The sequence below is a fragment of the Chryseobacterium flavum genome (assembly GCF_003385595.1).
In the GTDB taxonomy this organism is placed as follows: Bacteria; Bacteroidota; Bacteroidia; order Flavobacteriales; family Weeksellaceae; genus Chryseobacterium; species Chryseobacterium flavum.
The window spans coordinates 57,672-115,342 of record NZ_QNUE01000008.1 but is presented as its reverse complement, the minus strand read 5'-3'; the positions used below and the strand labels follow the sequence as shown (position 1 = coordinate 115,342).

At 35.0% G+C, this 57,671-nt stretch carries 57 protein-coding genes and 1 tRNA gene (2 of these 58 cut by a window edge); 26 read left to right on the top strand and 32 right to left on the bottom strand.

Features of this window, described 5'->3' with window-relative positions; all coding sequences use genetic code 11:
- The 4 genes from DRF59_RS11950 to tsf form a co-directional block, all read right to left on the bottom strand.
- Positions 1-467, bottom strand: the beginning of a protein-coding gene (locus DRF59_RS11950; RefSeq protein ID WP_115960120.1) for a T9SS type B sorting domain-containing protein. The gene continues 2,932 nt to the left of window position 1, outside the view; 467 of the gene's 3,399 nt are visible here — the first part of the coding sequence; the start codon lies at positions 465-467; the stop codon falls past the left edge of the window.
- Between the two features lie 108 nt (positions 468-575).
- On the bottom strand, positions 576-3,422 hold the full coding sequence (locus DRF59_RS11945; RefSeq protein WP_115960117.1) for a T9SS type B sorting domain-containing protein: 2,847 nt from the start codon (positions 3,420-3,422) through the stop codon (positions 576-578).
- Positions 3,423-3,555: 133 nt separating this feature from the next.
- On the bottom strand, positions 3,556-6,399 hold the full coding sequence (locus DRF59_RS11940; RefSeq protein ID WP_115960114.1) for a T9SS type B sorting domain-containing protein: 2,844 nt from the start codon (positions 6,397-6,399) through the stop codon (positions 3,556-3,558).
- Between the two features lie 234 nt (positions 6,400-6,633).
- Positions 6,634-7,458, bottom strand: a complete 825-nt coding sequence (gene tsf / locus DRF59_RS11935; RefSeq protein WP_115960111.1) for a translation elongation factor Ts — start codon at positions 7,456-7,458, stop codon at positions 6,634-6,636.
- 143 nt (positions 7,459-7,601) lie between these two features.
- On the opposite strand from tsf, the gene DRF59_RS11930 reads away from it, so the two are divergent.
- Complete coding sequence (locus DRF59_RS11930; protein ID WP_115960108.1) at positions 7,602-8,345, top strand: DUF6759 domain-containing protein; 744 nt, start codon at positions 7,602-7,604, stop codon at positions 8,343-8,345.
- A gap of 57 nt (positions 8,346-8,402) precedes the next feature.
- On the opposite strand, the gene DRF59_RS11925 is transcribed toward DRF59_RS11930, so the two are convergent.
- On the bottom strand, positions 8,403-9,359 hold the full coding sequence (locus tag DRF59_RS11925) for an acetyl-CoA carboxylase carboxyltransferase subunit alpha (RefSeq protein WP_115960105.1): 957 nt from the start codon (positions 9,357-9,359) through the stop codon (positions 8,403-8,405).
- 49 nt (positions 9,360-9,408) lie between these two features.
- Positions 9,409-10,917, bottom strand: coding sequence for a glutamate--tRNA ligase (gene gltX, locus DRF59_RS11920; protein WP_115960102.1), 1,509 nt, complete (start codon positions 10,915-10,917; stop codon positions 9,409-9,411).
- Positions 10,918-11,470: 553 nt separating this feature from the next.
- Between gltX and DRF59_RS11915 the strand changes: the two genes are divergently transcribed.
- The 3 genes from DRF59_RS11915 to DRF59_RS11905 all read left to right on the top strand — a co-directional run bounded on the left by DRF59_RS11915 (position 11,471) and on the right by DRF59_RS11905 (position 14,269).
- The gene (locus DRF59_RS11915) at positions 11,471-12,718 is read left to right on the top strand and encodes an MAC/perforin domain-containing protein (protein ID WP_115960099.1); all 1,248 of its coding nucleotides are present in this window, start codon (positions 11,471-11,473) and stop codon (positions 12,716-12,718) included.
- 101 nt (positions 12,719-12,819) lie between these two features.
- Complete coding sequence (locus tag DRF59_RS11910) at positions 12,820-13,617, top strand: glycosyltransferase family protein (protein ID WP_115960096.1); 798 nt, start codon at positions 12,820-12,822, stop codon at positions 13,615-13,617.
- A gap of 10 nt (positions 13,618-13,627) precedes the next feature.
- Positions 13,628-14,269, top strand: a complete 642-nt coding sequence (locus DRF59_RS11905; protein ID WP_115960093.1) for a glycosyltransferase — start codon at positions 13,628-13,630, stop codon at positions 14,267-14,269.
- Here DRF59_RS11905 and DRF59_RS11900 read toward each other — a convergent pair.
- The 12 genes from DRF59_RS11900 to pdxA form a co-directional block, all read right to left on the bottom strand.
- Complete coding sequence (locus DRF59_RS11900; protein ID WP_115960090.1) at positions 14,266-15,555, bottom strand: glycosyltransferase; 1,290 nt, start codon at positions 15,553-15,555, stop codon at positions 14,266-14,268. The two genes, DRF59_RS11905 and DRF59_RS11900, sit on opposite strands and share 4 nt — an antisense overlap.
- A complete protein-coding gene (locus DRF59_RS11895) occupies positions 15,552-16,517 on the bottom strand; it encodes a glycosyltransferase family 2 protein (protein ID WP_115960087.1) in 966 nt (321 codons plus the stop codon). The genes DRF59_RS11900 and DRF59_RS11895 overlap by 4 nt, the downstream gene beginning before the upstream one ends.
- A 19-nt stretch (positions 16,518-16,536) precedes the next feature.
- Complete coding sequence (locus tag DRF59_RS11890; RefSeq protein WP_115960084.1) at positions 16,537-17,523, bottom strand: hypothetical protein; 987 nt, start codon at positions 17,521-17,523, stop codon at positions 16,537-16,539.
- Positions 17,524-17,525: 2 nt separating this feature from the next.
- A complete protein-coding gene (locus tag DRF59_RS11885; protein WP_241505574.1) occupies positions 17,526-18,272 on the bottom strand; it encodes a DUF5672 family protein in 747 nt (248 codons plus the stop codon).
- 53 nt (positions 18,273-18,325) lie between these two features.
- Positions 18,326-19,576: an ornithine--oxo-acid transaminase gene (gene rocD, locus DRF59_RS11880; RefSeq protein WP_115960078.1), complete on the bottom strand. Its 1,251-nt coding sequence runs from the start codon at positions 19,574-19,576 to the stop codon at positions 18,326-18,328.
- Between the two features lie 146 nt (positions 19,577-19,722).
- The gene (locus tag DRF59_RS11875) at positions 19,723-20,274 is read right to left on the bottom strand and encodes a YdcF family protein (protein WP_115960075.1); all 552 of its coding nucleotides are present in this window, start codon (positions 20,272-20,274) and stop codon (positions 19,723-19,725) included.
- Positions 20,275-20,390: 116 nt separating this feature from the next.
- The gene (gene tssD / locus DRF59_RS11870) at positions 20,391-20,798 is read right to left on the bottom strand and encodes a type VI secretion system tube protein TssD (protein WP_115960072.1); all 408 of its coding nucleotides are present in this window, start codon (positions 20,796-20,798) and stop codon (positions 20,391-20,393) included.
- 255 nt (positions 20,799-21,053) lie between these two features.
- Positions 21,054-22,412: an acetyl-CoA carboxylase biotin carboxylase subunit gene (accC, locus tag DRF59_RS11865; RefSeq protein ID WP_115960069.1), complete on the bottom strand. Its 1,359-nt coding sequence runs from the start codon at positions 22,410-22,412 to the stop codon at positions 21,054-21,056.
- Positions 22,413-22,510: 98 nt separating this feature from the next.
- On the bottom strand, positions 22,511-22,990 hold the full coding sequence (gene accB / locus DRF59_RS11860; protein ID WP_115960066.1) for an acetyl-CoA carboxylase biotin carboxyl carrier protein: 480 nt from the start codon (positions 22,988-22,990) through the stop codon (positions 22,511-22,513).
- A gap of 126 nt (positions 22,991-23,116) precedes the next feature.
- Positions 23,117-23,320 (bottom strand): 50S ribosomal protein L32, encoded by a 204-nt coding sequence (gene rpmF / locus DRF59_RS11855; RefSeq protein WP_002976251.1) that lies wholly within the window; start codon positions 23,318-23,320, stop codon positions 23,117-23,119.
- A gap of 67 nt (positions 23,321-23,387) precedes the next feature.
- On the bottom strand, positions 23,388-23,918 hold the full coding sequence (locus tag DRF59_RS11850; RefSeq protein ID WP_115960063.1) for a YceD family protein: 531 nt from the start codon (positions 23,916-23,918) through the stop codon (positions 23,388-23,390).
- 84 nt (positions 23,919-24,002) lie between these two features.
- Complete coding sequence (gene pdxA / locus DRF59_RS11845; protein ID WP_115960060.1) at positions 24,003-25,094, bottom strand: 4-hydroxythreonine-4-phosphate dehydrogenase PdxA; 1,092 nt, start codon at positions 25,092-25,094, stop codon at positions 24,003-24,005.
- Positions 25,095-25,142: 48 nt separating this feature from the next.
- Here pdxA and DRF59_RS11840 point away from each other — a divergent pair, with 48 nt between their 5' ends.
- Genes DRF59_RS11840 through DRF59_RS11830 form a run of 3 tightly spaced genes read left to right on the top strand, consistent with a single transcriptional unit; the run spans position 25,143 to position 27,884 of the window.
- Positions 25,143-25,727 (top strand): riboflavin synthase, encoded by a 585-nt coding sequence (locus DRF59_RS11840; protein ID WP_115960057.1) that lies wholly within the window; start codon positions 25,143-25,145, stop codon positions 25,725-25,727.
- A 1-nt stretch (position 25,728) separates the two neighbouring features.
- Entirely contained in the window at positions 25,729-27,183 is a 1,455-nt protein-coding gene (locus DRF59_RS11835) for a sensor histidine kinase (protein ID WP_115960054.1), read from the top strand.
- Positions 27,183-27,884, top strand: coding sequence for a tRNA1(Val) (adenine(37)-N6)-methyltransferase (locus tag DRF59_RS11830; RefSeq protein WP_115960051.1), 702 nt, complete (start codon positions 27,183-27,185; stop codon positions 27,882-27,884). The genes DRF59_RS11835 and DRF59_RS11830 overlap by 1 nt, the downstream gene beginning before the upstream one ends.
- 19 nt (positions 27,885-27,903) lie before the next feature.
- On the opposite strand, the gene DRF59_RS11825 is transcribed toward DRF59_RS11830, so the two are convergent.
- Positions 27,904-28,614 (bottom strand): cell division ATP-binding protein FtsE, encoded by a 711-nt coding sequence (locus DRF59_RS11825; RefSeq protein WP_115960048.1) that lies wholly within the window; start codon positions 28,612-28,614, stop codon positions 27,904-27,906.
- A 154-nt stretch (positions 28,615-28,768) separates the two neighbouring features.
- Positions 28,769-28,927: a 50S ribosomal protein L34 gene (gene rpmH, locus DRF59_RS11820; protein WP_076443849.1), complete on the bottom strand. Its 159-nt coding sequence runs from the start codon at positions 28,925-28,927 to the stop codon at positions 28,769-28,771.
- A 235-nt stretch (positions 28,928-29,162) separates the two neighbouring features.
- On the opposite strand from rpmH, the gene DRF59_RS11815 reads away from it, so the two are divergent.
- The gene (locus tag DRF59_RS11815) at positions 29,163-30,176 is read left to right on the top strand and encodes a DHH family phosphoesterase (RefSeq protein WP_115960046.1); all 1,014 of its coding nucleotides are present in this window, start codon (positions 29,163-29,165) and stop codon (positions 30,174-30,176) included.
- Positions 30,177-30,180: 4 nt separating this feature from the next.
- Here the strand turns inward: DRF59_RS11815 and DRF59_RS11810 are convergent, their stop codons facing one another.
- From DRF59_RS11810 to tilS, 6 genes are all read right to left on the bottom strand, one after another.
- Positions 30,181-30,993 (bottom strand): patatin-like phospholipase family protein, encoded by an 813-nt coding sequence (locus DRF59_RS11810; protein ID WP_115960043.1) that lies wholly within the window; start codon positions 30,991-30,993, stop codon positions 30,181-30,183.
- A 46-nt stretch (positions 30,994-31,039) separates the two neighbouring features.
- Positions 31,040-31,855 carry a hypothetical protein gene (locus tag DRF59_RS11805; protein ID WP_115960040.1) on the bottom strand — a complete coding sequence of 272 codons (816 nt, stop codon included), beginning with the start codon at positions 31,853-31,855 and terminating at the stop codon, positions 31,040-31,042.
- A gap of 2 nt (positions 31,856-31,857) precedes the next feature.
- A complete protein-coding gene (locus tag DRF59_RS11800) occupies positions 31,858-32,640 on the bottom strand; it encodes an alpha/beta fold hydrolase (RefSeq protein ID WP_115960037.1) in 783 nt (260 codons plus the stop codon).
- A 95-nt stretch (positions 32,641-32,735) separates the two neighbouring features.
- Positions 32,736-33,254, bottom strand: coding sequence for a biopolymer transporter ExbD (locus DRF59_RS11795; protein WP_115960034.1), 519 nt, complete (start codon positions 33,252-33,254; stop codon positions 32,736-32,738).
- A gap of 211 nt (positions 33,255-33,465) precedes the next feature.
- On the bottom strand, positions 33,466-35,532 hold the full coding sequence (locus DRF59_RS11790; protein WP_115960031.1) for a protein-disulfide reductase DsbD family protein: 2,067 nt from the start codon (positions 35,530-35,532) through the stop codon (positions 33,466-33,468).
- Positions 35,529-36,869, bottom strand: coding sequence for a tRNA lysidine(34) synthetase TilS (gene tilS / locus DRF59_RS11785; RefSeq protein ID WP_115960028.1), 1,341 nt, complete (start codon positions 36,867-36,869; stop codon positions 35,529-35,531). Before tilS ends, DRF59_RS11790 begins: the two co-directional genes overlap by 4 nt.
- 87 nt (positions 36,870-36,956) lie before the next feature.
- Here tilS and DRF59_RS11780 point away from each other — a divergent pair, with 87 nt between their 5' ends.
- Entirely contained in the window at positions 36,957-37,793 is an 837-nt protein-coding gene (locus tag DRF59_RS11780) for an OmpA family protein (RefSeq protein WP_115960025.1), read from the top strand.
- 54 nt (positions 37,794-37,847) lie between these two features.
- Here DRF59_RS11780 and DRF59_RS20785 read toward each other — a convergent pair whose 3' ends face one another.
- Positions 37,848-38,000 (bottom strand): hypothetical protein, encoded by a 153-nt coding sequence (locus DRF59_RS20785; RefSeq protein ID WP_157967453.1) that lies wholly within the window; start codon positions 37,998-38,000, stop codon positions 37,848-37,850.
- A 268-nt stretch (positions 38,001-38,268) separates the two neighbouring features.
- Here DRF59_RS20785 and DRF59_RS11775 point away from each other — a divergent pair, with 268 nt between their 5' ends.
- From DRF59_RS11775 to DRF59_RS11760, 4 genes are all read left to right on the top strand, one after another.
- On the top strand, positions 38,269-38,421 hold the full coding sequence (locus DRF59_RS11775; protein WP_115960022.1) for a CCPGW family putative bacteriocin: 153 nt from the start codon (positions 38,269-38,271) through the stop codon (positions 38,419-38,421).
- A gap of 114 nt (positions 38,422-38,535) precedes the next feature.
- On the top strand, positions 38,536-39,183 hold the full coding sequence (locus DRF59_RS11770; protein ID WP_115960019.1) for an O-methyltransferase: 648 nt from the start codon (positions 38,536-38,538) through the stop codon (positions 39,181-39,183).
- Between the two features lie 84 nt (positions 39,184-39,267).
- Complete coding sequence (locus DRF59_RS11765; RefSeq protein WP_115960016.1) at positions 39,268-39,984, top strand: C40 family peptidase; 717 nt, start codon at positions 39,268-39,270, stop codon at positions 39,982-39,984.
- A gap of 24 nt (positions 39,985-40,008) precedes the next feature.
- The gene (locus tag DRF59_RS11760) at positions 40,009-41,247 is read left to right on the top strand and encodes a 3-deoxy-D-manno-octulosonic acid transferase (RefSeq protein WP_115960013.1); all 1,239 of its coding nucleotides are present in this window, start codon (positions 40,009-40,011) and stop codon (positions 41,245-41,247) included.
- On the opposite strand, the gene DRF59_RS11755 is transcribed toward DRF59_RS11760, so the two are convergent.
- From DRF59_RS11755 to DRF59_RS11745, 3 genes are read right to left on the bottom strand one after another with little or no spacing between them, the layout of a single operon-like run.
- The gene (locus tag DRF59_RS11755; RefSeq protein WP_115960010.1) at positions 41,239-41,865 is read right to left on the bottom strand and encodes a deoxyuridine 5'-triphosphate nucleotidohydrolase; all 627 of its coding nucleotides are present in this window, start codon (positions 41,863-41,865) and stop codon (positions 41,239-41,241) included. The genes DRF59_RS11760 and DRF59_RS11755 overlap by 9 nt on opposite strands.
- Positions 41,865-42,620 carry a glycosyltransferase family 2 protein gene (locus tag DRF59_RS11750; RefSeq protein WP_115960007.1) on the bottom strand — a complete coding sequence of 252 codons (756 nt, stop codon included), beginning with the start codon at positions 42,618-42,620 and terminating at the stop codon, positions 41,865-41,867. Before DRF59_RS11750 ends, DRF59_RS11755 begins: the two co-directional genes overlap by 1 nt.
- A 23-nt stretch (positions 42,621-42,643) precedes the next feature.
- Positions 42,644-43,621 carry an acyltransferase family protein gene (locus tag DRF59_RS11745; RefSeq protein ID WP_115960004.1) on the bottom strand — a complete coding sequence of 326 codons (978 nt, stop codon included), beginning with the start codon at positions 43,619-43,621 and terminating at the stop codon, positions 42,644-42,646.
- A gap of 199 nt (positions 43,622-43,820) precedes the next feature.
- Between DRF59_RS11745 and DRF59_RS11740 the strand changes: the two genes are divergently transcribed.
- The 11 genes from DRF59_RS11740 to DRF59_RS11690 all read left to right on the top strand — a co-directional run bounded on the left by DRF59_RS11740 (position 43,821) and on the right by DRF59_RS11690 (position 54,306).
- On the top strand, positions 43,821-44,294 hold the full coding sequence (locus DRF59_RS11740; protein WP_115960001.1) for a lipocalin-like domain-containing protein: 474 nt from the start codon (positions 43,821-43,823) through the stop codon (positions 44,292-44,294).
- 183 nt (positions 44,295-44,477) lie between these two features.
- Positions 44,478-47,291 (top strand): leucine--tRNA ligase, encoded by a 2,814-nt coding sequence (gene leuS / locus DRF59_RS11735; RefSeq protein ID WP_115959998.1) that lies wholly within the window; start codon positions 44,478-44,480, stop codon positions 47,289-47,291.
- A 240-nt stretch (positions 47,292-47,531) separates the two neighbouring features.
- Positions 47,532-48,395, top strand: a complete 864-nt coding sequence (locus tag DRF59_RS11730; RefSeq protein ID WP_066697815.1) for a MotA/TolQ/ExbB proton channel family protein — start codon at positions 47,532-47,534, stop codon at positions 48,393-48,395.
- A gap of 60 nt (positions 48,396-48,455) precedes the next feature.
- The gene (locus tag DRF59_RS11725) at positions 48,456-49,064 is read left to right on the top strand and encodes an ExbD/TolR family protein (protein WP_115959995.1); all 609 of its coding nucleotides are present in this window, start codon (positions 48,456-48,458) and stop codon (positions 49,062-49,064) included.
- A gap of 11 nt (positions 49,065-49,075) precedes the next feature.
- Positions 49,076-49,642 (top strand): ExbD/TolR family protein, encoded by a 567-nt coding sequence (locus DRF59_RS11720; RefSeq protein ID WP_115959992.1) that lies wholly within the window; start codon positions 49,076-49,078, stop codon positions 49,640-49,642.
- 27 nt (positions 49,643-49,669) lie between these two features.
- Positions 49,670-50,512, top strand: coding sequence for an energy transducer TonB (locus tag DRF59_RS11715; protein ID WP_115959989.1), 843 nt, complete (start codon positions 49,670-49,672; stop codon positions 50,510-50,512).
- Between the two features lie 78 nt (positions 50,513-50,590).
- On the top strand, positions 50,591-50,788 hold the full coding sequence (locus DRF59_RS11710; RefSeq protein WP_185144920.1) for a DUF308 domain-containing protein: 198 nt from the start codon (positions 50,591-50,593) through the stop codon (positions 50,786-50,788).
- Positions 50,778-51,650 carry a PstS family phosphate ABC transporter substrate-binding protein gene (locus DRF59_RS11705; RefSeq protein WP_115959986.1) on the top strand — a complete coding sequence of 291 codons (873 nt, stop codon included), beginning with the start codon at positions 50,778-50,780 and terminating at the stop codon, positions 51,648-51,650. The genes DRF59_RS11710 and DRF59_RS11705 overlap by 11 nt, the downstream gene beginning before the upstream one ends.
- 91 nt (positions 51,651-51,741) lie before the next feature.
- Positions 51,742-53,394, top strand: coding sequence for a tetratricopeptide repeat protein (locus DRF59_RS11700; protein ID WP_115959983.1), 1,653 nt, complete (start codon positions 51,742-51,744; stop codon positions 53,392-53,394).
- A gap of 81 nt (positions 53,395-53,475) precedes the next feature.
- Complete coding sequence (gene bshB1 / locus DRF59_RS11695) at positions 53,476-54,195, top strand: bacillithiol biosynthesis deacetylase BshB1 (protein ID WP_115959980.1); 720 nt, start codon at positions 53,476-53,478, stop codon at positions 54,193-54,195.
- 37 nt (positions 54,196-54,232) lie between these two features.
- Positions 54,233-54,306: transfer RNA gene (locus tag DRF59_RS11690), tRNA-His, on the top strand.
- A gap of 236 nt (positions 54,307-54,542) precedes the next feature.
- Here DRF59_RS11690 and DRF59_RS11685 read toward each other — a convergent pair.
- Positions 54,543-54,878, bottom strand: a complete 336-nt coding sequence (locus DRF59_RS11685; RefSeq protein WP_002976288.1) for a DUF3276 family protein — start codon at positions 54,876-54,878, stop codon at positions 54,543-54,545.
- Positions 54,879-54,977: 99 nt separating this feature from the next.
- Positions 54,978-56,639: an ABC transporter ATP-binding protein gene (locus tag DRF59_RS11680; protein WP_115959977.1), complete on the bottom strand. Its 1,662-nt coding sequence runs from the start codon at positions 56,637-56,639 to the stop codon at positions 54,978-54,980.
- A 92-nt stretch (positions 56,640-56,731) separates the two neighbouring features.
- On the opposite strand from DRF59_RS11680, the gene DRF59_RS11675 reads away from it, so the two are divergent.
- Both DRF59_RS11675 and DRF59_RS11670 read left to right on the top strand, forming a co-directional pair.
- The gene (locus tag DRF59_RS11675) at positions 56,732-57,637 is read left to right on the top strand and encodes a transcription antitermination protein NusB (protein ID WP_115959974.1); all 906 of its coding nucleotides are present in this window, start codon (positions 56,732-56,734) and stop codon (positions 57,635-57,637) included.
- A 1-nt stretch (position 57,638) separates the two neighbouring features.
- Positions 57,639-57,671 carry the 5' end (the start) of a DUF1573 domain-containing protein gene (locus DRF59_RS11670; RefSeq protein ID WP_115959971.1) on the top strand. 468 nt of this gene lie beyond the right edge of the window, so only the first 33 of its 501 coding nucleotides appear in the window; it begins with the start codon at positions 57,639-57,641; its stop codon lies beyond the right edge, outside the window.

Sequence of the window (57,671 nt, the reverse complement as noted above, 5' to 3'; positions counted from 1 at the left end):
AGGATACTCGTCATGAAATTCAAAATAACATTGCTTACAGAGATTGGGGCTGAAGCCGTAAAAAAGTTTTTACCGGTGGATGGAATTCCTTTTGATGTTATGATTTCTGCATGATTGAAAACAGAAAACCTTAAGTTAGCATAAAAAGGGAATTCAGCCTTTAAATATAATCCTTTTGTAGTTGGCGTGAATAGATCTGTTTGTTGGGTAGTAATGATATATTCTCTTAATACATCAAATTTCTGTGGATTATTCTTACTGATATTAACTGTTCCAATCAGGATATTATTGTTATAAATGTTAACGGGAAAAGGAGTAGTCCGGTTGGTAGATAAATATATTTTCTGATACGGATTTGGACTGCCTGTCCGATCTATCATTGGAGCGAACCAATGCTCCCTGTCTAATTGTGCGAGTGCAAAGGTGAAAGTATAAAATATAAGTAGAAAAGATAGAATTTTCTTCATTCAGTAATGGTATTTATCACAAATTTAATAATAAAAAGCATTAAATGCTTGGAAATATAATAAAAAAGCCACGGCATACGGCCGTGGCTTGATATTTCAGTATAAAATTTATTCTCTGTTTTTTACTAAAATCCAACCGGAGAATTTAATAGCAGTTTGTTTGCTGTTGGGTTCGGTCCATGCTACCTCGTACCAGTAGTTTCCGGTAGAGACTCTTTTATTTCCATCTATTGTTCCGTTCCATTTATATCCATTTAACTTGTCTGCCTGATAAATTTTGGTCCCATATCTGTCAAAAATATTAACCACAAGGTTGTTTTTATTTGCCAGAGAAGAATAATCAATAGCATCATTTACCCCATCTTCATTAGGTGTTATAACATTGATCAAATTAGGAACTGTAATATCCACTTTTATCGGTTCGCAGTTATAGTCATCCTTTACATAAACGCTTGTGTTTCCTCTTGCTATATTAGTGAAGATATTAGAGTCCTGCCAGTTAAGGTTATCAATGGAATATTTGTATGGAGGTGTTCCGCCCACAACATGCACTGTAATCGTGTTATTGGAAATGTCAATATTGGAAATGACCGGTTGCTCTGAAGCATAAACTTTTACCGTTTGCATTGTTACACAATCACCTGTTTTAAGTTTTACCCAATATGTTCCTACACCTACATTGCTGATGATCTGCGTTGTAGCTCCTGTACTCCATTCATAGCTTTTAAATCCGGGTCCCGCATCAAGTGTTGTTTTACCTTCTATACAGATGATTTTATCAATCAGTATATCTGATTTTACCGGAGGTAAAACCGTTAAAGTGACCTCTGCAACTTTGTAACATCCGTTAGCATTCGTTACTTTTACATATACAACACCATTTGGAGCAATATAATTTGTCGGATTTAGAATCTCGTTGGTTCCAGCATGAGCGTCAGCAAGAGATGGATAATATTTTTTAGTAACACCGTTCTGTGTGGTTACAAGAGCGTTTGTAAGATTGAATAAGCCTGTTGCCGGATTCTCTTCAAGGAAACAGGTTCTTAGTGCAGCATCATTTACTACCGGGCTTTCAGATATTGTTAGGTTTAATGTTATTTCTTCACAATCAGTGAATTCAGGATCATTTCCACAGAATTTATAGACAATGGTATCTGGTCCTACATAACCAAAAGCAGGGGCGTAGCTTATTACACCAGTCACCGGATCAATAATGGCATTACCATGAGCCGGAGGAGTAATAATAGTTACTGATCCCGGAACAACAGTCTGGGTAGAGTTTGTAAATGTTGGTATAATCTGTTTTACAACATCACAAACAGTATCATTTAAAGTAGTTTCAGCCAGACAGGTAAATACTTTATAAACAGGAGTAACAACAGGAGGACAGGTTCCAACTGTAATTTTTACAGTATAGTTACCTGACTGGGTAGGTGTATAAGAAAATGATGTTGCACCGGGAATAGCTGTATTATTTCGATACCATTGATAGGAGTCAAAACTATCCCCTACCTCCAGTACGAGACCTGGAATACAGTCTCCGGTCTGCTTTGCAATAACAGGGATGGAAGAGAAACCTGCGAAATACCCTCCATATCCTACCACACCGCTACCTCCGGAAATACCTGCTGTGACAGCCTTTGTTGAAGTTATTGTAACATTTCCGGTGATATCAGGGACAGAATAAGATACCCAATTGGTAGTTCCGCTTACCGGAAAAGGTCCTTGTGTAGCAGGTAAAGCTGTTCCGTTTACTGTTACGGCTGCTCCTGTTTCTGTGAGGATATTTAACTTTACAATATGGTTGTTAAGTGTAGTATAATACGGAAGATCTTTAAGCTTTCCTATTTCATCAATCTTTCTCGGAAGATAACAGTTTAATGGGGGAATATAATTAAACCCAAGCGTAGCATTGCTGTTAGCAATACCAGCCATTAGCTGATAAACATAAACATTTTTTGTGGTCCGGATGTACATGTTGTAATGGTTATTTCCCTGGTCAATATAATTGGTATTGCTTGTTTTATTAACTCTATAGCTTTCACCCTCTGCAAGGGTAGCAACAGGAGTTGTACCGTTGTTTATATAGACCTGTGTGCCTCCCTCGGTTGCTACTATTAAGGCATCTTCCATTCTTTCGCTAATATTGCCATTTCCTTTTACGAGAACGAATTCGTTTCCAAGCCGGTCGGTAGGAACCGATTGATCCATTACAATATCAGATCCATCATAACTTGTTGTTATGGCAAACTGACCATTAAAATTTCCATTGGTAACGGAGATAGGCTTATCCGATTCTATTTTTGCTCCAATAAAGCCTTCTTTGTTCACAGCTTCATTACCTACTCCTTCAATAATATAAGATTGACCTTTGTTTAAAGTCATCGTAAGGGTAGGATTAGTAATTCCTGTCCAGCCATTACTGAATAGAATATTCGGAGAATAATCAGAAACCGTAACTTTAGTATTGTCTTCAGTGGCTAAGATTCCTGTCGTAAAATTAAATCCGCTATCAAGTCTCTCAATAGGAGCTGTTACAACATAGAATTTTTTACCAATTCCGGCTTTACCTTTAGACGTTAATATTTCACCATGACTGACTACAGAAAATCTGTATGTTACAAAATAAGGCTTTGTTCCTTTTGTATATAGCCCTTTATTTCCCGGTGTAAAAAGTTCACCCGTGCCACTCGCAACCATTCTGTTTAAAGGGACATCAAATGTTTGCGGTGAGCCTTTGCTTACTGTTACAGTGCCTAATAAAGTATTATTACTATAAATTTCCACAGGGAACGGAGTTACGGAATCTGTAGAAAAGTACAGAGCCTGTTTAGGGCTGCTGAGTTGTGTTGATCTGGCTGCCATGGGAGCAAACCAATGTTCTGTATCTCTCTGGGCAAAAAGCATATGAACTGCCACAAATAATAACAGAAAAAAAGATAGAGTTTTCTTCATAGATGTTATATTAGATTTTTACAAAAATAATAGAATAATTAATTATTCCTAAAAATAATTGTGAATTTCGTTGATAAATTAATAAATAAACCACGATCATTAAATCGTGGTTTATGATAATATGTTTTAAAGATTAATCCCTGTTTTTTACCAGAATCCAACCTGTATATTTTATTGGGGTCTTTTCTTTGTTCGGCTCATTCCAGTTGATATGATACCAGTAAGTTCCTGTTCCAAGTTTTTTATCAAAATGTCTTCCGTCCCATTTGTAATTATTGAACTTATTACCGGTAAATATCATATTACCATACCTGTCATAAACTACAAAAGAAAGGTTTTCTTTATAAGCAAGCTCGCTATAATCTATATAATCATTTACGTTATCACCATTAGGCGTAATGGCATTTAGTAAATTCGGAACGGTAACCTCTACAGAAACAGGCGTACAGTCATAAGCATCTTTTACATAGAATGTATGCTGTCCTCTGGATAGTCCTGAAAAAGAATTGGATTCCTGCCACTCAGTAGTTCCGTCTACTGCATATTTGTATGGAGGTTTTCCTCCTGTTACAATTACGGATGCAGTATTGTTGGATATCTCAATTTGTGTAATTACAGGATCTTCTGCCTTTTTTACTCTTACAGTCTGAGGCAGGAAGCATCCATTTTTACCTAGAATTACAGTATATTCGCCAACACCAACATCTCTGATACCTGACGTGGTAGCACCTGTATTCCATTCATATGAATCATAACCAGGTCCGGCATCAAGATTTGTTTTAGCATCCATACAGATATACTGATCAACAAGAAGCGGAGATTTCATGATTGGTAATGCAATAAGTTCAATTTTTGCATTTGCTGTACAGCCTTCAGCCGTGGTAATCTTTACATATACAGTTCCTCCTGTAGACGGGAAGTTGTCAGGAGTTGTTATTTCATTGATACCAGAATTAAGATCATTTAATGTACGATAGTATTTTTTAACAACAGCAGTATAATCAGTTACTTTTGCTTTGGTGAGATCAAAATAAGCGTAAGGAGCAACATCATACCAGCATGCTTCAATAGTAGCGTCCTGTACAATGAAAGGGACGACAGTAAGTTTTAAGGTGACTTGCTCACAATCAATAAATTCAGTAGCGGCCCCACAGAATTTATAAACAATTTCATCCGGCCCAAGATAGTTTGCATTGGGAACATAAGTAATGGTTCCGTTAGAATTTACAACTGCTGTTCCGTTAGTAGGCGGCGTGATAATTATTACAGAACCTGGTGCAGGGGTCTGAGTAGAAGAAGTAAAGGCTGGTGTAATAATTTTTGTAGCACATGCATTAAGGTTCTGAGTCGTTTCTTTTAAGCAGGTTTCCACTTTATAGATTGGTGTGGTAACAGGTGGACATGTGCCCATTGTTACTTTTACGGTATAATTTCCGGACTGTGTAGGAGTATAGGTATTGGCGGTTGCTCCCCCAATGGCAACTCCGTTGCGGAACCATTGATAGGATTCGTAGCTGTCATCTACTTCCAAAACGATTCCCGGAACGCATTCTCCTGATTTTTTTGCAATAACAGGAATGGAAGAAAAACCGGCAAAATAACCACCATAACCAACGGCACCACTTCCCCCGGCAATACCTGCAGTAACAGCTTTTGTGGAAGTGACCGTAATATTTCCTGTTGCATTAGGTACTGAATATGAAACCCAGGCTGTAGTCCCTGTCACAGGATAAGGACCTTGCGTTGCAGGAAGCGGGGAACTGTTTACATTAACCACAGCTCCTGCTTCAGTAAGTATATTTAATTTTACAGTATTATTTGTCGGTGGTAAAATGTTTACCATGGCAATTTCATCAATCTTTCTGGGTAGGAAACAGTTCAATGGCGGGACATAATTATACCCCAGGGTTGCCGTATAATCATTGATACCTGCTAAAAGCTGGTATACATAAACATTTTTAGATGTTTTGATGCGCATATTGTAATGACCATTTCCCTGGTCAATATATTTGTTAACAAATGTATTGTTTGGTCCTTGGCATGCACGTACCCACTGACCTTCATTAAGCGTTGCTATCGGAGTCGTACCATCATTTATATATACTTCGGTATTGTCTTCTGTAGCAATAATTAATGCATCCTCAACACCGTCCGCGATACCGCCATTCCCTTTTACAAGAACAAACTCATTTCCTAATCTGTCGGTTGGTACAGACTGGTCCATTACAATATCTGAACCATCGCTCCCATTAGCTGGTGGTAGCGCAAACTGGCCATTAAAGTTTCCATTTGTAACAGAAATTGGCTTATCTGCAACTATTTTAGCTCCTATAAATCCCGTGGCATTTGTCCCGTTATTTCGAAGACCTTCGATAATGTAGGCTTTCCCTTTATTTAAAGTAAAGGTCATCGTGGGATTGGTTGCTCCGGTTGTCCCATTAGAAAACTGAACTCCCGGGTCATAACCTGAAACGGTTACTGTAGTATTATCTTCTGTAGCTAAAATTCCGGTTGTAAAGTTTAGAACAGTAAGACTCTGACCAGTCATCGGGGCAGCAGCAACATAAAATTTCTTCCCAATACCAGCTTTTCCTTTAGATGTTAATATTTCTCCATGACTTAAAACACTGAATCTGAAATTCACAAAATAGGGTTTAGGCCCTTTAGTATAAAGCCCTTTTCCTACCGATGTGAATTTTTCATTTACGTCAGAGGTAATCATATTGGAAGTTGTGACATTATATACTTGAGGATTCCCCTTGCTGATTGTCACAGTGTCTAATGGCAGGTTGTTACTGTATATTATCACCGGGAAAGGATCTATAGAATCGGTAGAAAAATATAGGCCCTGTTGTGGACTGTTAAATACTGATGAATTGGCCGCCATTGGTGCAAACCAATGTTCTGTATCCCTTTGAGCAAAGAGTGGATTGATTGTCAAAAAAATTAGTACTAAACTGAGTAGAAATCTTTTCATGTGTATGGAATTAGGATTTCTACAAAATTAAAATAAAAAATGAAATACAGTTAATGAAATGTGAATAAATGTTAATAATTGTTTCCGATTTTTAATTAAAAAAGCTCTTGGATGTAAAAATGGTAATTTCAAAATTAAAATTTGTATTTATCAGAAACACCTTTATTTATTAGTACTTCCCAAAAAAAATCCCGATGAGTACTCATCGGGATTGTTATTTTTTTGAAAGCTTAATTAAAGGCTTACTCTTACAAATCCTGTTACTTTAAGGTCTGCATTTACAGATTTTACATAATCAGCAACAGATTGGTTTGCATCCTTAATGAACGCCTGGTGTACCAATGTGTTATCTTTGTAGAATCTCTGCATCTTACCTTTAAGAATGTTATCGATAATGTTTTCAGGCTTACCTTCTTTTATCAGAAGTTCTCTTTCGATTTCTAATTCTTTGTTGATTGTTTCCTGAGATACAGCAGTTTCATCCAAAGCGATTGGGTTCATGGCAGCAACCTGCATAGATACAGATTTAGCAGCTTCATCTGCTCCGTCTACTTTTGCAGAAAGTGAAGTGATAGCAGCAATTTTGTTTCCTGCGTGGATGTATGCACCTAAGAATGGCCCTTCAATTCTTTCGAAAGCACCGATCTCAATTTTCTCACCGATAACTCCTGTTTGTTCAACTAATTTCTCAGCAACAGTAATTCCGTGGAAATCAGTAGCTAAAAGCTCTTCTTTAGTAGAAGCAAAAATCGCCATTTCAGCTAATTCATAAGCTAATTCAATGAATGCTTCATTTTTAGCAACGAAGTCAGTCTCACAATTTAAAGAAATAACAGCACCCAAAGTGTTGTCTTCGTTTACTCTTGCAATAACAGCACCTTCGGTAGACTCTCTGTCAGCTCTGTTGGCAGCAACTTTTTGTCCTTTTTTTCTAAGGATATCTACTGCTTTTTCGAAGTCTCCTTCTGCTTCAACTAGAGCTTTTTTGCAGTCCATCATACCTGCACCTGTTTGGTTTCTTAATTTTGCTACGTCTGCAGCAACTGGTGTATAAGACATAATATCTATTATTTTTTATTTAAGATTAGTATTAATTTTTAGCTTAATTTTAGAGCAGTGCAAAGATAATGATTTTAATGATAAACTAAAAAATGACTTTTCACGTTATTAATATATTTAATACTATTTTAAAGTTTTGATTAATGAAAAAAATCTTCTTCCTCTTATTTATATGCATTTTTTCTCTTGGTTTTTCACAAAAAAAGAAAAAATCAAAATCTAAAGCTGTTGTAGAAAAAGAAACTGTTATTATTTATACGGAACAGGAGGCAGAGATTTCAAAAGAAGCAAGGGTAGTTGCTGGTTTTATTAAACAAAATCCGGGTCACGAAAAAACAGATTACTTTAAAAGAAAATTAATGGAAATCATTATGGCAGATAATTCACCGGAAGCTAAACCCACAGTAAAGCCAATTAGTAAGGATAAGATTGAAAAGATTGTTAAAAATAATGAACTGAATAGTGGTAAGGTGCTTGCTGCAAATAATAATACATCTGCCAATGATAAGACAACTGCTGCGATTAATGCTTTAAGAGAAGAAAGAGCTGTAAGTTATGCTTCGGCAGGATCTGCCAAAAGTGCTGGCACAAAGGCTGGACCTAGTGAAGAAAATAAAAAGAGAGCGGCTATGCTTACTCATCTCTTTAATAATGATATCAATAAAAATGAGGCTTATGTTAACATTAAAAATCGCTCAAATTGTAATCTGATCGTAAAGATAAACGGTAAGAAATATTATAATTTAAGTGTTCCTGCAAAAGGAGAAAATTTTATTTTGATTGAAAAAGGAGAATATATTCTTACAACAATGGTATGTGATGCCAAATATTCTTCATTGAAAAGAATTAACCAGGACATTGAAATAGCACTTAATATTGCTGATTAGAAGAAGACTAAAGCTTATTAAAAAAGGTTAAGAAAAACTCTTAACCTTTTTGTTTTTTTATCCTTTAAATTGCCCCATTGCAATAAATTTATCCTGTCTCTGGGTTTCAAGCTCCTGTCCTGTAAATTTAGAAAAAGCTTTGATATTTTGCAGAATAGAATTTTTTAAATTTAAATAAGTGGTTTCCGGGTCATAATGAGCTCCTCCAAGTGGTTCTTCAATAATGCCGTCAATAAATTTTTCCCTTAATGCATCCTGGGGAGTAAGATTCAATGCATTGGCTGCATCTTCTTTGTGATCCCAGTTCCTCCATAAGATAGAAGAGCAGCTTTCAGGCGCAATTACAGTATACCAAGTATTTTCCAACATATATACTTTATTTCCAACACCTATTCCCAAGGCTCCGCCACTTGCTCCTTCTCCGATAATATAAGTGAAGATCGGGGTTTTAAGCTGAACCATTTCAAAAATGTTTCTTGCAATAGCTTCTCCCTGTCCTCTTTCTTCAGCTTCCAGTCCCGGATATGCTCCTGGTGTATCAACTAAAGTTACTACAGGGATATTAAATTTTTCAGCAAGCTTCATTAATCTTAAAGCTTTTCTGTATCCTTCAGGATTTGGCATCCCAAATCTTCTATGCTGTCTTTCTTTTGTGGTCCTTCCTTTCTGAGTCCCTATAACCATTACTTTCTGGCCATCTAAGGTAATCAATCCTCCAATCATTGCCGGATCATCAGCGAAATTTCTATCTCCGTGAAGTTCTAAGAAACTGCCTTTGTCTGCCATCCCATTAATATAGTCTAATGTGTAAGGACGATCTGGGTGACGGGACAGTTGTACTCTTTGCCAAGGTGTAAGATTTTCATAGATTTCTTTTTTCTTTTCTAAAATCTTATCCTCAATTTGGCTGCATGCTAATTTTACATCAACACCACTTTCTTCTCCTACTAAAGAACAGGTCTGGTATTGATCCATTAATTCTTTGATAGGAAGTTCGAAACTTAAATATTCCATTTCTTGAAGTAAATTAAATCTTTCAAATGTATGAAAAATTATGGTAATTTTATTTAAAATTATTTACAGCATTGTTTATTCTGGATATAGTTTCCTCTTTTCCAATGATTTCCATGATATCCGGAACGTCCGGGCCTTTAAGCTCTCCTACTAAAGATAAACGTAATGGCATCATAACTTTACCCATTCCTAAACCCTTATTGTCAGCAAAGTCGTGAACAGTTTGCTTTAACATTTCAGTACTGAAATCAGTTGTTGAAAGAACGGATGCTAATTCTCCTAAAATAGCAGAGGTTTCATCATTCCAGGCTTTTTTTGATGCTTTTTCATCGTAAGCAACCGGGGAAGTAAAGAAAAACTTTCCATTTTCATAAATATCTTTTGGAAAAGTTGCTCTTTCTTTCATCAGATGAATCACTTTTAATAATTTTTCATCCGATGAACCTGAAAGATCAAGGTCAGTTTTTTTAAGAATCTGCAGAAGCTCTTCATCAGATTTTAGCTGAATATACTGATGATTGAACCATTCTGATTTTTCTTTACTGAATCTGGCACCCGCTTTATGTACTTTATGAAGATCAAACTCTCTGATCATCTCATCCATAGAAAGGATTTCCTTATCATCTGCAGGAGACCATCCCAATAGAGCTACCATATTAATGAATGCTTCAGGAAGGTAGCCATTTTCTCTATATCCTTTTGAAACAATTCCTGTTGCAGGGTCTTTGAAATCAAGCGGGAATACCGGAAATCCGAACTTATCACCGTCTCTTTTACTTAACTTCCCTTTTCCCTCAGGTTTTAAAATCAGTGAAAGGTGAGCAAATTGTGGAGCCTTCCATTGCATCGCTTCATACAATAAAGTATGCAGCCCCAGCGATGGCAGCCATTCTTCACCACGGATGACATGAGAAATTTCCATTTCATGGTCGTCAATAATATTGGCAAAATGATAGGTAGGCATACCATCATTTTTTACCAAAACCTTATCATCTAGAGTATTGGTATTAACAGAAAATTTTCCACGGATAATATCTTCAAGATTCAGAACTCTGTCAACAGGCATTTTAAATCTTACAACATATGGTGTTTTTTCATCCAATAACCTTTGAACTTCATCTTCTGAAAGAGCAAGACTATTTCTCAGACGGTTTCTTGTTTTGTTGTCATAAGAAAATACCTCCCCCCTGGCTTCAAATTCTGCACGCATTGTATCCAGTTCCTCCGGGGTGTCAAAAGCAAGATAGGCATAATCCGTTTTTAAGATTTGTTCAGTATATCTGTCATAGATATCTCTTCTTTCAGATTGTCTGTAAGGAGCAAATTTTCCTCCTTTCTTAGGGCTTTCATCAGGAATGATACCACACCATTCTAAGGCTTCTTCAATATATTCCTCAGCTCCTTCCACATATCTTGCAGTATCCGTATCTTCGATTCTTAATACAAACTCTCCTCCCTGGTTTTTAGCAAAAAGATAATCATATAATGCAGTTCTTACGCCTCCTAAATGCAAAGGTCCGGTGGGACTTGGAGCAAAACGTACTCTTACTTTCTCCATTTCAATTTTAATTTTTGCAAATTTACTTAATTTATAGGTTTTAAAAGTTTAGAGGGTAAATTTATTTTATTATAAGCAAGGGTGTAAAATAGAAATTGTTTTTATTCCTGTTATCCCTTACATACATGTAAAATAGTTATTTATTGATTCTAATGCATAGTTGGTGAATAAGCATTAAATTCATAAAGAAAAGATTTTTGTTAAATTGTTTTCGTTTGTTGTTGATTAGGAATTTGTTTTTTTAATTAAAATTCTTATGTACGAGAATTAATATTTTTATCCTTCTTCGTAATATACGTGTTTTTCATTGTTTTTTTGTCTTTTTATAGTGATATATTTCACTTTAATTATGCTGTTTAAAAGTGTATAAATAGTAATTTTGCGATAATTAAAAAAAATATATGAAAAAACAATTTTTATTTTATTTCAGTACTTTACTACTTTTTATTACTTCTTGTTCTGAAGATTTAAATAATGAAGTAACACCTGAAAATGTAGGCAAAGTAATCCTTCAACTTTAGCAAGATCTGCAGGTGATGGAATATATGATGTCTTGGGGCACGGGTATAATGCGGCAGGTGAATATGCAAATGCAAATGCCGCGGGATTTAAGGTGATTGATATTGATCGTTTTAAAATGGAGCAAAGTGGAAGGTTGATGTCTGAGAACACTTTTTCACAAGAATATGTAGAAGATTATGGAGAAAATGCTGAGTCTTATTCTAAGATGATTTCAACAAAAGTGGATGTTACTGCCGGAATCCCATTATTTAAAAAAACACTTTCGGTAGGATTTAACTCAGCAGTGACAACCAACAACAAATTTGATGCAAAATACATTTATGGTAGCTACAATCTATTAATTAAGCAAAAAAGACTTAGATTTAATGCTACAACAGAAATGTTATCAGATTATGTGACTCCGGAATTTGAACAAGACTTGCAGACTAAAACGCCTCAACAAATTGTACAGTATTATGGAACTCATGTTGCAGTAGACATTTATACAGGAGCCAAAATGGATATTATATTTCAATCTGAGACTCGTAATGAAGATCGTGAACGGGCAGCAAGAATTGGAGTGAAAGTCGGAATGAAAGGTATTTTTGATGTAAATGTTGAAAATGATGTAAATACATCAGAATCTACCAAGAATTTTTCTAAAAAACTCTCTTACAGAACAAGAGGGGGAGATCCTTCAAAAGGCCTAATTGGGGAGTTAAATCTTGATCAAAACAATCCTAAAATTAATATTGCAGGCTGGCAGAACAGTTCGACACCAAATAACTCTGTATTGGTAGATTTTGGAAATAATGGATTAGTATTTATTTTTGATTTGGTAAAAGATCCTGCAAAAAAAGCTTCGCTTAAATCTTATGTTATTCAGTACCTGATCGATAATAAAGTAATGTTGGATTATATTCCAGTTCCAATATACGGATTCTATAGCGGACAAGAAAGAGATCACTTCCTTTCTACTTGGCCAGGAACGCCAAATACTTATGTTGCTGAGGGAGAATTTTTCAAGGCGTATAGCTATAAGGCACCTGGAACAATTCCAGTTTATCAATATTATAGCCCACAAGAGAAAGATCACTATTATTCAACCTATCTGGGCACTCCTGCTACTTATACATATGAGGGAATTGCTTTTTATGCTACTATGGACAGCACAAAAAAACCAATTTATCAATTTTATAGTCCATCTCAGAAGGATCATTACTATGTTGCTTCACCGGGAGGAGCTCCGGTTACCCCACGTGAGTATATAGCAGAAGGTATTGCTTTCTATGCTTATTAATCAATGAAATAAAAAATAAAAAGATAAAGCTGTATGATTATTTCATACAGCTTTATCTTTTTAAATGTATTTTTGTATGATTAAAAACATTTAGATAATCAATGAAAAAAGCAATTTGCCTTTTTATCGTAGGAGAAAAATACTGGAAAATGTATGAAAGAAATAAGATCCAGTTTGAACATTATGCTAAAAAGTGCGGAGCTGATATAAAAGTTATTGATCAACCGTTGGATGGAAATTTCCACAGGCCACTCCTGGCTCAAAAGTTATTGATACCATCCGTAATGCAAACCTATGATGTAGTTCTTTTCTTAGATCTGGATATAATTATTTCAGATAAGGCTCCTTCAGTTTTTGAATACCTCCCCGAAGATAAGTATTTCGGAGCCATTTTAGATCCCAGAGGAACAGAAGAGTTCAACAGAACTTGGAGACATATTCCAAGAATATTAGAAGAAACCAACGAGGTATATTTTACAGATCGTCATTTTACCCCCCATCCTTTGTTACAGGGGAGTATCAATGGAGGTGTATTTGTTTTCAGACCTAAAAAAATTGCTGATACATTTAAAGAATATTATTATTCAGATCATAATCAAGGAGAACTGAATAGTTTTGAAGAATCACCTTTTGCTTATTTTTCCCAGATTAATAGTTGGTTTGAAGCTCTTCCGGATAAATTTAATGTTCAGATTTTATATAAAATAAAAGGGACTGAAAAAGGGAATCAGGTAGAACTTCATGAGAAAAAAGTATTGAAATTTTTAAAAAAATATTACCTAAAAAAAACAGGATATTGTTTCTATCCTACTCAATTATATAAGTCGTTTGTAAAAGAATTAATTGCAGAGAATTACTTTGTTCATTTTTCGGGTAATTACCCGATAGTTTATAATTAATAGAAGAGATATGTTTGATTTTCTTAAACCAGTTACGATTTCCTATGGTATAACTGTATGCAACGAATCCAAAGAGCTGTGCAAACTTTTGGATGTATTATTGCCTTTAATCGATAAAAAAGATGAGGTTATTATTTTAAGAGATATGACAGCTCCTGATCAAAAAGTGGGAGAAGTATTGGAAAATTATAAATCAAAGGTTAAAATTATTGAAGCTCAACTTAATGGTGATTTTGCTACATTTAAAAATAATCTCATTAAACATGCAGAATGTCGATATCTTTTCCAAATTGATGCTGATGAATATCCCGAAGAAGATCTTATTAAGACCCTGAAAGCCTATCTAAGAAAAGAAAGTCGTGGAGATTGCTTTTTTGTACCAAGAATAAATATTGTCGACGGTATTACAGAAGATTATATTCGGAAAATGAAATGGGATATAAATGAAATGGGATATATTAACTTCCCTGACTATCAGCCCAGAATTATTAAAAATAATAAAAATATATTCTGGAAAAATAAAGTCCACGAAACCTTTTATGGATATAGGAAAGTAAAATATATTCCGGCAGAAAATAATTTATGTTTAATTCATAGAAAAGACGTTGAAAAACAAAAAAAACAAAATGAATTTTATGATACGTTAACTTAATCTTCCCAGAAATATTTTCTGTTTTTTCCAGTTAATTTATTTTGTAAATTTTTGAATTTAATTTTCCATTGAACACTCTTGATACTTCTTATCTTATCAAGCTTTTCTTTTAATGAATTATTTTCAAATCTTAAAAGCATTTCATTTTTTGATTCGCTTTGTGATACTTTTCCTATTAGCTCCGTATAGATAAAATCGAGTCTTTGCTTAATCTGGTTGCCAATCTTTTTTGGAGACAAAAATTTTTTTACATCATCCTGTCCTTTTTGAGCTATTTGTTTTGATAAGCTTTCATTATTAAATACCAAAAACATTTGTTCGGAAGCATGAGCTACATTGGCATCGGCCCAAATATCTTTATCATTGCTAAAATAATATTCATTCCCTGTTCCGATTAAATCATATTTAACAGGAAAATGGTTATTGATATTCATAAACTCAGTATTGGCGGAATAAGCTGTAGCAATAACTGGTTTTCCTAAATACATGGCTTCAGCCATTGTTAATCCAAATCCTTCTGATCGATGAAGAGATACGAAACAATTGCAGCAATTAATCAGACTATGAAGCTTATTGTTTTCGAAGATTTCCTCTATTAAAATAATACTTTTGTTATCGCTGATTCTATCTAAGATTAAGCCTTTTTCATTTGGAAACTCTTTACTGATAGATGTTTTAATAACCAGTATCACATCTTCATTATTGCGGCCAAAAGCCATTTCATATGCATTGATCGTGGCTAATGGATTTTTTCTGGTTATTGAACTATGATAATCAAACATGGTCATAAAGATAAATGGAGTCTCCGGTAAATTGAAATCTTTTCTGCCATAAGGAGTTTCCTCTATTTCTATAGAATGCATAATTCTGATAACAGGTACAGGAGAAACTTTAGAAATTGCTTCTACGCAAAAATTACTTGGAGTCCAGATCTCATCAAACAGATTAAAATAATCTCTAAACTGATCAGGGAAATTCTCCAACTCCCAAGCCCAGAAAGCAATGTTAAATTTATTTTGAAAATAAGAGGGATCAACTGTTTTAAATGTATTTGCTAAATTATCCGGATTTATTTGTACAAGGTTAACTTCAAAAGGATTTTCAGAAGAAATGGTTTGCTCAAAATTAATTTCCCCAGTACTTTCCGGCATTATTAAATTAAAGTCATTAATAACATACGGAATTTCTACAGATTGAATGGCATTGATATTGGCTCTTACAGCTGTTCCAAGGCCAAAAGCTTTATTGATGTATCCTGAGATATTTATACCGTAATTGTGATTCATTTTAGCTGTCTCTTATTATTTATTTTATCTGATATGTTTAAGAAAAAAGAACGAAAAGGATATTTTTTCATCATCTCATGTTTGTATTTATGAAAAATACCTTCAAACAGTTCAATGTTCTTTATAAATATATTCCTATGAATTGTGGTGTTATTTAATAAACCTACATTCTTTTTATAAGAATTACAGGTTCGTTTTAAAATATGTTTGTAGTTTGAAAAACTTATATCATTAAAATTAGGGTTAAAAAATTTTATTAATCTATCCTTTCTTTTTTCTGTGTTTTCAAAAAAAACTCCTCCTACTTGCTGGTTTTGATGTTGTCTGTAATAAAAAGTTTTTGTATCTAAAAAATCAAACTTATTTTCAGAGGCAGCTATTAAGGCAATCCATTCGTCATGGTGAAATTCCGGAACCATTGGAAAGGGAATTGTTTTTTGAATAAAATCTTTTTTAATAGCCATTGTTGCTCCGGTTGCTATATTTCCGGAAAAACTTATGATTTCAAAATAGTTTAATTCTTTACCTGTTTTTCTTATAAAAGGGATTACATCCCAGATTGTTATAACATTTAGAATATTGTCATTTTCATCTATTCCGTAACCGTTAGATGCAATTACTGAAATGTTGGGGTTTTTATTAAAGTGATTGAGATAAATCTGTACTTTTTCATCAATCCAAATGTCATCCTGATCACTTAGAAATATGATTTCATTTGTACATAATGACACAGCTTTTTCAAAATTCTTTACACTCCTTAAATTTTGTTCATTAATATGGACTTTGAATATTTCAGGATACTGTTTCTGGTAAGAATTTATGATTGAAATAGTGGTATCTGTAGAACCATCATCACATACAATAATTTCATCTACAGGAACAGTTTGTTTCAAGATAGAATCAAGCTGTTGTTTTATGTATTTTTCTCCATTATAGGTGCAAAGCGCAACTGAAGTTTTCATGAAATAAATTTAATTTATTTTAATTGAATAATAGCTGTATCCAATTACTAAAAGAATACTTATGGTAAACTTCTTCAGAAGAACGAATATAATCAGTATTCAGGAAGTCTTTGACTTCAGATAAATTATGTTGATTCAAAAGAAATATATTATTTGGGTTATAAAAATCATAGTTTTTCACCAGCTCATTATTTGTGATCAGTTTTTTTCTGAATCCTACTGCTTCAAAAACCCTGAATGATAATCCTTTATGAATAGAATTCTGAAAATCAAGAATAATATTTGAAGCTTTTGCATTTTTCATATTTTCCTCGAAACTCATTCCGTTTTTTGTAAAATGTATAGGGAAATTACGATATTTCCTGATATGCTTTTCTTTATTGTAAATAACATTGATATTGGTTTTCAGGTTTATTTCCTGAAATAATACCGAAAGGTTGCAAAGTTCATCAATACGATCTCTCATAAAAGTTCCTACAAAGAATAAATCCTGTTTTATTTCAGAGCTTTCAGGCAGATAATCAAAGTAGAAATTATGAATATGTTTCGTTTGGGGGTACTTTATAGTATCTCTTTTATCAAAAACAAAAAAACGATCAAAATATTGAATAGTATCCCCGGCTAAAGGAAATCGTTGCATCCCATCCCATTGATAAGCAACGGTATAGTTGCTTTTTTGCTGGATTTTTGCCAAAACATTTTTACTGAATAAATCCGGGCGGACCACCAGAGCATAATCTGCCTGGCTGATCTTATCCAGAAAAAACAGCTGCGGTTGTTCCTTTTTTTCGGCCAATATCTTAGCTTTAAAAGTCCTGTTGTTGCCGAATGCTTTTTTATAAATATGAATCAGGGACTCTTCAGCACTAAGTTTTACCTGCGAGCAATCATGTTCTACAATAAAAACTTTAAAACCAAGATACTCAAGATTCTTTTTAAAAACCTTCGGTAGCCCAAAATGATTTGGAACTGCTAATATGATACTTTTATCTTTAAAGTCGTTCATTTTTATATTGAATATCCTGCTTCAGAAAAATAAGGTCTCCAGAAATCCTTTTCCTTATTCCATCTGTGGCAGCCAAAAGGAAGTTTTCCTTTGTTGATGTTCATTGCTTTTTCCTGTTTGTTCTCAATAGAGAAAAGACAGGCTTCTTTATAATTAGGTTTAGAAAAAATTATACCATTTCTTTCAGGTTCAATGCTGAAAAATACATCTTCTGCGTAAAACTGGCCGGAGTTTTTTGGATTTAAATAAATTTTAGTTACTTCAGGAATCTTTTCAAGAACTTCTATAAACTTTTCCCTTTTTCTTAGAGACAGACCTCCGTTTCCTACATTGTTGTAAAGAAGTGATTTATCTTTTTGCCATTTTCCATTCCCTTTAAAATTGACAACGGATTTTAATTTTGCAATGGTTTTATCAAAAATTAATTTAAATAACGGAATATTTTCTGCACTCCGTATCCATGGAGCTCCAATATAGTCATAGTCTTTTTCACACCACTTTAAAAGATCTTCTTTAAATACAAAACAGTCAGTTTGATAAATTAGTATATATTTTTCTGAAAAACTTTTATAAAATTCAAGACTCAGCATAAGTTGATTATAACCAAAAATATTTTGAAAGTACTGGTCATCAAAACTCAAAAAGTGAGCAGCAAAATTCTTATAGGCATCAAGAAGCAGGCTTTTAGGATGTATAAAAGTAATTTTATGATTTCCTAAAACATGAAATACCTGATTGAGTGAAATCAAATCATCGCGATCAGGTATTTCTTTATATATTGGAATAATAATATCAACCAAAATTATTTTGAATATTCTAATACAGTTTTTTCAATAATTTTTACACAATCCAATAGTTGTTCTTCTGTAATCACCAATGGTGGCGCGAGTCTGATAATATTTCCATGTGTTGGTTTTGCCAGTAAGCCGTTTTCTTTTAATTGCAGACAAAGATTCCAGGCAGTAGAACTTTCAGGGGTATCATTAATCAGGATAGCATTTAAAAGCCCTTTTCCTCTCACTTTTGTAATCAGATCCGTTTTTCCAATTAATTTTTCGATCTCAGATCTGAACAGTTGTCCAAGAGTCTCAGCTCTTTCCGACAGTTTTTCATCAGCAACTACATCTAATGCAGCTACTGCTACAGCACATGCAATAGGGTTTCCTCCAAATGTGGAGCCATGTTGTCCCGGTTTAATGACATTCATGATATTATCATTTGCCAAAACAGCAGATACGGGATACATTCCTCCTGAAAGAGCTTTACCCAAAATCAGGATATCCGGTTGTACATCTTCGTGATAACATGCAATTAATTTACCTGTTCTAGCAATACCAGTCTGAACTTCATCTGCTATAAAAAGGACATTATGTTTTTTACAAAGCTCGGAAGCTGTTTTAAGGAAATTTTCGTCCGGAACATATACTCCGGCTTCTCCTTGAATAGGCTCAACCAAAAATGCGGCAATACTTTCTGCTTCTCTGTTCAGAACCTCTTCTAAAGCTGTAACATCATTATAAGGAATTTTGATAAATCCCGGGGTGAAAGGGCCGTAGTTCTGATTAGCATCAGGATCATTTGAGAAAGATACAATAGTTGTCGTTCTTCCATGGAAATTATTTTCACAAACAATAATCTTAGCTGCATTTTCTGAAATACCTTTTACCTCATAGCTCCACTTTCTGGCAAGTTTTACTGCTGTTTCAACGGCTTCAGCGCCTGAATTCATCGGCAGAACCTTGTCAAATCCAAATAAAGATGTGATTTTTTCTTCATATTCTCCTAATTTGGAATTGTAGAATGCTCTTGAGGTCAATGCCAGTTTCTGAGCCTGTTCTACCAATGCACCTACAATTTTAGGGTGAGAGTGTCCTTGATTTACAGCAGAATATGCTGAAAGAAAATCATAATATCTTTTGCCCTCTACATCCCAAACGAATACACCTTCCCCACGGTCCAGAACAACTGGAAGAGGATGATAGTTATGTGCTCCATGTTTGTCTTCAAGGTCAATAAAATACTGTGAGTTTTTTGTTTTTTCTGCTGTTGACATATGTTTTGGTTTTTGGCAAATTTAAGCAATATTAATGAGATGTATGAACATTAGAAAAATATAGGGTCTGGCAGCATTAATAGTGTATTTTAAATGAAATAAATATTAACAATATTTTTCATTCACAATTATAGGATAGTGTATTCTTAGAAGTAATAAGCAAAAAATTCCCTGAAAACAGAATAAACATCCCTTGCCTCAAAATAGGAAGGGCTTGAGTTTTCAATATGATCAAAATTGTGTTTTTTGAATAGTTTCCTGATACGGACCTGATGATAATATTGTGAAACTGAAATTACCTTAGTATACTGAAGACTGTCAGCTATTCTTATAGTGTTAATAACTGTTTTTTCTGTATTGTCTCCGTGGTTATCTACAATTATTTTATCAGAGGGGATATTTTGGGTAATCAGATATTTTTTCATCTGGAAGCCTTCCCAGTATCCTTCCTTACCCAAACCTCCGCTTACCAGTATTTGTTTTATCTGCTTTTTTTTAAAAAGCTCAATACTTTCATCCAACCTTGCCTTCAGTCTGGGAGATAAGGTTCCGTCTTCATTAACTTTATTTCCCAGGACAACTGCCAGATCAGCATTCTGTTTTGTATTTGAAAAGCCATTGATAACAATATATAGTACGTGAATTGTATACCATAATATTGCGGTTATTAAGATGTATTTTAAAAATTTTTTTATCATAACAGAGCTTTGGCTTTATAACAGAGAAGTTTTGTAATATAAATTTTTTCTCATAAAAAAACAGAATAGTGCAATAAGTACTATTCTGTCTTCTTTTATTTAAGTGAAATTGTCTCTTAAGAATTTGGCCACGCTCCGAAATAGGAAGAGTTACCAAGGTCAATCTGTTCTGCACTTACAACGAAACTGATGTACATGCTGTTCTCGTCAACGGCGTCAAAGTCTACTTCATGCTGGATTACGTAGCCATTGCTCCATTTTAGTGTTGTTAATGTTCCTTCTTCGTGAGATTTGTTGAATGTAACTTCTCCTACAGTAGGTTTATATTTTCCATTCAGTAAGCTCTCTAGAATATCAGATTTTTCAGTAGCTTCTACTGTGATTTTAATCAGTGCATTGGAAGGGTCTGATGCTACTCGTCCGGATACATCTGTAGAACGGGATACACTGTAGTTTAGTTTTAATAACTTCTGTCCCTCTCCATTATTGAATTTTAGTATTCCTCTTGAGTTTCTTTCTGCCATGATAGTAAATTTAAATAATTAATATTTTGTGATTGGTTGTTTATGTCACCAAAAATAGAAGTATTTATTGTACTACAGAAAAGAATAAGGTTAAAATTAAAAAAGTGTAGTAGTTCTTCTACTAACAAGTGTTAGGTTTTTAGTAGTACAAACCAAGATCATAATTTCATAGATATGAGTCAGACCAAAAAATCGGAGCTGTACAAAAAAATAAAAACTGCCTCATTCTGAGGCAGTTTTTATTTTAAGATCATTTTAGTGATGATGATCATATTTTCTATCCATTACAAAATCTTCCATGAATTTTGTAGTGTAATTTCCCGCAAGATAATCTTCGTTATCCATTAATTGCCTGTGGAAAGGAATTGTAGTTTTTACTCCTTCAATATAGAATTCTTCCAGTGCACGTCTCATTTTTGCAATAGCTTCTTCACGGGTTTGGGCCGTAGTAATAAGCTTGGCAATCATTGAGTCATAATTTGAAGGAATTGTATACCCTGAGTAAACGTGAGTATCTACTCTGATTCCATGTCCTCCTGGAATGTTCAATCCTGTAATCTTTCCCGGGGATGGTCTGAAGTCTGCGTAAGGGTCTTCCGCATTAATTCTGCATTCAATTGAATGCAATTTAGGATAGTAGTTGATTCCTGAAATAGGAGTTCCCGCAGCAAGCAGGATTTGTTCTCTGATAAGATCGTAATCAATAACCTGCTCAGTAATAGGATGCTCTACCTGAATTCTTGTGTTCATTTCCATGAAATAGAAATTTCTGTGTTTGTCTACAAGGAATTCAATGGTACCTACACCTTCATATCCAATAAATTCAGCAGCTTTTACGGCAGCTTCACCCATTTTTTCACGAAGTTCATCAGTCATGAAAGGAGAAGGTGTTTCTTCAGTTAATTTCTGGTTTCTTCTCTGTACAGAGCAGTCTCTTTCGGAAAGGTGACAAGCTTTTCCAAATTGATCGCCAGCAACCTGAATTTCGATATGTCTGGGCTCTTCAATAAGTTTTTCCATGTACATTCCTCCATTTCCGAATGCAGCTACAGCTTCCTGAATAGCAGATTCCCAGTGATCTTTAAGATCTTCAGCTTTCCATACAGCTCTCATCCCTTTACCACCACCACCTGCAGTAGCCTTAATCATTACCGGATAGCCAATTTCTTCAGCAGTTTTAGCTGCTATTTCATAAGATTCAATTAATCCGTCTGAACCTGGAACACAAGGTACACCTGCAGCCTTCATGGTTGCTTTTGCATTGGCTTTGTCTCCCATCTTCTCAATTTGTTCAGGTGACGCACCAATAAATTTGATCCCGTTTTTCTGACAAATTCTTGAAAAGTTAGCATTTTCGGATAAAAATCCATAACCAGGATGGATGGCGTCTGCATTGGTAATTTCTGCAGCAGCAATAATGTTAGGGATTTTAAGATATGAATCTTTGCTCATTGCAGGGCCGATACAAACAGCTTCATCAGCAAATCTTACGTGAAGACTGTCTTTATCTGCAGTTGAATATACAGCAACGGTTTTGATCCCCATTTCTTTACAAGTACGTAAAATACGCATTGCAATTTCGCCACGATTGGCTATTAATATTTTTTTGAACATCTTCTTCAATTTGAAAATTAGATAATTTGAAAATTAGATAATATTATTTTAATGTAGAATTTAATCTAACATCTAATGTCTAACATCTAATTTCTAAATTAAGATGGATCTACCAGGAATAATGGTTGGTCATATTCTACCGGGGTTGCATCATCAACCAGGATTTTAACAATTTTTCCGCTGATTTCGGATTCGATCTGGTTGAATAGCTTCATTGCTTCAATTACACAAACTACCTTACCAGCAGAAACTTCATCACCAACATTTACGAACACATCTTTATCAGGAGATGGTTTTCTATAGAAAGTACCAATCATAGGAGATTTGATCGCTACATATTTGCTGTCATCAGATACTGCTTCTGCTTTTTCAGCAGGTGCAGCAGGTGTTGCAACAGGTGCCGGAGCAGCTACTGCTTGTGGAGCAGTATGGTATACTGCAGGTTGTGCATAAACAGCTTCGCTTCCAGCTAATGGAGTTTTAATAGTGATTTCGAAATCTTTAGTTTTGTATTTTACTTCTGAAACCTCAGCTTTAGATACAAACTTAATAAGATTTTGTATGTCTTTAATGTCCATAAATTTGATATTTGATTTTGGGTCAAAGATACCAAAAAAACATAAAAAACAATAAAAAACCGCCTAATTTTATCAAAATTGGGCGGTTTTTGTATTAAAATGAGGTTTTTTTGAAAAATTCCTCTCTTAGTTTTCTTCAGTAGCAGCTACTTCTTTTTCCAATACTACTTTACCTCTGTAGTAAAGTTTTCCTTCATGCCAGTGAGCTCTGTGGTAAAGGTGAAGCTCTCCTGTTGTTGCATCTTTAGCTAATTGAGGAACTACAGCTTTGTAGTGAGTTCTTCTCTTATCTCTTCTTGTAGACGACTGTCTTCTCTTTGGATGTGCCATTTTGTAATAACTTTTTTAATTGATGAGCGATGAGATTCATCATCTCATCATATTTAAATTATTTTATTTAATTTTTATCTTTTAACTTTTTCAATGCGTTCCATCTCGGGTCGCTTTCATGTTCTTCCTCTTCAGATTCCTCTGTGTTTTTTGGACTGAACTGTTCCAGGATCTCAAGATCTTTATCACTTACATTGGGTGAAATCTTTTTCATTGGGATGGAAAGCATTACATTTTCATAGATTAAATGTGCTACATTGAAAGCATGCTCTCCGGTAGGAATCGTAATAACATCTTCATTGCTGTCATCATATTCTTCCCCGAAATTCACCAGGATCTTAATTTCGTTTTCAATAGGATAGTCAAAGTTTTCATTTGTAATATCACAAATAAGTTCAACTAATCCATGTATTTTAATCTCAAACTCTAAAAACGTAGTATGTTTATCAAGTAAAACATCTACTCCTATTCTTGGGTTTGTAAATTCCTGCTCAGTGTCAAATAATTGAAAGAACGTTTTATCTATCTCAAACTTGAACTCGTGTTTCCCGTTTTTAAGTCCGGAAAAGCTTACGTCATAGTTTCTTAACTTGTCCATAAAATGAGTGTGCAAAAATATGCATTTTTTTTATAATAACAAATAAAATCTAAAACAAATTAATTTAAAATTTGTTTTTAAAATTTATGCTTCAGTTTCTTCAGGAAGGTCTTCGTCTATTCCATTATCCACAGCCATTTTTCTTGGCTGAAGGCGATTGCTCATCAGATCATTGTATTCGCTTCTGTTTCTGAATACTTTGATGGCAGTGAAAATAGCTTCTGTAAAACTTTGCTCATCCGCTATATTTTTCCCGGCGATATCATAGGCCACCCCATGATCCGGAGAAGTCCTTATAAACGGAAGTCCTGCAGTATAATTTACTCCTTCTTCATAAGCTAATGTTTTGAAAGGTGCTAGTCCCTGATCATGATACATTGCTAAAACGGCATCAAAGTTTTTGTATTTGTTGGGCTGAAAAAAGCTGTCTGCAGGAAAAGGACCAAAAGCCAGAATTCCGTTATCAGAAAGCTCTTTAATTGCGGGGCTGATAATTTCAACCTCTTCATTGCCTATAACTCCACCGTCTCCTGCATGAGGATTAAGTCCTAAAACTGCAATTTTTGGTTTTTGAATACAAAAATCTTCAATCAGGGTCTGGTTTAATGCTCTGATCTGTTTTTTAATTTTCTCCTTGGAAATATTCTCTGCAACTTTTGAAATAGGAATATGGTGTGTGGAAACAGCAACCTTCAGCTCTTCAGTAACCAGGAACATTAATCCTTTTTTATTGAATTTTTCCTCAAAGTATCCTGTATGCCCTGCGTGTTTAAATCCCATTTTCATCATTTCATCTTTGTTTATAGGAGCAGTAACCAGAACGTCAATATCTCCTTTTATCAGAGCCTCGGTAGCTGCTTCAAGAGAATCAATGGCCATTTTTGTGGATTCTTCTGTCGGGATTCCTAACTCTACATTAACATTTTCCTTGGTCAGATTAACCATGTTGAGTTTCCCTCCCTGCGCCTGAGAAGCTTCATTGATATAATTGAAATTAAGATTCAGTTTGAAAATATTTTTCTGATAAGTGAATAATTTTCCCGAACCAAAAATTACCGGAGTAAAAAAATCAGTAATAGTTTTGTCTTTCAGAGACTTCATAATGATCTCCGGGCCTATGCCGTTGAAATCACCAATTGAAATTCCTACTCGTACTTTATGGTTTTTTGGGCTCATTTTGATTATCTTTGAAGATTATAATTTACAAATTTAGCAAAAAATAATATGTTCACAGGAATTATTGAAGCAGTTGGTGTAATTAAGAAGATTGAAGAGAAAGGAAGCAATATAGATTTTACCTTAACCTGCCCCTTTACAAATGAACTGAAAATAGATCAGAGTCTGGCGCATAACGGCTGTTGTCTTACTGTTGTTGAAATAAATGATCAGCAATATGTGGTAACTGCAATTAACGAAACTTTGGAAAAGACGAATCTGGGAAAGTGGGAACTGGGAACAGTTGTTAATCTTGAACGTTGTATGAAAATGGATGGAAGATTAGATGGGCATATTGTTCAGGGACATGTTGATAAAACCGGGGAGGTTGTAGGGATTGAGAATAAAGACGGAAGCTATTTTATTACCATTCAATATGAAGCTGACGGGAATTTTGTTACTGTTCCTCAGGGTTCCATTACGGTAAACGGGATCAGCCTTACGGTAGCTAAAAGTGAAGATGCTCAGTTTTCTGTAGCAATTATTCCTTATACGTGGGAATTTACAAATATGAAACATTTGAAAATTGGAGATAAAGTGAATCTGGAATTTGACATCATTGGTAAGTATATTGCTAGGTTAATTAAAAAGTAGGATGTCAATCAATAAATATAAAGGATATAGTTTAAGAAACCGGGTTTTTTTCGGTTTTTTGCTGGTATGTTTTTTAAGTGTAGTGGCGACCTCCCTTGTTCCGTATTTTGTTTTGCGTAATAATTCCCTGCAGCAGAGTACGATTGATATGCAGGAAAAAACCAATGCTGTAATGAGGTATCTGGACTATGCGGTTAGCCGTACTCTTGTAGAAACGGAAGATCTGCCTAAGGTTTTAGGAAATAAAATCTTTGAGATAGCAGATATTAACCAGCATGATATTGTTATCTATGATCTGAAAGGCAATTATATCCTGTCCAATAAAGATGAAAGCCTTATTGATCAGAAGGTTATTCCTATAGAAATCATTAATAAGATACTGGCTACAGATGCAAGAGTTGATATGACCAGATATGATGCAGCTAAAGATGCAAAACTTACCTCGTCCTATCTTCTTTTGAAAAATAATGAACTTGAGCCGATAGGTATCGTTTATATTCCTTTATATCATAATGAATCAGCATATCTGGATGTTCTTCATCAATATGTTAAATATATTCTTTTGGTTGATATATTTCTTATATTATTCAGCATCTGGATCAGCTGGGTTACTTCCAATAGCCTGGCAAAGACCATTACTAAATTTTCAGATATGATTACACGTATTACATTATTTGAAAATGAAATGCGCCCTATCAGGTATTATAAGAATGATGAACTTAATGCATTGGCGAGGGCTTATAACAGAATGATTCTTCAGATTCAGGACCAAAAAGAAAGACTGCGTTTCAAGGCATCAGAAGAAGCATGGAGGGAAATGGCCAAGCAGGTAGCGCACGAAGTCAAAAATCCACTTACTCCTATGAAGCTCACCATTCAGAACTTTGAAAGAAAATTTGATCCTGATGATCCAAATATCAGAGAGAGGGTAAAGCTTATGAGTAAAACTATGGTAGATCAAATTGATCTGATTGCTACGGTAGCCTCTGCTTTTTCAGAATTTGCAAAGCTCCCTGAAAAAAATAATGAGGTTATTAATCTCAATACGGAAGTTGAAGATATACTTCGTGTTTTTAATGATGACAGCATATTTATGCATGCCAACAAGAATAATATCATGATTAACATGGACAGAATTTATCTTTCCAGAATCATAACCAACCTTGTTACCAATGCGAAACAGGCGGAAAGTGATCAAAGAAAACTGATTATTAATGTAGATGTGGAGCAGCACCAGAGAAGAGTGATGATTTCAGTTCAGGATAATGGAATCGGTATCCCTGAAAATATGTATGAAAGGATCTTTGAACCTAATTTTACGTCCAAAAACAGTGGGATGGGGCTTGGTTTATCTATGGTAAGAAAAATGATTGAAGATTATAAAGGTGAAATTTCTGTGAAATCTGAAGTAGGGAAAGGGTCAACGTTCATTATTACATTACCTACTAATTTATAGTGAAACCATTTAAGTTTAAACAATTTGAAATTCAACAGTCTGAGCATGTCTTTCGTGTAGGAACGGACGGTGTCCTGCTGGGAGCTCTTGCTAATGTTGAAAATGCGGCAAATGTCCTGGAAGTAGGTACTGGAACCGGGTTGATTAGCCTGATGCTGGCACAACGGAATTCTATCGCTGAATTCTTAGGAATGGATATTAATGAAGAAGCAGTTTCGCTTACAAAAGTTAACTTTGAAAATGCTCCCTTTTGTTTAAGACTGAAAAATATACATCAGGATTTTAAAACATTCAATACCCTTACAAAATTTGATCTGATTGTTTCTAATCCTCCTTATTTTGAAGAATCGGAATCAGGGAAAGATAAAATTGCACGCCAGACTGTAGAATTAAACTTTGAGCAGCTAATTGCCAAGGCATCCGGGGTATTATCAGACAGGGGATTGCTTTCTGTGATAATTCCGGTAGAAGCGGGTAATATTTTTGTTACAATAGCAGAAGAGTATGGTCTTCATTTAATCAGGAGAGTTAATATTTCGGGGATTGAAAGTTCCAAAATTAAAAGACTGATCCTGGAGTTTTCAGGTGTTAAACAACAGCTTCATGAATCTGATTTTATTATAGAAAAAAGTCCGAGAAAATACTCGGACCAATATCTTGAACTCACTAAAGAGTTTCATGTATTCAAAAATAAGAATTAGGTGGATTTAGGGATATAATTTATTCAAATAATTCAGCAGTGTCCAGTACTGAAACTTTTCCATCTTCACATCTGATAGCTTCTCCCGGGAAATTCTGAATCATGTGGTAATCATGCGTTGCCATTACTACAGCAGCGCCATTTTCAAGGGCAACTTGTTTTAGTAAAGTCATGATTTCATTGGAAGTTTCAGGATCCAGGTTCCCTGTAGGCTCATCTGCCAGGATAAGATCCGGATGGTTAAGCAAAGCTCTTGCGATAGCAATACGCTGTTGTTCTCCACCTGAGAGTTCATGTGGCATTTTGTGCTTCTTGCTTTTCATATTTACACTGCCTAATACTTCATTGATGCGGTCCTCCATTTTAATTTTGTCATTCCATCCTGTAGCTTCAAGAACAAATTTCAGATTTTTCTCTACTGTTCTGTCAGAAAGTAACTGGAAGTCCTGAAATACAATCCCCAGTTTTCTTCGAAGGTTAGGGATGTCAGAAGGTTTTAGTTTAGCCAGATCAAAACCAACTACGGCCCCATGTCCTGACGCCAGTGGGATATGACCATAAAGGGTTTTCAGAAGTGAGCTTTTTCCGGAACCTGTTTTTCCGATAAGATAGCAGAATCTGCCTTTTTTAATGTTAAGATTTACATCAGAAAGAACAGTAAAGTTTTTTTGGGCGATTTTCGCATGCTGCAAACTTATTATATTGTCTCCGGAGATATTGGTATGTGGCATAATTTAATTTTAAAGGCTATTTCTAACAAAAATTTTTCAAATTTTAAAAATAGAAAAAAGAAGTCTATCTGACTCTATTTTTAATAAATTTTAACAACAAAAAATGCCTGAAAAGAAACTTCTCAAGCATGTTTTGTATATGATAATGTAGAAATTATCTCTTAGCGCGTGATGCACTTACAGTTAATCTCTTTCTGCCTTTAGCTCTTCTCGCAGCCAAAACTCTTCTTCCATTTGGCGTAGACATTCTTTCTCTGAAACCGTGTTTGTTTCTTCTCTTTCTTTCTGATGGCTGGAATGTTCTTTTACTCATTACTATATATTTAAATCGTAATTAATCTATTTATTTTCAGGTTGCAAAGATATAGAAATTTTTATAAGTTACAAACTTTAAATATCTTTTTTTTTAATTATTTGAAATGTTTTTTAGCAGGGCATTTACAAACCCTGATGAGAACCTAAATTTTCTGTGCAAAAATAATATTTAAATGATTTATATAAAAGCTCTATCTTTGAAAACTTAAATTTTAACGAAAATAAACACAATGATGTTTACACCCGCAGAACTTTTAGATATCAATACATTACTTAAACCTGAAAACAAAATAGTTATTCTTACCCACTATAATCCGGATGGTGATGCAATTGGTTCCAGTCTCGGACTAAAGCATTATCTGAAGGCAAAAGGAATAGAGGCAGAAGTGATTGTGCCCAATGATTTTCCTAAATTTCTGAAATGGATGCCGGAATCTAAAAAAGTGATCATTGCAGAGTATAAGAAAAAGCTGGCTTCTGATCTGATTGCCGATGCTGATGTTATTTTTTGTCTTGATTTCAATTCCCCGTCAAGGATTGGTCTCGTAGGTGACTGGCTGATAAAAGCAGGGGCTAAAAAAATCCTTATTGATCATCATCAGCAGCCTGAACCGTTTGACTATGTATATTCTGATACTGTAATTCCGGCCACTTCGCAGATGATCTATCATTTTATTGAGGTAATGGATGATGAAAAACTGGTAAACCAGGATGTTGCGGAATGTCTTTATACGGGAATTATGACTGATACGGGAGGGTTCCGTTTTCGTTCTACAAGCGCTGCTACCCACCGGATTATTGCTAATCTTATTGAAAGAGGAGCAGATCCTGCAATGATAACTTCCAATACATGGGATACAAATACGGTTTCCCGCCTTCATCTGCTTGCTCTGATTCTGGGCAGAATAGAAGTGGTAAACAACGGTAAAGTTGCTGTGCTGAGCCTGACCAGAAAAGAGCTGAAAGAATATGGCTTTCAAAAAGGAGATACAGAAGGTTTCGTGAATTATGGATTAAGTATCGCCGGTGTAAAAATGGCAGCATTCTTTATGGAAGATCTCTATGAGGATTTTATTAAGATTTCTTTCAGAAGCAAGGATGATGTAGATGTAAATCAGTTCTCAAGAAAATATTTTAATGGCGGTGGACATATTAATGCTGCCGGTGGAAAATCTTATGATTCACTGGCTGGGACTATTGAGAACTTTAAAAATTACCTTGAAAAAGAAGAATTTATTCAACCATAATATCTTACAAGCTCTCGGTCCGGGAGCTTTTTTTATACCCTTTTTCTTCTAATTCGATACAGGTATATTCGTAGACCTGCTGAAACATTTCATCCAGATATTTCTTGTTAAAAAGACTGTATTTTGTCATTTTCGGAGGATCCAGAAATATGTTGCAGTGCTTTACTTTGGAATAAACTGACTTTGCTATAGCCAGGTGTAGAATTCTGTCAAACTCTTTCATCAGGCTCATCTTTTTTAATTCATCATAGCTTATTGAGTTTACATGGGAAGCAATCAGAAAATCACATTTATCAATGATAGGCTCAATAGGCAGATTATCCAGTACGCCTCCGTCTACATATATCTTATCGCCAATTCTTACGGGAGGAAGAATGAAAGGGACACTTGATGATGCCAGCAGAGGACTGAAAAGCTGACCTTCAGAGAAAAAGTCAACAATTCCATGGGTCATTTCCGTTGCCGTGACATACACTGGTATTTTTAAAATGCCGAAGCTATCCTCAGGAAAATAATCTTTGAAAAGTTTTAGAATGAAGTTTGAACTGAATATTCCGTTTTTTGATAATTTCAGAGAAGACCGTGAAAAAAAGGTTGTCTGCTTTACAATCTCTATCATTTCGTCAGGTGTCTTGCCAAAAGAATAGAACGCACCTATGATAGCACCGGCACTGGTGCCTGAAATGAGGTGGGGTTTCAGGTTGTATTCTTCCAACGCTTTGAGAACTGCAATATGTGCAATTCCACGCATTCCTCCGCCTGAAAGAGTAAGCCCGATAACCGGAGGTTTCTTTTTTTTGAAAGAGAATAAGCCCATTTCGAAAATTATTCCCTACTAATATACAGGAATTTTTTTATATGGATTAAGGCTCATCACAGTCGGAGTCTACTTTTATAAAAAGGGAATTAAATTCATTGTTCATTTTTTCGTCATGGGGAGGGGAGGGAATTTTGTCATTAGCACAATTGCCCCATCCAAAAGTGATAAGGTCTATGATCGCATAATCCCTTTTGTCTGGTGAGTTCAGATGATTGTTAAAATCAGTCATTATCCGTTCGGGGTCAGCATTTTGTTTGCTCATTTGTTCCCTGAGGTTTCTCCATTCTTTAACCATTTGTTCGTCATCGGAATTTAATGCTTTAGAAAAAACTTTACAGATATTGCTTTTAAGAAGTACGGAAGGGTCTGAGTATGCTAGGATTTGTAATTTTTCCATTTCGTACCGTTGGATAAGTTCTTCGTACTTTAATTTTTTTATATTTTGCCAATAGGGTGTATTCACAACTTTAAGATTTTGCAGAAGGGCTTTTTTTTCAGCAAAATCTTTGTCCAGCTTTGCAAGAATTTTATCCTTATCGCGTCTTATTTCCTGTAAATCATTAAGATTGAAAACAGATGGAGTGTCCAGAAGGGAGTCATTCAATTCAAACCAGAGTTTGTAAACACCTTCAATTTCTTCCCTGGAGTATTTGCTGATGTCATAATAGCCTCTGTTGTCACATAATTCGGTGACAAACTTAAATATTTCCTCCTTAGGCTGATTTGATTTTAAAGTGTCATTTTTGATTGTATCCGCAGTTGTAAGAGATTCTATAGAAGTATTGTCTGAAGAGACTTGCTTTTCTTTACTGCAGCTTAATAATGTGGAAAATAACAAAAATGAAAGAATGATCTTCATGATTAAAATACTAGTTTTTTAGGAAGATTATGCAGCAGTTCAGTATTGATAATCTCAGCACAAATACTAGGCTTTTCCCAATGTCCGTTATGTCCGCAGTCCAGTATATAAGATTTTATATTAGTCCTGTCCGGGAGGTTTTTAATCATGAGGTCTGTTTTTACTGCATTGTCATGTTTACCGGCCAATACTAATATTTTAGTTTCCAGGGTATTCATAATGTGCTTTTTATCTGTTCGTGCTACCATTCCCTTTACGCAGGCAAGTGCGCCCATATTATTGGTCGAAAGTGCAGTTTCAAGCGCAGTCTCAATTTTGCCTTCCAGAATGTCTTTTTCATTTGGATTGAACAGATTGGGAATCCCTGCTCTTACATAATGGGGAAAGGCATCTTTTATAATCCTGTAGCTTTTGATGCGTTGTTGTTTCTTCTCTTCGTCATCCGGAAGATAAGTAGAGAAAAATAAGGTTAGACTCTTTAATGTTTCAGGATATTTTTCAGCAAAGGCCAATGAGGTGTAACCTCCCATGGAATGTCCCAACAAATGTATTTTTTCTAAATTCTGGTTATCTAAAACTTTTTTAACTTCTTCTGCCATTAACTCCATAGTATGGGTTTCTCCTATAATATCAGATTGTCCATGACCGGGAAGGTCAATTTTTATAAGGGAGAAATCTGTGGAAAGATGCGGTTCCATATCACTCCAGATAGACAGATTCTCCATAAAACCATGGAGGAGAACTAGCGTTTCTTTTCCGTTTCCTTTTCTTTCAAAGTTCAGCATGATGTAAGAATTATAATTTAATAATGCTGCAGATCTGTAACAGACAGCTGTTCAAATTTAAATAAAAAAGAGCATTTTTTAATGCTCTTCCTCTTTTATTGAACTAACTCTTTGTAAACCTTTGTTTCCCAAGGCTTGATATCGGTAACACCGTAACGCTCTTTTTTCGCAATTGCAATGTTATCCAGCATATCTACAAAGTTTTTATAATTAGCCTCATCGGTAGGTTTTATAATAACAGTGAAGTTTTGTGGTTTTGGAGCGTTTTTATATGCTTCGGCAATAATTTTTGAAACATTAATACCGCTGAAATCTGTTTCTTTCAGATTAGTGGTATTTAGCTCTTTTTCATTGCTTTGGTGATAAAATACGCGATTGTCTTTTCCCAGAATAAATGTTATCTGATTTTTCTGATCTACAACAACGGTACCGGATGGAGGGTCACCTTTTGCCGGAAGGCCTAGATCCATTACATTGGGTTTGGTAAAATTGGTTGTAAACATAAAGAAAGTGATCAGTAGAAAGCCCAGGTCTACCATGGGTGTCATATCTACTCTGATGAGCTTTTTCTTTTGTTTTCCGCCTTGCTTCTCTTGTGCGATTACGTCAGCCATAATTCATATTTTAAAATGTTAAACGGTATTGGTGAAAATTTAAAAACCCGATCGTAGTTTTGATAAATCGATACAATCTTTGTGCCTAAAATTTTAAAATATTAATATTTTTATGTTTTTATTGAATTTGTTTACTTAAATACTGTTAAATCTATATATAAAAAACCTCACCGGTTTACAGGTGAGGCTTATCTATTTTTTGATGTAAAGACTATTTGTTTTTCTTAAAGTAATTTACACCACATTCAAGGAATTTTTTAAAATCCTCTTTCGGCATGTATCCGGAAACCGGAGTGTTAATTACTTTTCCATCAGGAGTTATTAAAACATAATGAGGTTGGGAATTGTTATTAAAATTAACTTGCTGGAATAGACTCCATCGGTCGCCTATTGTTTTTACCTTTTTGATTTGTCCGTCACCAAGATCTATTTTTGTTTTCTGATCTTCAGGGAGCTCTTCTTTATCATCTACATATAAAGATGCTAAAACAACATCATTCTGAAGGATGGGTAAAATATCGGCTTCACTCCAGACAAATTCTTCCATTTTTCTACAGTTCTCACACCCATATCCTGTAAAGTCAATCAAGATCGGTTTATTTTCCTTTTTAGCAATTTCAACAGCTTTGAAAAAATCATGTTCAGGATGCATTCCCAGAATACCATCTTTTTCATCATGGAAATAACTTACATTCAACGGAGGTAAGATTCCGCTTAATAGCTGAAGTTTCGGACGGTCAGAAGGAATCAGCCCCTGAACCAGATAAATGACAAATCCGAAGCCAAATACACCTATGATTTTTCTTGTTATTGAAATTTTAGGTTTTTTATCATCATGTGGGAATCTGATCAGACCAAATAAATATAGGGCGAGTCCTAAAGCGATAATGATCCAGATGGCAATGAAAAGTTCTCTTTTTAAGAAGAATGTTTTAGAGACAAGATCAGCCTTGGATAAGAATTTTAATGCCAGTGCCAGCTCTACAAAACCAAGAACTACCTTTACGGTATTCATCCATCCTCCTGATTTTGGAAGACTTTGTAATGCCTGAGGGAATAAAGCCAATAGCCCGAAAACAATAGCCCATGCCAACCCGAATCCTGCCAGAGCAAAAGTCAGCAGCATAGGAACATTAGATGATCCTGTTACTGCACTACCCAATAAACTTCCTAAAATAGGACCGGTACAGGAAAAAGAAACAATTACCAGAGTTAATGCCATAAAGAAGATTCCAATAATACCTCCGGCTTCTTCCGCTTTGGAAGACTTGTTGGCAATCGAACTCGGTAAAGTGATATCATAATACCCGAAGAAACTTCCGGCAAAGAAAATGAATATGATGAAGAAGGCAATATTCAGCCATACGCTGGTTGAAATCTCATTGAAGATATTTCCCGCAATCCCGTCAATGACGTGGAAAGGAATGCTCAATAACACAAAAATAAGAAGAATGAAAAATCCATAAATAAGTGCATCACGTTTTCCTTTTGCTTTATCCTTGCTTCCTTTGGTGAAGAAAGAAACGGTTAATGGAATCATAGGGAAGACACATGGAGTTAACAGGGCAATTAAACCTCCGATAAATCCTAGAAACAAATACGTCCAGTAATTTTCATCCACTTTAGCAGAAGCAGTTCCGCAGTCAGTTAGCGGGTTTTTGAAATCCAATGTCTCAATTTTCAGCTGTTTAGGATCCAGTTTTCCGGTTTCTGGTACAGTAACTTCGGTTTTTACCGGATTTTCAGTAGTTGTTACAGTCGTTTTTACAGAATCTTTCACCGGAGCAGCTGTTTCTTCCACAGTTTCCACCGGAGCTCCTTTCGGAGTTATCTTTTGGTTGAATTCTAAAGTGTTGGGAGCCAGGCAGACTCTGTCATCACAGGTCTGATATGTAATTTCGGAGGTGACATCAGCGGGTTTTGCAGGATCTTTCAGCTTGAATTTCTGCTTGAAACCGGCTGTATTGGAATAAAAAACAATAGTTCCTCCGAATGCTTCTGAAAACTCTTCATGTTTTTTGCCTACTTCAGTAAACTTTCCGATCAGTTCGATATTTGTTCCTGTAACCTTGTATTCGGTAGGAATGCCGGTATCTTCCGGTAAATCTTTGGAGTAAATATGCCAGCCGTTTTCCATGGTGGCATTCAGAACCGCTTCATACTGGTTATTACCCAGATCGTTGATGGTGAATTTAAACTTTACAGGATTTTTTATCTGTGCATTAATCCCTGTTGCTAAAAAAAGTAGAAGTAATAAAAACCAATTTCTAAATTTCATTGTTTCCTTTCATTAAAAATTTTGAGAATACTTTTTGTTTTCTCATCCTTTGCATATCTTCTGTCCTGCCTCAAAGGGATGATCCCAAGTACAGAATCATTATTATCAGTCAATATCCAGATTTTTTGCTTCGCTAAAATAGATAATTTTTCGTCCCTAAAAAATTTAGAAACTTTCTTTTTCCCGGAAAATCCCAGCGGATAAAATTCATCTCCATCTTTTTGTCTTCTTAAGTACAAAGGAAACTGAAGTTTTTCAGCATCAAAATCCCAGCTTAAGCTCTTATTGATTTCATCAATAGCTTTAATATCCTGAAGATTAATATTGATCTGGTTATCTGAAAAATCAAAATGATCAATCAGAGGGATTTCTTCATCAGATATCTGCAGGTCATTCCGGTTAGTGAATATTAATTCATTTCGGGTGACGATTAGCTGATATTCTTTTGAGAAAAAAGAACTGTTGTTTTCTGCTTTAAAAATTTTAGGGATTTCTTCCGCCTGGTTAAACCCGTATTTCTTTAAAATTTCAAACTTTACGAAATCGCTTTCCTGATCCAGTTTTTCCTTTGATAAGATTTTGTACCTGTGGTTAAATTGTGTGAGTTTATTTTCTATTTCACAGATTTGTTTTTGGACAAAATCCTTCGCGTGATTAAGGTATGAGGAACTTTTTTTGAAGTTTTCCAGAAAATGGTCATTTGTTTCCAGTAACCTGGGAATTACTTCATGTCTGATTTTATTTCTCAGATAGTCGCTTTTTTTATTGGAGAGATCCTCTCTGAATTCTATACTGTTAAGCTCTGCAAACTGATAAATTTCATTTTTTGAAAAACTTAACAGCGGGCGCAGTATATTGTTGTTACTGGAGGGGATGCCACTCAGTCCATTAATTCCTGCCGCTTTTGAAAGATTGATAATAAAAGTTTCCAATTGATCATTGAGATGATGAGCGGTAACGAGAAAGTCCAGCTTTTCCTGTTCCTGAATTTTTTTGAAAAAATTATACCGTAGCTCTCTTGCCCATAGCTGAATAGAATTTTCGGGCTTGTTATCTTTTCCTGAAACTTCATACAAATGGAATTTTATATGATTTTTCTCACAAAAATTCTGGACAATTTTTTGGTCCAGATCAGAATCTTCTCCCCGGAGTTTGTAATTAACATGGGCGATCTGAATATTGAATTTCTTATCTTGAATATGTTCACGTAAATCCTGAAATAATGAGGCCAGGACCATAGAATCAGCGCCTCCGCTCACCGCAATAAGATAGGTGTGTTTTTGAGGCTGACGGACAAGATTTTCCAGTTGGTTTCTAAAGCTTGATTTTTTCAACATATACGTTGAGAATTTCTTTTATGCAAAGATAACTGATATAATTCAATTGAATTTTCCTAACTTTGATTAGTCTAAAAATGATTATTTATGAAGATTTTAAAAATTTTAGCAGTTTCTGCAATGGCACTGGGAATGACATCTTGTGTAAGCAAGAAGCAATATGATGCGTTGAGCACAAACTACAAACAGTGTATTGAAAATATCGGAGAAAGACAAAGGGAAATTCAGGATCTGAAATCTCAGAATTCTGCATTGGCAGGGGAAAATAACCTATTAAAAAGCCAGCACGATGCTTTAAAGTCATCATTGGATGCGTGTCTTTCCAATACTGGAAAAAGTTCTGCTAACATTGATAAACTTGTTGGTGAAATCAACGCTTCAAATTCATACATTAAACAGCTGATTTCAAGCAATGCGAAAAATGACAGTCTGAATCTTGCCTTATCTAATAAACTTAAGAGATCTTTAGATAATGTATCAGATGAAGATGTTCAGGTAAAAGTGTTGAAAGGAGTCGTAATGATCTCTCTTTCAGATAAAATGTTGTATAAAACAGGAGATTATAATATCTTGCCTGCAGCTCAGGAAGTGTTAGGGAAGGTAGCAAAAGTAATTAACGATTACGATAAGTATTCTGTATTAATTGAAGGGAATACGGATAATGCACCACTAAACTCTGCAAATCTCCCTAGAGACAACTGGGATCTTTCCGCGTTAAGAGGAACTGCAGTGGCTAAAGTACTTCAAACGCAATTTGGAGTAGATCCTTCAAGAATTACAGCAGGAGGACGTTCAGAATACAATCCTAAAGCAACAAATATGAGTGTTTCCGGAAGAGCAGAGAAAAGAAGAACGGAAATTATCATTATGCCTAAACTTGATGAGTTTATGAAGCTGATGGATATTGCTCCGGTAAAGAAATAAATGTAAACATACATCTAAAATAAAATCCCGAAGAATTCTTCGGGATTTTATTTTTCAAACTAATTCTTCCTTTTTCAATAAAGAAATAATTCGTTGCAAAAATGAATTGGAGATTTCGGTTTTGTTTTTTTTAGCAGAAGAACCTTTACCTTTTGGTAATGTGTTCTTGTGATTCTCATGGCTAGTTTGTTTTTCTTCCGCTTTCATTATGTTCTCTTAGTGTTTTTACCCCTTTACTCTCAATGCAAAATTAAAACAGATACCACAAAAATACCATCCGTATTTTTCCGGTATTTTATATGGGGTTTTCCCGATATAACGGTTTTTCTCATCTTATTTTTTCTTATTACTTGTTTTTATTCTATATGGTTGAATATGAAAATAATGCGTATATTTAAGTCTCCGTTAAAGGAAATAAATACAGAGTAATCCGAAAATCTTAAAGAGTAGGAAGTTGCATTAAAACAAAATAATTATGAAAAATTTACAAAAGCTTTCAAGAGAACAGATGAAAAGTGTGCAAGGTGCTATCAGAACATGTAATCCGCAGATAATTTGTCAGGTAACTGCTGATTGTTGCCCGGGGTGGGTATGTGGTTCACCGGGAGAATACTGTATTGCATATTAATATGTAGAAACATACTTTTAGAAAAGAGAGAGAGGATCTCTCTTTTTTAATGATATAATATATAATAATTAAAAAGGAATTTTAAAATTCTTAAATTTGTTTAAATTAAAATTTATGAGTTTTTTTGAAGAGAAAAACCCTGAAATGGACAGGTATTTAGAGGCACACGCCTCTTCAGAGTCAGAAATTCTAAAAAAACTGAGGAGAGAAACGTATCAAAAGACGACACAGCCTCATATGATTTCAGGATATCAGCAGGGAAGACTTTTAACCATTATTTCACAGATGATGCAGCCTAAAAATGTATTGGAAATAGGTACATTTACTGGGTATGCAACATTATGTCTGGCAGCAGGTCTTGGCAAAGACGGAAAAATTACAACCCTGGATGTAAATGAAGATCTGGCTTATCTTCCAAAAAAATATTTTGAAGAAAGTGAATATTCGGATAAGATTATTTTTAAACTTCAGGATGCAAAACAATTCCTTAAAGAAACAGATGAATTTTTTGATCTGGTATTTGTAGATGCAGATAAGGAAAATTATGCGGAATATTTTAAGCTGATTAAGCCGAGAACCCGGTCAGGATCTGTCATTATGTTTGATAATGTACTGTGGTACGGAAAAGTATTGGAAGAAAACCCAAAATTGAAGTCCACACAGTCTATTAAAGAATTAAATGATTTAGCAGCAAAAGATGAAGATTTTGAAAATCTTATTCTACCTTTGCGTGATGGAGTAAATTTCCTTAGAAGGAAATAATTAAGATTTAAAAAATTAAATAATCGGAGATTTTTATAATCTGGTCTTTAATTTTTAAATCATTGAATCTTTGAATTTTAATCAATGAATAAAGGAGTTTGTATTGTTACGGTAGCACCGGTTCGTGCAGAAAATTCTGACAGGGCAGAAATTGTTACAGAAATATTATTTGGCGAAAGTGCTGATATTTTAGAGGTTAATAAAAACTGGACTAAAATAAAAATGCATTATGACGGATATGAAGGGTGGATGGATACAAAACAAATAAAACCTGTAACGGATGAACAGCTAGCCGGCAGAAAGGTTACAGTCGTTACCGAGGATTTTTCTTCCGTACTGATGAATGATGGAAAAACTTTGTTGTCAATGGGTTCCGAAGTGGAGTTTCCTGTTGTTGCCTCTAAAAGAAGTCATGATATACGTGAAAGTATTGCTCTGACTGCTAAAGAATTCCTTAATGTACCTTATCTGTGGGGAGGTAAGAGCTTTTTTGCCGTGGACTGTTCCGGTTTTACACAGCTGGTATATAAAGTTCATGATATTAAATTGCCAAGAGACGCTTCGCAACAGGCTGAAATAGGAGAGGCACTGACATTTGTAGAGGAAGCACAGCCTGGAGATCTGGCTTTTTTTGAAAATACTGAAGGGAAAATTACCCATGTCGGAATAATGCTGGAGAATCAGAAAATTATCCATGCTTCAGGAAAGGTAAGGATTGATACACTGGATTCCACAGGAATATTTAATAAAGAAGTCAACAATCATACACACAAACTGAGAGTGCTTAAAAGAGTACTCTAAATCTGATTAATCAACACCATCAGGATGGCTTTTCTGTATAATACATTTATCAATCTTCTCATCTTCGGGATGAAGATTTTTTCATTGATTAATGATAAAACTAAAAAAGGAGTTGAAGGAAGAAAGCAATCTTTGGCTAAGGTTAAAGCTTCATTTTCAACGTCGGATAAGGTGATCTGGATGCATGCTGCAAGTCTTGGAGAATATGAACAGGGGCTGCCTGTTTTGGAAAAGCTTAAAGAAAGCAGACCGGATTCTAAAATCCTGGTAACCTTTTTTTCACCTTCGGGGTATGAGAATGTAATAAAAAAAAAGAATATTGCTGATGTGATCTGTTATCTTCCTTTTGATAAAAAAAAGACTGTTAAAGAGTTTATTTCCCAGTTTGATACAGAACTATTTTTTACGGTGAAGTATGATTACTGGTATAATTTGCTGACGGAGCTGAAAAAACAGGGTACAAAGATCTATGTAATATCTGCCTTGTTTTATGAAAGGCAGTCTTTCTTTACCTCTTATGGAAAATGGTTTGTAAAACAGCTACAGAATAATGTGGATTGGTTTTTCCACCAGACACAATTTTCTCTGGCACTTGCGAAAAGTGTGGGGCTGATAAAATCTTCTGTAACCGGGGATACAAGATTTGATAGGGTGAAACAGATTAGATTAAGGGATAACCATGTGGATCATATCGAAGAATTTACCGGAAATATCAAAACCATTGTCTTTGGAAGTTCCTGGCAGGCTGAGGAGAAAATTGCAGAAATAGTGTACAGGAAAAATCCTTATTTGAAAATCATTATAGCTCCTCATGACCTGAAAAGAGTAGAGCATTTAAAAAATATTTTCCCTGATGCCGTTCTTTATAGTGAAATTCAGAATTCTTCGTTTTCATCTTCTGATAATCAATTGCTTATTATAGATAGTATCGGGTTGTTATCCAAACTATACTCCTATGCGGATATAGCTGTTGTCGGAGGAGGATTTCATGATGCCGGACTGCATAATATTCTTGAGGCGGCAACATTTGGTGTACCTGTTATTTTCGGAAATCATTATAAAAAGAATCCTGAGGCAGACGGATTGATTGACCAGAACGGAGGAAAATCTTTTACAGATGAATACGTGGCTGCAGACTTTGTTTTATTCCTTGCCAATGAAGATAATAAAGAAGAACTGAGGGCGATGTCCCAGAATGCAGCAAAATTTGTTGATGAAAAACCTGATTCTACCGGGATGATTCTGAAGAAAATTCTATCGTAAATACCCCTGTTTTTTCATTTCTTTTATGATCCCTTCAATATTCTCCGGAATGCTGTTGCATTCAAGCCATTTCATATCAAGCCCATTGTTGGTACAAAGCTTTTGGAGGTAATGGTTGCTGTGAATTTTTTTTTGAATTTTATTTAAGATCTCATCGATTTCCATCCAGTAATCTTCGTCAAGTTTCTTAACCAGAACTAAGGATTTAAATATTTTATTGATGATGTAGATATATAATTTGTAAACATTGTCAAACCGCTGTCTGCTGAGGTCATTATTATGTTCCAGAACAGCATTGACTAGTAATAAGTTAAGAGAAACATCTCCGAATTTATCTGTTGTGATCTTTACATGTTCGGTAATTTCTGCGCTTATTTTTCTGATACTGCTCAGGAAATATTGAGGATTGCTAACGTATTCTGAAGCTAAGAGAACCTTTTCAGCAACAATTTCTTCCATTGCATTCCTTTTATCATCAGTAGTCTCCGGATCAATAAGTTCAAAATATAGTTTTTTTGACAGGAGTTTATCTTTTTTGAGGAGTCTGAAAATAAGTTTATCCTTTTCTGCTCCTGAAAAAGCGCTGAGTGCTGCCTTGAATTCTTTTGAATATTCCATTAATTAAAAATTTTCGAATATTTTAAAAATCCGTTAAGTGCCCAATTGGCAGTATAGTATAATGATTTTACCGTGGAGAAGCCCATGAAATCCTTATATACAAGATATTGATCTTTAATGATATTTTTTTTCTTTCTGGAAACACTGTTTTCACGCATTCTGTACTTTGCCATTGTTTTGTTGATAGGCATTCCTTCAGGAACTACTTTTAAGAGGTTCAGCCACATGACATGATCTTCACGTTTACTTTTTACAGGGAATAAAAATTTACCGACTCTTTTGGTATCATACATTGTTGAAACAGGAGCCAGTCTGCAGGTTTTCAGAAGGTTTGAAAATGTAACAGTTTTATCTGCAATAAAATCTTTCAATATAGGTTGTAGTTGTTCATTGCATCTGGAATAATTGCAGTAAACAAGTTCTGCATTGTGTTCTTCCATATAAGAGGTCATTACTTCTAAATATTCGGGATACCAGTAATCATCAGAATCAAGAAATGCAATATATCTTCCCTGAGCTCTTTCAAGACTTTTATTCCTGGCATTTCCTGCGCCACCGTTTTTCTCCAGGATCTGGAGTTTGATTCTCGGATCGTTATACTTTCTGATAATATCGATAGTATTGTCTTGGGAAAGGTCATCGGTAATCAGCCATTCCCAGTTTTCATAAGTTTGACTGAGAACAGATTGTATGGTTTCCTCTATGAATTCAGCGGAATTATAACAAGGAGTGATGATGGAGACAAGGTCTTTCATTTATGTTTTAAATATATTCAAAATTATAAAAATCTTTTTTCATAAAAGTGCCAGGAGGATATTCCGACACCAATCACCACCAGCATACAAATTATACTCATTACATAAGGGTTGTAATCTTCAAAGAGTCCTAAGGTCTGGAAAACCCTGATAATAGGAAAGTGGAATATATAAATTCCATAAGTGAAATCTCCGTATTTCCCAAAGTTATTAAGGAATTTGAAAGAATAGGCAATATAAAGGACAATGATGCTGATCATCATGGGAGAAAGCAGCTTGATATTAAAAATCAGATCTGCCCATACTGTGATTATGGCAATAATAAATAGGGGATGCTTGTACCGGATAAATTTATCAAAATTAAAATACAGCAGCATTCCGCCAATAAAATAACATAATGATCCTGGTAATTGTCTTGATATAGAAGCTCTTCCGGTCATTTCAAAATAATTGAGAAAGATCAGGGATAAAAAATAAAGGATAATAAGACTGATATTTCTGTATTTATTATTTTTTCCAAATAATAAGAATATAAATGGAACAGCAATATAAAAGCACATTTCTATCTTTAACGTCCATAAGGCTCCGTTTACGGCCTGATTACCAAATACTCCCGGTAGCCACGGCGCCTTAAAATTCATAAACAGCGAATTCCAGAACAGGTATTTGTAAACCTGGGTATTGCTGAAGTATTCAGAAAAGGATTGCGTGCTTACGAGGCTTAATAGAATGGCACAGAGAAATACGACCAGAAGATAAGCGGGAACAATTCTGTTAAACCTTTTTTTTGCATAACTTTTTAAGCTGGATGATCTTTCATAACTTCTTGCGATCAGAAAGCCACTGACAATGAAAAACGAAAAAACGGCAACTTCTACCGGGCTGTGGGTTAAAAAATAAAGCTTATCGGATTGACTTAACGCTCCCAAATGTCCTACAAAGACAATGAAAGCAAGGAGAACACGGATGAAATCAAAATTGTTTTTCGTTATATCTTGCATTTTTTTTCTTTGTTACAAAAATAACTTTTTTAATAAAATGGAAGGGTTTTTCATGAAGTCATTATTTGTTAAATAAAGAGAATATGAGGAATAGACCTATAACAAAATGTATAAATAAAGGGTAACGAAATAATTTTTTACAAAAAATAGTAATATAAATCAAAAAAATTATAATTTTAGCGCTTGAAAAAATTGATCTATGAAGAAATTAGCACTACTATTTACAGGGTTATCATTATTGGTAGCTACCGGATGTAATGATGACAACGATAATGTCATGGAGGCGCCACTTGTAGGAGTCTGGCAACCGATAAAAGAGGTGGTTACCACTGTGGAGGTGGATGAACAGCCGGTTTCGGATGTGATTACTTATTCAACCTGTCAGAAAGAATCCCGATGGAGATTCAATACTGATGTTAAAGGAAAAAGAACCGATTGGGATGAAAATGTAACAACCGGGCAATGTGCTATCGCTTCAGATAAAAATTTCACTTATACCTATGATAAAGACAGCAAGGCTGTACAGATCAAATATCAGGGAATTGTGGAGCCTGCCAATGCAAAGGTGATCAGCCTTGATGATACTACGCTCAACCTTGCCGTAAGAGAAGAAACTCAGGATCCGACTGTATTTAAAACAAGAACCTATACTTTTAAAAGAATTGTCCAATAACAATAATAAGTATACGTCAAGATATAAACAGATCTCATCCCGCGATGAGATTTTTGTTTTTGTGAGAAAGCAGGGATTAATCATAAATTAAAGTTTATTTCTTTTAAAATCATTAATTTTGTGGATCTTGTTTAAAAGAATAAGCATTTAATATTAAAGTCTAACATATAACATATTTATAAAGTGTTTTACGATCATCAGCAGATAGAAAAAAAGTGGCAGAAATACTGGGAGGAAAATCAAACCTATAAAACCTCAGACAATACAGATAAACCTAAATTTTATGTACTCGATATGTTTCCGTATCCATCCGGAGCCGGGCTTCACGTAGGCCATCCCCTTGGATATATTGCATCGGATATTTATGCAAGGTATAAAAGACATCAGGGGTTTAACGTTCTCCATCCGGTAGGGTACGACAGCTTTGGGCTTCCTGCTGAACAGTATGCAATCCAGACAGGACAGCATCCGGCAATCACAACAGAGCAAAATATAAACAGATATGAAGAACAGTTAAAAAAAATAGGATTTTCTTTTGACTGGAGCAGGGAAGTGAGAACTTCTGATTCTTCATATTATAAATGGACACAATGGATTTTTATCCAATTGTTCCATTCCTGGTATAATAAAAATACAGATAAAGCTGAGCCTATAGAAACCCTGATCAAACAATTTGAAGAAAAGGGGACAGAAGGTTTAAATGCCAATCAAAATGATGAACTTAACTTTACCGCAGAAGAATGGAAGACTGCTTCCGATCTGGATAAAGAAGATATCTTATTAAATTACCGCCTTGCGTACAGAGCTGAAACAACGGTGAACTGGTGTCCTGCTTTAGGAACAGTATTGGCAAATGATGAGGTAAAAGATGGAAAATCTGAAAGAGGAGGCTTTCCTGTATTCCAGAAAAAAATGATGCAGTGGAGCATGAGGATTTCTGCATATTCTGAAAGATTGTTACAAGGACTTAATACATTGGACTGGCCACAGCCTTTGAAAGATTCCCAGGAATACTGGATCGGGAAATCTCAGGGAGCACAGGTTCAGTTCAAAGTAGAAGGACATGACGAGACTGTTGAGGTATTTACAACAAGACCTGACACTATCTTTGGAGCAACCTTTATGGTATTGGCCCCGGAAAATCCTTTAGTGGAAACAATTACGACAGATGCTCAAAAAGTAGAAGTAGATACTTATATTGAAGAAACATCCAAGAAAACGGAGAGAGACAGAATGTCTGACGTGAAAAACGTGAGCGGAGCTTTCACCGGAAGTTATGCGATCAATCCATTCAGCAATGAAAAAATGCCGATCTATATTTCCGACTATGTGTTGATGGGATATGGAACAGGAGCAGTAATGGCAGTTCCGGCACATGATGAGCGTGACCACAGATTTGCCAAGAAATTTAATCTTGAGATTAAAAAAGTTGTAGAGACTGAAGAAGATGTTCAGGAGAAATCTTTTGATTCCAAAGATTCCGTTTGTGTAAATTCAGATTTCCTGAACGGATTGAATTATAGTGATGCAAAAGCAAAAATAATTTCAGAGATCGGAACCAGACGAATCGGTCATGGAACAACAAACTACAGACAGCGTGACGCTATTTTCTCAAGACAGCGTTATTGGGGAGAGCCTGTTCCTATATATTATAAGGATGGGATGCCATACACGTTGCCGACTTCTGCTTTACCATTGGAGCTTCCTGAAGTTGAAAAATATTTACCAACAGAAGATGGGGATCCGCCATTAGGAAATGCAAAGAATTTCGCATGGGATGAAGTGAACCAGAAAGTAGTATCTACAGATTTGATTGATGATAAAGCTGTATTTCCATTAGAACTATCTACAATGCCGGGATGGGCTGGAAGTTCATGGTATTTCCTTAGATATATGGATCCGGATGATGATGAGGTTTTCGTTAAAAAAGAACGGGCAGCCTATTGGGGACAGGTAGATCTGTATATAGGAGGCAGTGAGCACGCAACCGGACATTTATTATACTCCCGCTTCTGGAATATGTTCTTAAAGGACAGAGGCTGGATCAACCATGATGAACCATTCCAGAAACTGATCAATCAGGGGATGATTTTAGGGATGAGCGCATTTGTTTACAGAATTGATGGTACGAATACTTATGTATCTAAAAATTTAGCTGGTCAATATCAGACCCAACAGATCCATGTAGATGTATCCTTATTAAAAGGAACTTCTGATGAGTTAGATACTGAGGCATTCAAATTATGGAGACCGGATTTTACTGATGCTGAATTTATTTTGGAAGATGGAAAATACATCACGGACCGTGAAGTGGAAAAAATGTCCAAGTCTAAATATAATGTAGTAAATCCAGACGATATCTGTGAAGAGTACGGAGCTGACGGATTGAGATTATATGAAATGTTCTTAGGACCATTGGAGCAATCGAAGCCTTGGAATACACAGGGGCTTAGCGGGGTATACGGCTTCCTTAAGAAATTCTGGAACCTGTATTTCAACGAGGACGTATTCGAAGTTTCAGACGAAGAACCAACAAAAGCAGAATACAAAGTTTTACATACCTTAATAAAGAAGGTGGTATATGATATTGAAAACTTCTCTTTCAATACCTCTGTATCATCTTTTATGATTGCTGTAAATGAGCTTCAGAAATTAAAATGCAATAAACGCAATATTTTAGAGCCGTTGGCCGTTATCATTTCTCCATATGCACCTCACATCTGTGAAGAATTGTGGAGCTTATCAGGACATGGCACATCTATCGAATTCGAGAAGTTTCCTGCATTAAATGAAGATTATCTGATCGAGGATGAAATTGAATATCCGGTAAGCGTAAACGGTAAAATGAAGTTCAAAATTTCTCTTTCTGCTCAATTATCTGCTAAGGAAGTAGAAGATTTGGTGATTTCAAACGAGAAAATGCAACAGATTTTGGAGGGTAAAACCCCTAAAAAAATCATTGTAGTCCCTCACCGTATTGTGAATATCGTAATTTAAAAAAAAATTAACATTGGGAAATTAAAAAAAATGGGGGTCTAATTTTTTTGATTTTTTAACCTAAATGTTAAATTTGGAAAAAATAAATAAAATATTTAAGAATAATTATTATATTAAAATCGTATTAATTTTTCTTTATTAAAAAAAAGCAAAATGTTTAATTCAGACTCTTGCATTTTAATTAATTTTGCCTTTAATTTACACCCTGTAAAATTTTAAAACAATATAATTTAGTTAAATATGGAAATGAATGTTTCAAAAAATGATGAGCAAGTAGTTGCTAGAAAAGCGGGAGGTTTAAATCCAGCTGTTATTATTCCTATTCTATTTGCTATAGGAGTTTGTATTTATTTATTCGTTCTTGGTAGCCCAGGAAACTTCAAGGATGCTGATAAACTAGGAAGCGGGTCTGTAGCTTTTTCAAGCGTTGAAGGAAAAGACATTCACCCAGAATCGTTCTTAGGTATTATCTACAAAGGAGGGGTTATTGTACCAATCTTGATTACTTTCATGATCACGGTAATCGTTTTCTCTTTTGAAAGATATTTCGTTCTTGGTAAAGCTGCTGGAAAAGGAAACTTAGACAACTTCGTGGTACAGGTAAGAAGCTTACTAAACCAAAACAAAATTGATGAAGCTATCGAAGAGTGCGACAGACAACAAGGTTCTGTAGGTAACGTAGTTAAAGAAGGTCTTACTACTTACAAAGCACTTGCTCACGATAATACATTAAATAAAGAGCAGAAAATGGTAGCTCTTAACAAAGCTATCGAAGAAGCTACAACTCTTGAGATGCCAATGCTTGAGAAAAACATGATGATCCTTTCTACTTTAGGAACTGTTGCAACGTTAGTAGCACTTTTAGGAACGGTAATCGGGATGATCAAGGCATTCTTCGCTTTAGGTTCAGGAGGAGGTACTCCGGATGCTGCTGCTCTATCTACTGGTATCTCTGAAGCCTTGATTAACACGGCATTAGGTATTGGTACTTCAGCAATCGCTATTATCCTATATAACTTCTTTACATCTAAAATTGACGGATTAACTTACAAGATCGATGAGATCTCTATGAGTATCCAGCAGTCTTTTGCTGAATTCAACTAAGAATTAGCAGGGAATTTGCATTGCAATTAAAAGAAGTTTAATTAAAAATATTTTATAATAATGGCGAGAGTCAAACCAAAAAGACATGGAGTAATTACGGACATGACTGCAATGTGTGACGTTGCGTTCCTACTCCTTACGTTCTTTATCTTGACCACTCAGTTTAAAAAACCTGACGTGGAGCAGATTAAACCGCCATCTTCAATTTCGGAAAAATTACTTCCTGATGCTAGTTTAATGACTATCAATGCTACTCCGGACGGAAAATTCTATTTCCAGCCAGTAGAAAATGCATCAGAAAGAGTTGCTCTTTTGGATAAAATGGGTCAAAAGTATGGAATTACTTTTGATAATAATCAAAAAGCAGCATTCCAGAAAGTTCAGGCTGTTGGAGTTCCAATGAACCAGCTTAAAGGATATCTGGATTTGCCAGAAGATGAGCAGAAAAATTATAAGAGTCCGACAGGTATTCCTATGGACAGTACAAATAAGCAATTAATTGATTGGGTAAAAGAAAGTTTAAGTGTTAACCCTGACTATAAGTTAGCTATTAAAGGTGACGTTACAACTCAGTACCCTAAAGTTAAAAGCCTGTTTGAAGGTTTAAGAGATATTGATTTTCTTAAATTTTGGTTGATTACATCACAAGAAGGTAAACCTAACGAATAATATCGATAGAAATGGCAGAAGTACAAGTACAGGAAAAGAGCGGCAAAGGCGGCAAGGTACGTTCCAAGAAACAGAGTACCAGAGTTGATATGACTCCGATGGTGGACTTGGGTTTTCTATTGATTACCTTCTTTATGTTCACAACTACATTCAGTAAACCGAATGTTATGGACTTAGGTCTTCCGGCTAAACCTAAAAAGGATCAGCCGAAACCTCCTCCAACAGAAATTAAACTTTCTAACTCAATTTCTATCTTATTAGGAAAAGATAACAGAGTATTCTGGCACCAACAGGATCCAACTTCCTTAAATGACCAGAATCTTATGGAAACTACTCTTGATAGAGAAGGTATTAGAAAAGTAATTCAGCAGGCAAAATCTAGAGCTGCAGATCAAAGTAAATTTACAGTGATCATTAAGCCGACTGACGATGCTGTATATAAGAACTTTGTTGATATTCTTGACGAAATGGCAATTACCAAAAGTGAGCAGTACGGTGTTACTGATATCAAGCCTTGGGAGAAGACTATTTACGAAAAGAAAGTAGGTGGTGCTGCTGCGCCGGCTGCTACAAAGTAATTTAACTATAAAATTGTTATATCTACTATGGCAGATGAAAATGTATACGGTCAGAATCTTACCTTAGACGAGATCGTATTTGAAAATAGAAACAAGGAATATGGTGCCTATGATCTTAGACATCAGTATCCGAGACTTCTGACAAAATCTTTTATAATTGGAACAGCTTTGTTTCTTTTAGCAGCTTTGTCTCCGTTCATCTATCTTACGATTAAAAATCTTACAGCTCCGCCTAAACAGGAAGTGAAGGCAGATCTTGTTGATATCATCGAAGAAGATCCGATTATTGAGCAGCCTAAAGAAGAAGAACCACCTCCACCACCTCCACCTCCAAAAGAAGAGGAGAAAATTGAGGTTATCCAAAACGTTGTTCCGGAGCCTGTTAAAGCTCCTAAAATTGAAACTCCACCACCACCGATTTCTAAACAGCTGGAAACAACAACCGGTTTACAGAATCAGGAAGGGGTAAAAGCTCCGGCTTATACGCCACCACCACCACCACCATCTACCGGAACAAAAGCAAGTACAGTAGAAGTGAAAGCGAATAATCCTAACGAAATCTATAAAGATGTAGACCAGTCTGCAGAATATCCTGGAGGAATGGGTGCTCTAAGAAAATTCTTAGGAGATAACTTTGATACTTCTTTGATGGAAGGAGGTGAAGGTACTCTTAAAGCGAAGCTTAAATTCGTTGTAGAAAAAGATGGAACTGTTTCTAATGTTGTTATTGAAGAGAAATCTCCGAACAGCGACTTTAATAATGAGGCAGTGCGTGTAGTTAAGAAACTTAAAAAGTGGACTCCGGCTAAGAGAAATGGAGAAAGCGTTAGATCTTACTATAGTGTACCATTTACAATGAACTTTGAATAATTAGAATTATTTATTCAGAATATAAATAAAAAGAGAAGCATATGCTTCTCTTTTTATTTTTTTTGGTATTTTTGTTACATGATGTTCAATTGGTTATCCCTGGTTACGGGATTGTTTTATATCGTTTTAGGAATTGTAGTAATTATCTATAAATTCTTTTTTACAATTTTGGAGCCTGCCATTGCTTATGCATTGGGTATCGTTCTGATTATTTATGGAATATTCAGAATATACAGAGCTGTTTCAAAGATTAAAAAATCTAGGGATGAAGAATAGTTTTAAGATTGCAGTTGCTTTTATTTTAAGTATTATACTTGTTGGCTGCAAAAAGGAAGAGAAATCTCCGTCTTATAATAAAGGTGATCTGACAATTTTTACTGACGAATCTTTTCAAAGTGTTACAGAAGCTTTAGCAGATGGCTATATGATCAATTATCCCGAAACACGGATTAAAGTCGTAACTAAAAAAGAAGATCTTGGTTTCCTTGACCTGCTGAACGATAAGGCAAAGGTTGTGGTAATGTCAAGAAATCTTTCTCCGGAAGAAATAAAAACGTACGAGGACCGCACAGATCTTAAATTCCTTCCTGCAAAATTTGCAGCAGATGCTGTAGTTTTTGTAGTTCCTAAGGATTCTCCTAAAGAAAGTATTTCAATAGAAGAGATCAATGAAGGACTTTTGTCAGACAAAAAAGAATTCATTTTTGACGGTACAAATTCCAGTAATCTGAATTTTGTTGCTGAAAAGCTTAAAAAGCAGCCAAAGGATCTTCAGTTTTCTATTATTCCGGGTAACCAGAATATTATTGAAGAGCTGGGAAAATATCCGGGAAAAATAGGAGTAATAGGTCTTAATACTTTTAGCCGTCCCTATGATAAAGCTTCCGAGAAGCTTAGGGATATGGTAAAAGTACTTCCGGTTGTAGAAAAAGGGAAGCAATATAATCCGGATTTTGAAGGACTTCGTACGATGAAATATCCTTTCACGCGGGTACTGTATTTTTTAGCTAATGAAGGCAATTTTAATATTGCTAATGGCTTTATGAGATTCTCCTGCACACATTTAGGCCAAAAAATCGTTCAAAAAGAAGGCTTGCAGCCTTACAATCTATATAGAAGAGAAGTACAAATGCGTTAAAAAATATTAAAGTCTTAATATACCTGATTAAAAAATACAATTTTGGTCTGAAAATTGTGTAGAATATAACTCGAAATATTAGAAATATAAAATGAAAGATATAATGATTATGAATGTAAAGAAGGTTGCTTTTGGAGCAGCTGTGGTATTTTTTGCCGGCTTTGCCTCTGCACAGACGCTGCAGGATGGTATCAACAGTATAGACAGTGATAAATTTGCTCAGGCAAAAACCAATTTCACAGAAATGGTTGCGAAAGAACCAAGTGCTGATAATTATTTCTATTTAGGAAATACTTTCTTAAGACAGGGTGAACCTGATTATGCTAAAGCTACTGAAAGCTTTAACAAAGGTTTAGCAGCTGACAGTAAAAGCTACCTTAATAAAATAGGTTTAGCAGCTGTAAAATTAGGAAAAGGAGATAAAGGCGCTGTTGCTGAAATCCAGAAAGTAGTTACTGACTCCAGAGAAAAGGATGCAGAAGTATTATTCAGAGCTGCTGAAGCTTTGACTTTATTTGAAAAAAACAGTTCACCTGATCTTGCGATTCAATACTTAACTAAAGCAATTGAAAAAGCAGAGAAAAAAGGAGTTCCTGCTCATTACTATTATACATTAGGGGATGCTTACAGATTGAAGAGAATGCCGGGTGAGGCTATGTCTGCCTATGATAAAGCATTACCGGTAGCTAAAAATAAAGCGTCTGTTTACACAAGAATGGCTACATTATGGATGGCTGCTCAACAGTGGCAACAGGCTAAGCAAAATATAGATAAAGCAATAGGGGTAGATCCTACGTATGCTCCGGCATATAAAGCACTTGCAGGTTATGATATCAGATATCAGCAAAATGCAAAAGCAACACAAGATCTTATCAACTATACAAAATATGCTGATGAAGATCCTTATACTCAACTGGAAATTGCTAAGCTATATTTTACAAATGAAGATTATGTAAATTCTAAAGCTGTTTTGGATAAGATTTTCGATAAAATTGAAGATCCTATTAAATTCAAACTGAGAGCTTATCAATCATATGCAGATGGAAACTATGCAGAAGCAAAACAAAATATGGATACTTTTGTTTCTCAGGCAGAAAAAACAAGAGTACAGCCTGCTGACCAGGGGTTACAGGGTCTTATTGCTGCTGGATTAGCAAAAACTGAAACTGATGCTGCTAAAAAATCTGCTTTAATGGCTGAATCTCAGCAAAAAATTGCTATTGCCAAAGCTGCTAAAGATGAAACAATGAAATGGGATATGGAACTTGCCAATATAGCTGGCGGAGGCGGGGCTTCTCAGGCTGATGCAGACAAAGGACCAACTAATCCAACTATTGAAGCATTGAAAAAGCAGGTTGCGGCTAACAATCAGGACTCTGATGCTCTGTTTAAATTAGCTACAGCTTACCAGGATGCTAAAAACTGGAGTGGCGCTATTCTTACATGGCAAAAAATGATTGCTCTTCTGCCAGATTGGGCACCGGCATATTACAGTCAGGGATATTCTTACCAGCAGGCAGGAAATAATGAAGCAGCAAAAATTGCTTATGAAAAGTTCATCAGTACAGTAAAACCTGCAGATCAGGAAGCTAACAAACAAACCCTTGCTTATGCTTACTTTGCAGTAGCATATATGAGTAAAGATTCTGATGTTGCAAAAGCAAAAGACTATGTTGCTAAATCTTTACAGCTTGATCCTACTTATGAGGATGCTGTAAAATTGAATGCAGAAATCAACAAGTAATTTAAATTTTAAATTATAAATATTAAAACTTCCCATTCTCTGTGTTTGGGAAGTTTTTGTTTTAAGCTTATCTTTGAATTTATGAAAACTGATATACTTGCTTTTGGAGCACATCCTGATGATGTAGAATTAGGATGTGGAGGAACTATAGCCAAAATGGTTTCTGAAGGGAAAAAATGTGTTGTCGTTGATCTTACCAGAGGAGAGCTGGGTACCAGAGGAACTGACGAAACAAGAAAGGCAGAGGCCGCTGATGCTGCCCAGATCCTGGGGCTTTCTGCAAGAGAAAATCTGGGAATGAAAGATGGCTTTCTGGTCAATTCTGAAGAATATCAGATAAAGATTGTAAAAATGATTCGCAAATACCGTCCGGAAATCGTTTTAGCCAATGCAATTGATGACAGACATCCGGATCATGCAAAAGGAGCGAAATTAGTATCGGATGCGTGCTTTTTATCCGGATTAAGAAAAATTGAAACAGTACTGGAGGGAGAAATTCAGGAAGTATGGAGACCTAAACATGTTTTTCATTATATACAATGGAAGGATATTAAACCGGAATTCGTAATTGATATTTCAGAATTCCTTGATAAAAAAATTGCGTCATGTATGGCTTATAAAACCCAGTTTTATGATCCTACTTCTACAGAACCTGAGACTCCGATTACCACAAAAGACTTTTATGAAAGCCTGACCTACCGTGCTCAGGATTTAGGGCGGTTATCGGGAGTTACTTATGCTGAGGGCTTTACATCTGAAAAGTTAATTTCTTTGAAAAATTTTGACGGAATTGTTTGGTAGTTGAGGAAAATGTCCTATATTTGCACTCAGAAAAACGGTGGTTGTAGCTCAGTTGGTTAGAGCGTCGGATTGTGGTTCCGAAGGTCGTGGGTTCGAGACCCATCATCCACCCAAATAAAAGTACACTTTTTTGAAGTGTACTTTTTTATTTTATGTCTTCAGCACGGAATATAATCCTGTTTTTTATTTCTTAGGAACACCTTTTACCCACATTTTATAACCCGGAAATCGATTATGATCTTCTAAAAAATATTAGGAATTTTTCTTGCTTACTGATTAGTTTTTTGCTTTCAGTACATAAAAAAAAGCATCTTTTTCAGATGCTTGTGTTTTTAGATATTCTTTTTTTAAACCTCGTCGTCAGAATCTATTGTATATGATCTGCTTTTGAAGTCTTTGTCATGTTTTTCTGAAATTACATCCTCACCCTTTTCATTAATGATGAAATCTGTGGACTCATTAAACATCTCCTGGAAACTTTTAAAATCTTCTTTATAAAGATAAATTTTATGCTTCTCGAATGTAGCTTCTCCATTCTCTCCGAAATTCTTCTTACTCTCAGTAATTGTAAGATAATAATCTCCTGCTTTCGTCTCGCGCACATCAAAGAAATAAGTTCTTCTTCCTGCTTTTAACACCTTCGTGAAAATCTCATTTTCATGGCGTTCCTTGTATTCACTCATTGTTAGATATTTTTTAATCTTGTTAAGAACAAATATAAAAGAATTCTTTTAATCACAAAATTTTTTTTATGATTTATTTAACAATTGAGAAAGAAACAGCTATGCGGTTACAGAATTGGCAATTTCTGTAAGGTTGATAATCTGGTCTGCTTTTTGAGCGCTAGACTCTCTGTGTGTGATAATTATGGACGTTGCATTCCTTATTTTCCGGTCAATATTTTCAAGAATATTCTGTTCCGTTTCTGTATCTAAAGCTGACAAAGAATCATCAAAAATGATGATGTTGGGGTCTTTTATTAACGCTCTGGCGATACAGATCCTCTGTTTTTGACCTCCTGAAAGCATAACCCCACGTTCACCTACGAGTGTTTTATATTGATCTTTAAATTCAATGATATTTTTATGGACGTCTGCAATTCGTGCATATTCTATTACTTTTTCATGAGAGGGATGATCAATTGCAAAACCAATATTATTTTCAATAGAATCGGAGAATAAATAGCTTTCCTGGGGAATATATCCAATAAAATTTCTGTAATTGTCCAGATTGTGCTCTTTAAGATTTTTGCCATCTATTAATATTTCTCCTTCTGTTGGGTCAATTAAGCGGCACAAAAGCAAGGCTATAGTGGATTTTCCGCTTCCTGTTTTGCCCATGATGGCTAGAGACTGGCCTGCTTTGATTGTGAAACTTAAATTATCCAATGCTTTGATGCCTGTATTAGGATATACATACGAAACATTTCTGAATTCAATATCTCCTTTGATGGGGTAATTTTCAAAATTTACATTAATAATTTCCGATTTTTTATCCAAAAATTCATTGATTCTTTGCATAGAAGCTTCAGCACGCTGGTTTACTGAAGTTACCCAGCCTACCATAGAGAATGGAAAAATCAGGGTGTTGATATACATGAAGAAATCTGCAATTTTACCTATGCTTAATTGCCCTGCAATGTATTTTTGTCCCCCGATCCAGATGATGGCTACATTCAGCAATCCGATAACAAATAAAATAATAGTAAAGAAATATGCTTCTGTTTTTGCCAGATCCAATGCTTTGTTCTGATAATCGGTTACCTTAATCCCATAATTTCGTTCAATATATTTTTCTCTGGCGAAAAATTTAACGACACGGATTCCGGAAAAGCTATCCTGTACAAAAGTTGAAATAGCAGACTGGCTTTTCTGCATGATCTTCGACTTCTTATTGATAATGGAACTTACTTTATAAATTGCATAAGATAAAATGGGAAGCGGCAATAAGGTCCATAAGGTCATTGAAGCATCAGTTTTTACCATATAAATAGCGGTAATCAGAACGAGAACGATAAGGTTGGCTACATACATAACTCCCGGGCCCAGATACATCCTTACAGCAACTACATCTTCACTGAGTCTGTTCATTAAATCGCCTATAGTTGTTTGTTTATAATCGGTCAGGGATAAATCCTGATAATGCCTGTAGATTTTATTTTTAAGTTCATACTCAATCCTTCTCGAAGCAACAATAATGGTTTGTCTCATCATAAAAGTAAAAAAACCAGTGAGCAGTGAGCAGCCAACAATAATAGCTACATAAATAAGAACCTGCTGATTAAAACCCAGATTTCCGTTCTTAGTAAGTTCATCTACAGACTTACCTACAAACTGAACTTTATAAATATTGAAGAAATTACTGGCAATGATAAATAGTACCCCCCAAAACAATAGTATTTTGTGTTTCCAAAAATAAGGGTTTAAGGTCTTTAGAGCTTTCATATAGTTTTACAAAATTACAAAAATGTCATCATACTACGAATTCAATCAATTTTAAATTTTGTATCTTTGCAGGCATAAAAAAAGCTCTTTGAATGTTAGGAAGACGACAAATCCGTGAAAAGGTAGTGCAGGCCGTATATTCGTACTATCAGAACCCTGTGAAATTTGATGTTTTAGAGAAAAACATGTTCGCTGGAATAGAGAAAATCTATTACCTTTATATCTATCAGCTCAACTTTTTGGTGGCGTTGAAAGAACTGGCTGAACACCAGATTGAAATCGGAAAAAATAAGTTTCTTAAAACCGATGCAGATCTTAATCCTAACCAAAAATTCATCAACAACCAAGTATTAATTAAGCTGGAGGAAAATCCTGAGAGATTGTTTTTCACAGGTCAGCATAAACAGTTGAAATGGGATATGCATGATGATTTACTGGTGAAAACTTTCCAGAGAATTACTGCAGGTAAACGGTATCAGGATTTCATGAAAGAAGATGGATATTCTTTTGAGGAAGATCAGAAATTTATTGGTAAATTATTTTTAAGATATATTGCTGAAAATGATGATTTCCATGATTACCTGGGTGATAAAGAACTTTCATGGTATGATGATATTCATATTGCGAATTCAATGGTTCAGAAAACAATTGGTTTCCTGAGAGAAGATGAAGAAAGCAGGACTTTAATCAAGATGATTAAAGACGAAGATGATAAATCTTTTGCTTCCAAATTATTGAGAGACACCCTGAATAATTGGGAAAATAATGAGAAAAAGCTTGAAGAAAGGCTTGAGAACTGGGATTTGGAAAGAGTTTCTTTAATGGATAAGGTAATTTTATCAACAGCAATTGCGGAACTTGATAATTTTGCATTTACACCTTCAAGAGTTATTATTAATGAATATATTGAAATCGCAAAAGTGTTTGCTACTGACCGTTCAAATATTTTCATTAACGGGATTTTAGATAAATATTGTAAAGATCAAAATAGAATATAAAATGAAAAAGACGTTATCAATTATCGCCTTGTCT

Coding starts and splice junctions, on each gene's coding strand:
- DRF59_RS11945 (WP_115960117.1), bottom strand. CDS start 3,422: ATGAAGAAAACTCTATCTTTTTTTCTGTTATTATTTGTGGCAGTTCAT.
- DRF59_RS11940 (WP_115960114.1), bottom strand. CDS start 6,399: ATGAAAAGATTTCTACTCAGTTTAGTACTAATTTTTTTGACAATCAAT.
- tsf (WP_115960111.1), bottom strand. CDS start 7,458: ATGTCTTATACACCAGTTGCTGCAGACGTAGCAAAATTAAGAAACCAA.
- DRF59_RS11930 (WP_115960108.1), top strand. CDS start 7,602: ATGAAAAAAATCTTCTTCCTCTTATTTATATGCATTTTTTCTCTTGGT.
- DRF59_RS11925 (WP_115960105.1), bottom strand. CDS start 9,359: ATGGAATATTTAAGTTTCGAACTTCCTATCAAAGAATTAATGGATCAA.
- gltX (WP_115960102.1), bottom strand. CDS start 10,917: ATGGAGAAAGTAAGAGTACGTTTTGCTCCAAGTCCCACCGGACCTTTG.
- DRF59_RS11910 (WP_115960096.1), top strand. CDS start 12,820: ATGAAAAAAGCAATTTGCCTTTTTATCGTAGGAGAAAAATACTGGAAA.
- DRF59_RS11905 (WP_115960093.1), top strand. CDS start 13,628: ATGTTTGATTTTCTTAAACCAGTTACGATTTCCTATGGTATAACTGTA.
- DRF59_RS11900 (WP_115960090.1), bottom strand. CDS start 15,555: ATGAATCACAATTACGGTATAAATATCTCAGGATACATCAATAAAGCT.
- DRF59_RS11895 (WP_115960087.1), bottom strand. CDS start 16,517: ATGAAAACTTCAGTTGCGCTTTGCACCTATAATGGAGAAAAATACATA.
- DRF59_RS11890 (WP_115960084.1), bottom strand. CDS start 17,523: ATGAACGACTTTAAAGATAAAAGTATCATATTAGCAGTTCCAAATCAT.
- rocD (WP_115960078.1), bottom strand. CDS start 19,576: ATGTCAACAGCAGAAAAAACAAAAAACTCACAGTATTTTATTGACCTT.
- DRF59_RS11875 (WP_115960075.1), bottom strand. CDS start 20,274: ATGATAAAAAAATTTTTAAAATACATCTTAATAACCGCAATATTATGG.
- tssD (WP_115960072.1), bottom strand. CDS start 20,798: ATGGCAGAAAGAAACTCAAGAGGAATACTAAAATTCAATAATGGAGAG.
- accC (WP_115960069.1), bottom strand. CDS start 22,412: ATGTTCAAAAAAATATTAATAGCCAATCGTGGCGAAATTGCAATGCGT.
- accB (WP_115960066.1), bottom strand. CDS start 22,990: ATGGACATTAAAGACATACAAAATCTTATTAAGTTTGTATCTAAAGCT.
- rpmF (WP_002976251.1), bottom strand. CDS start 23,320: ATGGCACATCCAAAGAGAAGACAGTCGTCTACAAGAAGAGATAAGAGA.
- DRF59_RS11850 (WP_115960063.1), bottom strand. CDS start 23,918: ATGGACAAGTTAAGAAACTATGACGTAAGCTTTTCCGGACTTAAAAAC.
- pdxA (WP_115960060.1), bottom strand. CDS start 25,094: ATGAGCCCAAAAAACCATAAAGTACGAGTAGGAATTTCAATTGGTGAT.
- DRF59_RS11840 (WP_115960057.1), top strand. CDS start 25,143: ATGTTCACAGGAATTATTGAAGCAGTTGGTGTAATTAAGAAGATTGAA.
- DRF59_RS11835 (WP_115960054.1), top strand. CDS start 25,729: ATGTCAATCAATAAATATAAAGGATATAGTTTAAGAAACCGGGTTTTT.
- DRF59_RS11825 (WP_115960048.1), bottom strand. CDS start 28,614: ATGCCACATACCAATATCTCCGGAGACAATATAATAAGTTTGCAGCAT.
- rpmH (WP_076443849.1), bottom strand. CDS start 28,927: ATGAGTAAAAGAACATTCCAGCCATCAGAAAGAAAGAGAAGAAACAAA.
- DRF59_RS11815 (WP_115960046.1), top strand. CDS start 29,163: ATGTTTACACCCGCAGAACTTTTAGATATCAATACATTACTTAAACCT.
- DRF59_RS11810 (WP_115960043.1), bottom strand. CDS start 30,993: ATGGGCTTATTCTCTTTCAAAAAAAAGAAACCTCCGGTTATCGGGCTT.
- DRF59_RS11805 (WP_115960040.1), bottom strand. CDS start 31,855: ATGAAGATCATTCTTTCATTTTTGTTATTTTCCACATTATTAAGCTGC.
- DRF59_RS11800 (WP_115960037.1), bottom strand. CDS start 32,640: ATGCTGAACTTTGAAAGAAAAGGAAACGGAAAAGAAACGCTAGTTCTC.
- DRF59_RS11795 (WP_115960034.1), bottom strand. CDS start 33,254: ATGGCTGACGTAATCGCACAAGAGAAGCAAGGCGGAAAACAAAAGAAA.
- DRF59_RS11790 (WP_115960031.1), bottom strand. CDS start 35,532: ATGAAATTTAGAAATTGGTTTTTATTACTTCTACTTTTTTTAGCAACA.
- tilS (WP_115960028.1), bottom strand. CDS start 36,869: ATGTTGAAAAAATCAAGCTTTAGAAACCAACTGGAAAATCTTGTCCGT.
- DRF59_RS11780 (WP_115960025.1), top strand. CDS start 36,957: ATGAAGATTTTAAAAATTTTAGCAGTTTCTGCAATGGCACTGGGAATG.
- DRF59_RS20785 (WP_157967453.1), bottom strand. CDS start 38,000: ATGAAAGCGGAAGAAAAACAAACTAGCCATGAGAATCACAAGAACACA.
- DRF59_RS11775 (WP_115960022.1), top strand. CDS start 38,269: ATGAAAAATTTACAAAAGCTTTCAAGAGAACAGATGAAAAGTGTGCAA.
- DRF59_RS11770 (WP_115960019.1), top strand. CDS start 38,536: ATGAGTTTTTTTGAAGAGAAAAACCCTGAAATGGACAGGTATTTAGAG.
- DRF59_RS11765 (WP_115960016.1), top strand. CDS start 39,268: ATGAATAAAGGAGTTTGTATTGTTACGGTAGCACCGGTTCGTGCAGAA.
- DRF59_RS11760 (WP_115960013.1), top strand. CDS start 40,009: ATGGCTTTTCTGTATAATACATTTATCAATCTTCTCATCTTCGGGATG.
- DRF59_RS11755 (WP_115960010.1), bottom strand. CDS start 41,865: ATGGAATATTCAAAAGAATTCAAGGCAGCACTCAGCGCTTTTTCAGGA.
- DRF59_RS11750 (WP_115960007.1), bottom strand. CDS start 42,620: ATGAAAGACCTTGTCTCCATCATCACTCCTTGTTATAATTCCGCTGAA.
- DRF59_RS11745 (WP_115960004.1), bottom strand. CDS start 43,621: ATGCAAGATATAACGAAAAACAATTTTGATTTCATCCGTGTTCTCCTT.
- DRF59_RS11740 (WP_115960001.1), top strand. CDS start 43,821: ATGAAGAAATTAGCACTACTATTTACAGGGTTATCATTATTGGTAGCT.
- DRF59_RS11730 (WP_066697815.1), top strand. CDS start 47,532: ATGGAAATGAATGTTTCAAAAAATGATGAGCAAGTAGTTGCTAGAAAA.
- DRF59_RS11725 (WP_115959995.1), top strand. CDS start 48,456: ATGGCGAGAGTCAAACCAAAAAGACATGGAGTAATTACGGACATGACT.
- DRF59_RS11720 (WP_115959992.1), top strand. CDS start 49,076: ATGGCAGAAGTACAAGTACAGGAAAAGAGCGGCAAAGGCGGCAAGGTA.
- DRF59_RS11715 (WP_115959989.1), top strand. CDS start 49,670: ATGGCAGATGAAAATGTATACGGTCAGAATCTTACCTTAGACGAGATC.
- DRF59_RS11710 (WP_185144920.1), top strand. CDS start 50,591: ATGATGTTCAATTGGTTATCCCTGGTTACGGGATTGTTTTATATCGTT.
- DRF59_RS11705 (WP_115959986.1), top strand. CDS start 50,778: ATGAAGAATAGTTTTAAGATTGCAGTTGCTTTTATTTTAAGTATTATA.
- DRF59_RS11700 (WP_115959983.1), top strand. CDS start 51,742: ATGAAAGATATAATGATTATGAATGTAAAGAAGGTTGCTTTTGGAGCA.
- bshB1 (WP_115959980.1), top strand. CDS start 53,476: ATGAAAACTGATATACTTGCTTTTGGAGCACATCCTGATGATGTAGAA.
- DRF59_RS11685 (WP_002976288.1), bottom strand. CDS start 54,878: ATGAGTGAATACAAGGAACGCCATGAAAATGAGATTTTCACGAAGGTG.
- DRF59_RS11680 (WP_115959977.1), bottom strand. CDS start 56,639: ATGAAAGCTCTAAAGACCTTAAACCCTTATTTTTGGAAACACAAAATA.
- DRF59_RS11675 (WP_115959974.1), top strand. CDS start 56,732: ATGTTAGGAAGACGACAAATCCGTGAAAAGGTAGTGCAGGCCGTATAT.